Raw genomic sequence first — 56633 nt, forward strand, 5'->3', positions numbered from 1 at the left:
GCATTTCACCGCTACACAGGAAATTCCACCACCCTCTACCATACTCTAGCTCGACAGTTTTGAATGCAGTTCCCAGGTTGAGCCCGGGGATTTCACATCCAACTTAACGAACCACCTACGCGCGCTTTACGCCCAGTAATTCCGATTAACGCTTGCACCCTCTGTATTACCGCGGCTGCTGGCACAGAGTTAGCCGGTGCTTATTCTGTCGGTAACGTCAAAACACTAACGTATTAGGTTAATGCCCTTCCTCCCAACTTAAAGTGCTTTACAATCCGAAGACCTTCTTCACACACGCGGCATGGCTGGATCAGGCTTTCGCCCATTGTCCAATATTCCCCACTGCTGCCTCCCGTAGGAGTCTGGACCGTGTCTCAGTTCCAGTGTGACTGATCATCCTCTCAGACCAGTTACGGATCGTCGCCTTGGTGAGCCATTACCTCACCAACTAGCTAATCCGACCTAGGCTCATCTGATAGCGCAAGGCCCGAAGGTCCCCTGCTTTCTCCCGTAGGACGTATGCGGTATTAGCGTCCGTTTCCGAGCGTTATCCCCCACTACCAGGCAGATTCCTAGGCTTTACTCACCCGTCCGCCGCTCTCAAGAGGTGCAAGCACCTCTCTACCGCTCGACTTGCATGTGTTAGGCCTGCCGCCAGCGTTCAATCTGAGCCATGATCAAACTCTTCAGTTCAAACATCTTTGGGTTTTGAGAAAACCCTAAACTTGGCTCAGCAATCGTTGGTTACATCTTTGATTTCTCGCGGAGTAACTTGTGATGCTGATAATCTGTTGACTAGCAGTCTGACTCCACAAGCACCCACACGAATTGCTTGATTCAGTTGTTAAAGAGCGGTGGGCTGAGTCTTTCGTCTCAACCGAGGCGCGCATTCTACAGCGCCCGGTGTATCTGTCAAGCGGTTATTTTTGAAGTTTTCAAAGTTTTGCTTTCCAAAACTTCAGCAACTTCAACCACTTGCGCTTCCGATCTCTCGTTAGCGGGAGGCGAATTCTACAGCGTTACTCGCTGCTGTCAACACCTCTTTTTGACCGCTTTCGATCGAGAAGACCGAATCGTTAACGGAGCCATGTAAACCGCCCCACTAACTGCTTCCCAGGCTTCGATGATCTGAAGCCCTGCGCCGCCAAAAATCGTTTAACTCATTGAAACTCAAGGAGTTTTACGTTTCGACTGCGCCGGAAGTGGGGCGAATTATAGACGTCCAGGATTTGCCGTCAACACCTATTTTCACAATTCTGTCACATCAGTCTAAAAGCCCTGCAAACACAGAGGCCGGCGCCCAAGGGCGCCGGCCTCTTCACTGACCCGATTACAAACTGGGGAACGCGAACTGTGAAGCTTCATGGCTGGCACGCTGCGGCCAGCGCTGGGTAATCGCCTTGCGACGGGTATAGAAACGCACCCCGTCCGGACCATAGGCATGCAGGTCGCCGAACAGCGAACGCTTCCAACCGCCAAAGCTGTGATAGGCCACGGGCACCGGCAATGGAACGTTGACGCCCACCATGCCGACCTCGATCTCATCGCAGAACAACCGCGCCGCTTCGCCATCACGGGTGAAGATGCAGGTGCCGTTGCCATACTCATGATCATTGATCAGTTGCATCGCCTCTTCCAGGCTGTTGACCCGGACGATGCACAGCACCGGCCCGAAAATCTCTTCCTTATAGATGCGCATCTCGGGCGTCACGCGATCAAACAGGCAGCCACCCAGGAAGAAGCCTTCTTCATGCCCGACCACACTCAAGCCACGGCCATCGACGACCAGCGAAGCACCCGCCGACACGCCATCCTCTATATAGCCGCTGACCTTGTCCCGATGCTGACCGGTCACCAACGGCCCCATGTCCAGTCCACACGACGTACCCGCGCCGATTTTCAGCGCCTTGATCTGCGGCACCAGTTTGGCTACCAGCGCATCCGCTACCTGATCGCCCACACACACCGCCACCGAAATCGCCATGCAGCGTTCGCCGCACGACCCATAGGCCGCCCCCATCAGCGCACTGACGGCGTTATCCAGATCTGCATCCGGCATCAAAACCGCGTGGTTCTTAGCACCACCCAGTGCCTGAACGCGTTTGCCGCGCCGGGTGCCTTCGGCATAGATGTATTCGGCAATCGGCGTGGAGCCGACAAAACTCAGCGCCTTCACCTCCGGCGCTTCGATCAGCGCGTCCACTGCGGCTTTGTCGCCATGCACCACGCTCAACACGCCTTTGGGCAACCCGGCTTCCAGAAGCAATTGGGCGATCAGCAACGTCGAACTCGGGTCACGCTCGGACGGCTTGAGGATGAAGCAGTTGCCACAAACGATCGCCAGCGGGTACATCCACAGCGGCACCATCGCCGGGAAGTTGAAGGGGGTGATGCCCGCCACCACGCCCAAGGGCTGGAAATCTGACCACGCGTCGATGTTCGGACCTACGTTGCGGCTGTATTCGCCCTTCAGAATCTCCGGTGCCGCGCAGGCGAACTCAACGTTCTCGATGCCGCGCTTAAGCTCTCCGGCCGCGTCTTCCAGGGTCTTGCCGTGCTCTTCGCTGATCAACTGGGCGATGCGCGACTCGTTCTGCTCCAACAACTGCTTGAACCGGAACATTACCTGCGCTCGTTTGGCCGCCGGTGTGTTGCGCCAGGCCGGAAAAGCCGCCTTGGCCGCATCGATAGCCTGCTGGATCGTCGCACGATCAGCCAGTGGCACCTTATGAATCGCCTGGCCGGTGGAAGGGTTGAACACGTCGGCGGTACGAGCGCTGTCGCTCAGCAGTTCGCCATTGATCAAATGCGCAATGAGGCTCATGGGGACTCCAGAATGTTATCCACAGGCGCCCACTGCCGGACGCCCATATTGAAAGCTATATAGAAGGATGCGTCAGTCGAGCTTGTTCAGCACTTCACCGACCGCATCGAACAAACGATCCAGATCCTGTGGCTTGCTGTTGAACGTTGGCCCGAACTGCAGAGTGTCGCCGCCGAAGCGCACATAGAACCCGGCTTTCCATAACGCCATGCCTGCTTCGAACGGACGCACGATCGCGTCGCCATCACGCGCTGCGATCTGGATCGCCCCGGCCAGGCCATAGTTGCGGATGTCGATGACGTTCTTCGCCCCCTTCAGGCCATGCAAGGCATTCTCGAAATGCGGTGCAACCTCAGCCACGTTCTGCACAAGGTTTTCCTTTTGCAGCAGATCCAGCGCCGCCAAACCTGCCGCGCACGCCACCGGGTGCGCCGAATAGGTGTAGCCATGGGGAAATTCCACCGCGTACTCAGGCGTCGGCTGGTTCATGAACGTCTGGTAGATCTCGGAGCTGGCTATCACCGCGCCCATGGGGATCGCGCCATTGGTGACCTGCTTGGCAATGCACATGAGATCCGGGGTCACGCCGAAACTATCGGCACCGAACATCGAACCGGTGCGGCCGAACCCGGTGATGACCTCGTCGAACACCAACAGGATGCTGTGCTGGTCGCAGATCTCCCGCAGGCGCTTGAGATAACCCTCAGGCGGCACCAGCACACCGGCGGAACCGGCCATCGGTTCGACAAACACCGCGGCGATGTTGGAGGCATCGTGCAGCTCGATCAGCTTCAACAGCTCGTCGGCCAAGGCGATACCGCCCTCTTTTGGCATGCCACGAGAATAGGCATTGCTTGCCAGCAAAGTGTGGGGCAAGTGATCAACGTCCATCATCGCCTGGCCGAACAACTTGCGGTTACCGCTGACGCCGCCAAGGCTGGTACCGGCGATATTCACGCCATGGTAACCACGAGCACGACCGATCATCTTGGTCTTGGTCGCCTGGCCCTTGAGACGCCAGTAGGCGCGGACCATTTTCACCGCGGTATCGGCACACTCGGAACCGGAGTCGGTGAAGAACACATGGTTGAGGTTGCCCGGTGTCAGGCTGGTGATTTTTTCCGCCAGCTGGAACGACAACGGGTGGCCGTACTGGAAGCCCGGCGAGTAATCGAGGGTGCCCAACTGTTTGGCGACCGCTTCCTGGATTTCCTTGCGGGTGTGCCCGGCGCCGCACGTCCACAGACCCGACAGCGAGTCGTACACCTTGCGCCCTTTGTCATCCACCAGCCAACTGCCTTCGGCGGCGACGATCAGACGTGGATCGCGCTGGAAGTTGCGGTTGGCGGTGTAAGGCATCCAGTGGGCATCAAGCTTGAGCTGGCTGGCCAGGGAGCCGGCAGCATGTTCGGGCATGTTCATCGACAAAACCTCGCAGGATAGGAGCGACAGGGATCGAAAGACGTTCTTGCAGCTAACTTGCCACGGCGATAAAGTCGGTGAAATCCAACTTTTCTAACCTTCAGTCAGCGGATCACTAAACTATGAGTGCGCGTCGTCCCGATCCGCTGGCCCAGGTCAGCGACTTTGATATTCGTCTGTTGCGCATTTTTCGCAGCGTGGTGGAGTGCGGTGGATTCTCCGCAGCGGAAACGGTGCTTGGGATCGGTCGCTCCGCCATCAGCCAGCAGATGAGCGACCTTGAACAGCGTCTTGGCCTGCGGCTGTGCCAGCGCGGGCGTGCGGGCTTTTCCCTGACGGAGGAAGGCCGCGAGGTCTATCAATCGGCGTTGCAACTATTAAGTGCACTGGAAAGCTTTCGCACCGAAGTCAACGGCCTGCATCAGCACTTGCGCGGCGAATTGATCATCGGCCTGACCGATAATCTCGTCACCCTGCCCCACATGCGCATCACCCATGCCCTGGCCCAATTGAAGGAGCGCGGGCCTGACGTGCAGATTCAGATTCGCATGATCGCTCCCAATGAAGTCGAACAAGGCGTACTTGACGGTCGACTGCATGTCGGCGTGGTGCCCCAGGCCAGCGCCCTTTCCGGGCTGGAGTATCAACCGCTCTACAGCGAACGCTCGCTGTTGTATTGCGCGGTCGGGCATCCGCTGTTTTATGTGGATGACCAACAACTGGACGACGCTCGCCTCGACAGCCAGGATGCAATCGCACCAACCTTCCGCCTGCCCGCCGAGATCCAGGCCCACTACCAGGCGCTCAATTGCACTGCCAGTGCATCGGACCGCGAAGGCATGGCGTTCCTGATTCTTACAGGGCGCTACATCGGTTACCTGCCGGATCATTACGCTAGCCTGTGGGTCCAGCAGGGACGGTTGCGCGCCCTCAAGCCCACGGTCCGTTTCTATGATTTGAGCCTGGCGTCGGTCACGCGCAAGGGGCGTCGGCCTCATCTGGTGCTGGAGAGTTTTCTCCAGAGTCTGGCGGCAACTCGCTAACGCCTTGACCCTATGTCGATCGCCACTGAGGGCTTTTGGTGTGATGGCACTTGTCGGATCGCTGCCGGTGCGCTATCAACGCATTTGCTTGCCCCACAGACCCAGCCCGGAAAAGCCCATGACCTTTGAAGTCCCTGCCCACGGCGGCAAGCCCACCAGCCGCATTCGTCAAAAAAACGAAGAGACCATTCTCAAGGCTGCCGAAGATGAATTCGCCCGTCACGGGTTCAAAGGCACCAGCATGAATGCCATTGCCTTGAAAGCCGGGCTGCCCAAGGCGAACCTGCATTATTACTTCACCAACAAGCTTGGGTTGTACGTGGCGGTGCTGAGCAACATCATCGAGTTGTGGGACAGCACCTTTAATACCCTCACCGCCGAGGATGATCCGGCCGAAGCCCTGACCCGCTACATACGCGCCAAAATGGAGTTTTCCCGCCGCCAGCCCCAAGCGTCCCGGCTTTTCGCCATGGAAGTGATCAGCGGGGGGGAATGCCTGACTGAATATTTCAACCAGGATTATCGCGCCTGGTTCAACGGTCGCGCGGCGGTGTTCCAGGCCTGGATCGATGCCGGCAAGATGGATCCGATCGACCCCGTGCACCTGATCTTTCTATTGTGGGGAAGTACTCAGCATTACGCCGACTTCGCCACCCAGATCTGCCGCGTGACCGGGCGCAGCAAGCTGACCAAGCAGGACATGATTGATGCCGGCGACAACCTGATCCGCATCATTCTCAAGGGCTGCGGCCTGAAACCAACTTTATAAGATCCTCATGCCTTTTACCCTCACCGGCTTTTGTGAATACCGCGAAGAGATTCGCAAAAGCCGCTTCATCACCCTCGCCGCCCCTATCACCAGCCCCGCCGATGCCGTGGCCTTTATAGAACAGCACAGCGATCTGAACGCCACGCACAACTGCTGGGCCTGGAAACTCGGCGACCAATACCGCAGCAACGACGACGGCGAACCGGGTGGCACCGCCGGGAGACCGATTCTGGCGGCCATCGAAGCCCAGGCTTGCGATCAGGTCGTGGTGCTGGTGATCCGTTGGTACGGCGCAATTCAGTTGGGCACCGGAGGGTTGGCCCGGGCGTATGGCGGGGGCGCAAACAAATGCCTGCAAAACGCCGAGAAGGTTGAATTGATCAGCCGCGTGGCGCTGCGCTGCACCTGCGGTTTCGCGGAACTGGCTCTGGTGAAACTGCGGGTGGCCGAATGCGGCGGGCTGGTGAACGCAGAGAGCTTTACAGCCAATGGCGCGGACTTGCAGGTGGCCGTGGGTGAAGCGCAGATCGAAACATTGCAAAAGCAATTGGCCGACCTGAGCCGTGGACGGATTCTGCTGGAGCGATGAGAGCGAAGGTTTCTGCGACTTTTCAGGGCAAAGCCCATTGTGCGACTTGCCCACATCCACTGTGCACCCGACTGTGGATAACCTGAGCACATTCCGCTGTAACCCTTCTGTCATGCGGCTTTGCGGCCGTTGTGCGTTTTTTGATCAAAGCACTGTTTTCTGTACGAATTCGTCAGCAAAACAAATGCTTGCGAGGTTTTATCACCTTTAGAAGAAAGCCGGGCGCTGGTTATGCCTGACCCTCAGGCTTGCGCACAATAACTGTGGAACATCCTGTGGATAACCCGTTCATGGCTCACCCCGTCCCATGAAAAACATGGCTCGCAGTCGCCTGATCATTTTTTAACCACCCGTTTCGGGGCACAAACAACGCCCGGATCACCCTGCTCGCCCCATTGCGGTGCCCGATCAATAGTGCAAGTGCTGGCGTGTATGCCAAGCCGACAGCCAAAGCGCGGGGCTCGCTGACATTTCCTGACCTACTGGCCAGGAAATTGCTTTATCCACAGGCATTCATGTCCCTTGACCCGAGCCTGTCATGTCCGACCCCGATTCCATCCCGCGCCTGCAATTGCGCAAGATCAGCAAACGCTACCCTGGTTGCCTGGCCAATGACGCCATCGACCTGAGTATCCAGCCCGGCGAGATCCACGCGCTGCTCGGCGAAAACGGCGCTGGCAAAAGCACCCTGATGAAGATTATCTACGGCGTTACCCAAGCCGATTCGGGCGAGGTGATCTGGCAAGGCCAACAGGTCGACCTTCGCAACCCGGCCCAGGCCCGCAGCCTGGGGATCGGTATGGTGTTCCAGCATTTCTCGCTGTTTGAAACCCTCACCGTGGCGCAGAACATCGCCCTGGCCATGGGCGCGGCGGCCGGCACACCGGCGCAACTGGAGCCACGAATCCGCGAAGTTTCCCGACGCTACGGCATGGCCCTGGAGCCGCAGCGGCTGGTCCACAGCCTGTCGATTGGCGAGCGCCAACGGGTGGAGGTCATTCGCTGCTTGATACAGGACATCCGCCTGCTGATTCTCGATGAACCCACCTCAGTGCTGACGCCCCAGGAAGCCGAAGACCTCTTCGTGACCCTGCGGCGCCTGGCGAGCGAAGGCTGCAGCATTTTGTTCATCAGCCACAAGTTGGGCGAGGTCCGCGCGTTGTGCCACAGCGCGACGGTGCTGCGCGGCGGACGGGTGTCGGGGCATTGCACACCGGCGCAATGCTCGGACCAGGAGTTGGCACAGTTGATGGTCGGCGAAGCGGCCGGGCTGATCGCAGACTATCCCAAGGTCAGTGCAGACAAAGCGTTCCTTGAGATCCACAAACTGTCATGGCCAAACCCAGACCCGTTCGGTTGCTCGTTACGCGATATAGACCTTGAGGTACGCAGCGGTGAAATCGTCGGTATCGCCGGAGTGGCGGGTAATGGCCAGGACGAGTGGCTGGCATTGCTCAGCGGTGAAACGCAACTGCCCCGCCACAAAGGCGAGACGATCCGGTTCGACGGGCAACCTGTGGCGCATCTGCGCCCCGATGCCCGTCGCCGCCTCGGGCTGGCATTTGTTCCAGCCGAACGCCTGGGCCACGGCGCCGTGCCGCAGTTGAGCCTGGCGGATAACGCCCTGCTCAGCGCCTTCCAACAAGGACTGATCAGTTGCGGCCTGATTCAACGGCGCAAGGTCGAGCACCTGGCCGAGGAGATTATCCGTCGTTTTGGGGTGAAGACGCCTGACACCAAAACCCCGGCGCTCAGCCTATCGGGGGGCAACCTGCAGAAATTCATCCTTGGTCGGGAAATCCTTCAGCAGCCCAAGCTACTGGTAGCGGCACATCCGACCTGGGGCGTGGACGTCGGCGCGGCAGCGACCATCCACAGGGCCCTGATTGCCTTGCGCGACGCGGGTGCCGCGATTCTGGTGATCTCTGAAGACCTCGATGAACTGTTCCAGATCAGCGACCGCCTCGGCGCTTTGTGCGGCGGGCGTTTGTCCGCCTTGCGGCCCACCGTCCAAACCCGGCCAAGCGACGTCGGCGGCTGGATGGCCGGCCAGTTCGACGCCCCTCAGTCCCCTGATCCCGCGACGGTCTAACGGAGTTTTTTATGCTGCTGTCTCTTGAACCCCGCGGCCAACAATCGCGCCTGATGCTTTGGTGCTCGCCGCTGCTGGCCGCCGTATTGACCCTGGGCTGTGGCTCGCTGCTGTTCACCGCGCTGGGGCATGATCCATTGCAAACCTTGTACACCTTGTTGATCGCACCGATCAGCGATCTATACGGCGTGTCCGAATGGCTGGTCAAGGCCTTGCCGATTCTGCTCTGTGCCCTCGGCCTGGCGGTGGCCTACCAGGCACGAATCTGGAACATTGGCGCCGAGGGACAACTGCTATTGGGCGCCCTGGCCGGCAGCGCTGTCGCGGTGAACATCATCGGCATGCAAAGCCGCTGGACACTGGTGTTGATTCTGCTGACCGGCACCCTGGCCGGTGCCGCCTGGGCCGGGCTCACGGCGTGGCTGCGCACGCGCTTCAATGCCAATGAAATCCTGACCAGCATCATGCTCAACTACATCGCGCTGAACCTGCTGCTGTTCTGCGTTCACGGGCCGCTGAAAGACCCGGCCGGGTTCAACTTTCCGGAGTCGGCCATGTTCGGCGATGCCAGTCGCCTGCCATTGCTGGTGGAAGACGGGAGGCTTCATGCCGGGTTGTATTTCGCCCTGCTGGCGCTGGTGGCGGTCTGGGTGTTGCTGCAGAAAAGTTTTGTCGGGTTTCAAATCAAAGTGTTGGGCCTGGACGCTCGCGCCGCCGGTTTCGCCGGCTTCCGTCAGAAGCCGCTGGTGTGGCTGGCGTTGTTGATCAGCGGCGCGCTGGCCGGGCTCGCTGGTGTCTGCGAAGTGACCGGGCCAATCGGCCAACTGGTGCCGCAGGTATCGCCGGGCTACGGCTATGCGGCGATTACCGTGGCGTTCCTCGGGCGTCTGAATCCCATCGGCATTCTGTTCGCCAGCCTGTTGATGGCCTTGTTGTACATCGGCGGCGAAAGCGCACAGATGTCGCTAAACCTTCCCCAGGCGATCACCCAGTTGTTCCAGGGCATGATGCTGTTTTTCCTGTTGGCCTGCGACGTACTGATCCTCTATCGGCCACGCCTGAACCTGCGCTGGGCCCGGCGCACCCGGACCACCGCCGTACAGGCAGGAGCGCTGTGATGGATATCGACCTGTTGAGCAATATTTTCTACGCCATGATCCGTTGCGGCACACCGTTGCTGCTGGTGGCCCTGGGTGAGCTGATCTGCGAGAAAAGCGGTGTTTTAAACCTGGGCCAGGAAGGCATGATGCTGTTCGGCGCGGTAATCGGTTTTATCGTCGCGTTCAACAGCGGCAACCTGTGGCTTGGCGTGCTGCTGGCAATGGCCGCCGGGATGCTGTTATCGGCGCTGTTCGCGTTGGTGGCGCTGGCGTTCAACGCCAATCAGGTGGCCACCGGATTGGCGCTGACGATTTTCGGCGTGGGGCTGTCGAGTTTTGTCGGAGCAGCCTGGGTCGGCAAGCCGCTGGCGGGGTTCGAGCCACTGGCGATTCCCTACTTGAGTGACATCCCGTTGATCGGGCGGATGCTGTTTGCCCAGGATCTGCTGGTGTACCTGTCTTTTGCACTGTTTGCCCTGGTAGCGTGGGTGATAGTGAAAAGTCGCGTCGGGCTGATCATCCAGGCGGTGGGGGAAAATCCCGATGCCGCCAGCGCCATGGGCTTGCCAGTGTTGCGGGTGCGGACCCTCGCGGTGCTGTTCGGCGGTGCCATGGCCGGGCTGGCGGGTGCCTATCTATCGCTGGCCTACACGCCGATGTGGGCCGAGAACATGAGCGCCGGACGCGGCTGGATCGCCCTGGCGCTAGTGGTCTTCGCCAGTTGGCGAGTCTGGCGCCTGCTGCTGGGCGCCTATCTGTTTGGCCTCGCCAGCATCCTGCACCTGGTGGCCCAGGGGTTGGGGCTGGCGATTCCGTCGAGTCTGCTGGCGATGCTGCCGTATGTCGCAACCATCGTGGTGCTGGTGCTGTTGTCCCGGGATGCCGTGCGTACCCGGCTGTATGCGCCCGTGTCGCTGGGGCAGCCCTGGCAGGCGGGGCATTGAGATAGACCGCGGCGCGCCTGTCGCGGGCAAGCCTTGCTCCCACAGTTTTTCATGAACTCAACAGACTTTCAGTGCTTTCATGAACTCCACAGACTTTCAGTGACTTGTGGGAGCAAGGCTTGCCCGCGATGAAGCCCGAACAGGCAACACCTGCATAACGCCCCACACCAACTCGAAAAACAGAAAAACCCACAACACCGCACTGGCCCCATGAAGTAGTGCATAAAGCTGCCAGGCCGCAAACAGAAACCGTCCCGCCGCGTCATAACGCCCGTACAGCGGTTGCGGATCACGAATCCGCAGCACCGCCCATACACAGACAATCGAACCCAACAAATTCGCCATCAGCATGTGCACCGGCGCGAACGCTGGCAGCTCGCCCGGCAGGTTTAACATTTGGCTGATGCTCACCAACACGCCGTGTACCGCCGCAAAACTCCACGGCGTGGCAAATGCCGCTGTCACGATCAGGTCGTACCAGGCACTGCCGCGCACCAATCGGCGGTATTGCATTGAAGTCCACATGGGCATTGCTCCAGATAATCGGGGAGCAAAGAAGCTAAAGCCTGGGGTATGCTCCAGGGTCAAGCCCTGCGGAGACTCATCATGCGCATTGGTGAACTGGCCCTGGCCTGTGCCGTCAGCCGTGACACGCTGCGTTTCTATGAGGCACGCGGGCTGATCGCGGCACGACGCAGTGCCAATGGCTATCGCGATTACCCCGCCGATATGGTGCAGCTGGTGCTCTACATCAAGACCGCCCAGCGCCTGGGTTTTACCCTCGGCGAGATCGGTAACAGCGTCGCCGCCCTGTGGCACGCACCGGACCCGGACCGCGCCGTGACGCAATTGCTGCAAGACAAACTGAACCTGATCGAAACCCGTATGACCGAACTCGACGCGTTGCGTCACGAGCTGCAACAACGGCTCGGGCAACGTTGTCCATTAAATCCGTGACCTTTTTTCATCAAGGATGCTCCTCATGAATTCGGCAAAAAACGCATTGATCATTGGCGCCTCCCGAGGCCTGGGCCTAGGCCTGGTGAAGACACTGCTGAGCGATGGCTGGAGCGTGACCGCCACCGTGCGCAACCCGCAGAACGCCGAGGCGTTGAAGGCGCTTGGACCGGTGCGGATCGAAAAGCTCGACATGGACGACCAGCAAGCCGTCATCGCCCTGAGCCAGCAGCTCAAGGACGAAACCTTCGACCTGTTGTTCGTCAATGCCGGCGTCAAAGGCCCTGATACCCAGACCCCCGGCGGCGCGACGCTGGCCGAAGTCGGTCAGTTGTTCTTCACCAACGCCGTGGCGCCGATCAACCTGGCCCAGCGTTTCGCCGGCCAGATCCGTGATGGCAGCGGCGTGCTGGCATTCATGAGCTCCGTGCTGGGCAGCGTGACCATGCCAGACGCCCCGGAACTGGCGCTGTACAAGGCGAGCAAGGCTGCACTCAATTCCATGACCAACAGTTTCGTCAGCCAACTGGGCGAACAGACGCTGACCGTCCTGTCACTGCACCCCGGCTGGGTGAAGACCGACATGGGTGGCGAAGGCGCGGACATCGATGTAGAGACCAGCACCCGGGGCCTGATTGATCAGGTCAATGCCTTTGCCGGCAAGGGTGGGCATCATTTCGTCAACTACAAGGGCGAGACGATTCCCTGGTAACCCAAGCCCTCCCCTTGTGGGAGCGAGCCTGCTCGCGATTGCGGTCTGACATTCACCATGATGTCGACTGACACACCGCTATCGCGAGCAGGCTCGCTCCCACATGGCTCCCGTTCAACTCTGGAAATGTGCCCCTCAACCTGAGTAAACTCCGTACCTCGCCCCTCCAACGGGCGACCCTGGATCAGCAGACAGGGCATCACTGAGCTGGCTAACCTGAACCCACTTTCAGAGGAGCCGGCCACCATGCCTGCGACCCGTACCTGGTTAAAAAACCCCCTCGCCATCTTCACGGCCAACGACCTCGATGCCCGTGGTGGTCTCGTCCTGCAAAACGGCGTGATCGTCGAACTGCTGAGCGCCGGCCAACAACCCACCCAGCCCTGTGACACTGTCTTCGATGCCCGCGAGCATGTGATCCTGCCGGGGCTGATCAACACCCATCATCATTTCTACCAGACCCTGACTCGCGCCTGGGCGCCGGTGGTGAACCAACCGCTGTTTCCGTGGCTGAAAACCCTCTACCCGGTATGGGCGCGGTTGACGCCGGAAAAACTCGCCCTGGCAAGCAAAGTGGCACTGGCCGAACTGCTGCTTTCAGGCTGCACCACCGCAGCCGATCACCATTATCTGTTTCCCGAAGGCCTGGAAAACGCCATTGATGTGCAGGTGCAAAGTGTCCGAGAGCTGGGCATGCGCGCGATGCTGACCCGCGGTTCCATGAGCCTGGGCGAAGCTGACGGAGGCTTGCCGCCGCAACAGACCGTGCAGCAGGGACAAGTGATCCTCGAGGACAGCCAGCGGTTGATCACCCAATACCATGAGCGCGGCGACGGTGCGCACATCCAGATTGCCCTGGCGCCTTGTTCACCGTTTTCGGTCACGCCGCAAATCATGCGCGCCAGCGCCGAGCTGGCGGAGAAACTCGACGTGCGCCTGCACACCCACCTGGCCGAAACTCTCGATGAAGAAGATTTCTGCCTGCAACGCTTCGGCCTGCGCACTGTGGACTACCTGGACAGCGTCGGCTGGCTCGGCCCACGCACCTGGCTGGCCCACGGCATTCATTTCAACCCTGATGAAATCACCCGCCTCGGTGCCGCCGGCACCGGTATCTGCCATTGCCCAAGTTCCAACATGCGCCTGGCCTCGGGCATCTGCCCTACCCTGGAACTCACCGCCGCCGGCGCACCGCTGGGCCTGGGTGTGGACGGCTCGGCATCCAACGATGCCTCGAACATGATCCTGGAGACCCGCCAGGCGTTGTACATCCAGCGCCTGCGCTATGGCGCGCAGGCGATCACCCCACAACGAGTGCTGGGCTGGGCGACACGCGGCTCGGCGCAACTGCTGGGGCGCAGCGATATCGGTGAACTGGCGGTGGGCAAGCAGGCTGACCTGGCGCTGTTCAAGCTCGACGAACTGCGCTTCTCCGGCAGTCACGATCCGGTCTCGGCCCTGCTGCTGTGCGGCGCGGACCGGGCGGACCGGGTAATGATCGGCGGGCAGTGGCGGGTCATCGACGGGCAGGTCGAGGGGTTGGACCTGAAGGGGTTGATTGCCGATCACAGCCAGGCGGCGCGGGAGCTGATCGCCGGCGCCTGACCGGACGCCATCGCGGGCAAGCCTTGCTCCCACAGGTCTCGCGGCAAGGCTGACTTCATAAACACCCACCATTCATTGTGGGAGCAAGGCTTGCCCGCGATGCTCTTCTAGAGGCCCAGCAAGGACAACATGATAAACGTCGCAAACAACACAAAATGGGTCATGCCTTCAATGGCATTGGTTTCCCCATCATTGAGGTTGATGGCGCAGACGATCAAGGTGATGAAGATCATCACCGTCTGCACCGGGGTCATTGCCATCTGGAACGGCTGGCCGGTATAGAGCGCCATCGCTTCCATCACCGGCACCGTGAGGATCACGGTGGACAGCGAAGCCCCCAAGGCGATATTCACCACCGACTGCATGCGGTTTGCCAGCGCCGCGCGCAAGGCGGTGAGGATTTCCGGTGCCGCGGAAATGGCGGCCACCAGAATCGCCGTAACCACCGGCGGCGCGCCTGAACCTTCCAGCCCCAGGTCGATGGTTTTGGACATGACTTCGGCCAACGCTCCGATCACCACGATGCCAAACACCAGTGCCGCGATAGAGAACGTCAGGCTGATAGGTTTCGGCTGGTTTTCCAGCGGCTCTTTCCTGCGGCGTTTTTCCGGGTAGCTGTAGCTGAAGAAGTAACTGTGAGGCCCCACCTGCATGCGCAGGAACAGGGTGTACAGCACGATCATCGCGCCGATGGTGAATGCCGAATAGAGCTTCCAGCTCTCTTGGGGAATGAACTCCGGCACCACCATCGACACGCCCATGGCGGTGAGAATCATCACACTGTAGGTGCGCGCCGAATCATCGTTGTAAGCCTGCTCGCCATGCTTGATTCCGCCCATCAGCGCCGCAAGGCCGAGAATGCCGTTGATATCGAGCATCACCGCTGAATAAATGGTATCGCGCACCAGCGTTGGCGAGGCTTCGTTGCTCATCATGATCGCCAGGATCACCACTTCTACCAGCACCGCCGCCAGGGTGAGGATCATAGTGCCGTAAGGGTCACCGACCTTTTCCGCCAGCAACTCTGCATGATGGGCGACACGCATGGACGCCGCGACGATAAAACCAATCAGAACCAACCCGCCAATCAACGCCACCACCTGTCCACTGCCCAGCAGCCAATGCTCCAGCGGGTAGGCGACACATGCGGCGAGCAAGGCCAGCAACAACAGTTTTTCTTGCTTGATCAGGGAGAGCATCGCGGGCCTTTAACCGTGGGCGGGTGATGAGTTACTGACTGTGGGGGGAGGCGAACGTTCGCGCGAAGTGCCGCACCAGTGAGTGGCGAGAGGGAAGCAGATGCACCTTTATTGTTCTCAAGGGCCTCATCGCGGGCAAGCCCTGCTCCCACAGGTATTACAGCGCAATTGTGAGAGCAAGCCTGATGCAACATGGTTTGGCCTTGCACTTGTGGGAGCAAGGCTTGCCCGCGACGGCTGTGTCAAGACGCCGAATATTTGTTGTCTTGTTGGTCAGCATTTTGCATTAGCGCTGTTCAGCCAACCTCACAACAAAATGGAGTTCGAGTTCATGCACAAGCGTCCCTTGAAGAAGTTGCTTTGCGCCATCGCTGCAACTGTCGGTCTGAGCGCCGGCCTGAATGCCAGCGCCGCCGACCCGCTGAAGGTCGGCTTCGTCTATATCGGCCCTATCGGTGACCACGGCTGGACCTACCAGCATGAACAGGGACGCAAGGAACTGGTGGCGAAACTCGGCGACCGAATCACCACCAACTATGTGGAAAACGTGCCCGAAGGCGCCGACGCCGAGCGGGTGATCCGCAACATGGCCAAAGACAAGTATGACCTGATCTTCACCACGTCCTTCGGCTACATGAACCCGACTTTGAAGGTCGCCAAGCAATTCCCCAAGGTGACCTTCGAACACGCCACCGGCTACAAACAGGACAAGAACCTGGGCACTTATCTGGCACGCACCTATGAGGGTCGCTACGTCGGTGGTTTCATCGCGGCAAAGATGACCAAGAGCAAAAAAATCGGCTACGTCGCCTCCTTCCCGATTCCAGAAGTGATCCGCGATATCAACGCTATCCAACTGGCCCTGAACAAGTACAACCCCGGCACTGAAATCAAAGTGGTGTGGGTCAACTCCTGGTTCGATCCGGGCAAGGAAGCCGACGCCGCCAACGCGCTGATCGACCAGGGCGTGGACGTGGTGTTCCAGCACACCGACAGCCCGGCGCCGATCCAGGCCGCCGAGCGGCGCGGCGTCTACGCCGTCGGCTACGCTTCGGACATGGCCCACTTCGGTCCCAAGGCGGTGCTGACCTCCATTGTCAACGACTGGGGCCCGTACTACATCCAGGCGACCCAAAGCGTGATCGACCATAGCTGGAAATCCCAGGACTACTGGGGCGGTCTGAAGGAAGGCACGGTGAAGCTGCCGATCAGCGACCTGGTGCCTGCGACGGTCAAAGTCGAAGCCGAGCAAATCATCGCCGACATCGAGAGCGGGGCTTTCCATCCGTTCACCGGACCGATCAAGGACCAGGCCGGCGTCGAGAAAATCCCGGCGGGCGTGAGCGCTACCAATGCGGAACTGGCGTCGATGAATTACTACGTCGAAGGTATGAAGGCTGAGATTCCCAAATAATCCCAGCCCCAACACATCACCTTTGTGGGAGCGGGCTTGCTCGCGAAGACGGCGGTACATTCAACATCAATGTCGACTGACACGCCGCCTTCGCGAGCAAGCCCGCTCCCACATTGGCGCTCCCATTTCAATTCAGGAAAGCCGCATGAACAGCCTTCCCATCATCGACATCAGCCCGCTCTACGGCGATGCACCCAGCGCCTGGCAATCGGTCGCCAGCCAGATCGACCAGGCCTGCCGCCAGTGGGGCTTTTTCTACATCAAGGGTCACCCCATCAGCCCGGCGCGCATCACCGACGTCCTGGGCCATGCCCAACGCTTCTTCACGCTGCCGGTAGAAGAAAAACTCAAGATAGATATCACCCAGACCCGCCATCATCGCGGCTACGGCGCCGTCGCCACCGAACAACTGGACCCGGCCAAACCCAGCGACCTGAAAGAAACCTTCGACATGGGCCTGCACTTGCCGGCCGATCATCCCGACGTGCTGGCGCATAAGCCTCTGCGCGGTCCTAACCGACACCCGGACCTGGTGGGCTGGGAACCCCTGATGGAGCAGCATTACCGCGACATGCAGGCACTTGCACAAACACTGCTGCGCGCCATGACCCTGGCCCTCGGCATCGAGCGGGACTTCTTCGACACACGTTTCAACGAGCCAGTGAGCGTGCTGCGCCTGATTCACTATCCGCCGCGTCACACCGCCAGTTCTGCCGAGCAGCAAGGTGCCGGCGCCCATACCGATTACGGTTGCATCACCCTGCTCTACCAGGACGCCGCCGGTGGTCTGCAAGTGCGCAACGTCAACGGCCAATGGATCGATGCGCCGCCCATCGACGGCACGTTCGTGGTCAACCTCGGCGACATGATGGCGCGCTGGAGCAACGACCGTTACCTGTCCACGCCGCATCGGGTGATCAGCCCGCTGGGAGTGGATCGCTATTCGATGCCGTTCTTTGCCGAGCCGCACCCCGACACGCTGATCCAATGCTTACCCGGTTGCCAGGATGACGCCCATCCACCGAAGTACCCGACCACCACCTGCGCCGAATTCCTGCTGTCGCGCTTCGCTGACACCTATGCTTATCGGCGGGAACAACAGGCGGTGTAGTGGATCAGCCGGTCAGGTTTTACCAGACATTGCGGCCAGCCCCTGTAGAATGCCCGCCATCGATTCGCTGATGAGAAAAGAACATGTACGACTGGCTGAACGCCCTGCCCAAGGCTGAACTGCACCTGCATCTGGAGGGTTCGCTGGAGCCCGAGCTGCTGTTCGCCCTGGCCGAACGCAACAAGATCGCCCTGCCGTGGAGCGACGTGGATACCCTGCGCAAGGCCTATGCCTTCAACAATTTGCAGGAATTCCTCGACCTGTATTACCAGGGCGCCGACGTGTTGCGCACTTCCCAGGATTTCTACGACCTGACCTGGGCCTACCTGTTGCGCTGCAAGGCGCAGAACGTGATTCACACCGAACCGTTCTTTGACCCGCAGACCCACACCGACCGCGGCGTCCCGTTCGAAGTGGTGCTCAACGGCATCGCCGCCGCCCTCAAGGACGGCGAACAGCAACTGGGCATCACCAGCGGCCTGATCCTGAGTTTCCTGCGCCACCTGAGCGAAGAACAGGCCGAAAAAACCCTCGACCAGGCGCTACCGTTTCGCGATGCGTTCGTGGCCGTGGGCCTGGACAGTTCGGAAATGGGCCACCCGCCGAGCAAGTTCCAGCGGGTATTCGACCGTGCGCGCCATGAGGGCTTCCTGACCGTCGCCCACGCCGGCGAAGAAGGCCCGCCCGAGTACATCTGGCAAGCTCTGGACCTGCTGAAGATCCAGCGCATCGACCACGGCGTGCGGGCCATCGAAGATGAACGACTGATGCAGCGGATCATCGACGAGCAGATTCCGCTGACGGTCTGCCCGTTGTCCAACACCAAGCTGTGCGTGTTCGACGACATGTCGCAACACAACATCCTCGACATGCTCGAACGCGGTGTGAAGGTGACGGTCAACTCCGATGACCCGGCGTACTTCGGCGGCTACGTCACCGAAAACTTCCACGCACTGCACACCCACCTGGGCATGACCCAGGACCAGGCCAAGCGCCTGGCGCAGAACAGCCTGGATGCGCGGCTGGTAAAACCCTAAGACTGGCGATGCCCCCTTGTGGGAGCAAGCCTGCTCGCGATAGTGGCATGACATTCAACATCAATGTCGACTGACTTACCGCCATCGCGAGCAGGCTCGCTCCCACAAGGGTGGAGTGGTTTAACCGGCCACCGTACCCTCGCTCAACTCCTCCAGCGTCTTGCCCCGCGTTTCCATCCCGAACAACCAGACCACCCCCGCCGCCACGGCGAAGCACAGCGCGCCCAGGGCGAACACGCCGCCCTGTCCGGTAATGGGAAATACCAACCCGGTGACCAGAGGCCCGAGCAGCGAACCAATACGGCCGACAGCCGAGGCAAAGCCCGAACCCGTGGCCCGTGCCGAAGTGGGGTACAGCTCCGGCGTGTAGGTGTAGAGCACCGCCCACATGCCGAACAGGAAAAACTGCATCAAAAGCCCGGTGCCGATCAGCAAGCCCACGTTGCCGCCAAACACCGCGCTCTGACCATACAGAAACGCCATCACCCCACCACCCAGCAACGTGACAACGCACACCGGTTTACGTCCCCAGCGCTCCACCAGCCACGCCGCCATCAGGAAACCTGGAATCCCGCCCAGGGAAATCAGCACGGTGTAATACACCGACTGGGTCACGGCGAACCCCGACTGCTGCAACAACGCGCTGAGCCAGGACGTCAGGCCATAGAAACCGAGCAAAGCAAAGAACCAGACGCTCCAGATCATCATCGTGCGCTGGCGATAAAGTGGCGACCAAATCTGCCCCAGAGCCGAAAAGAAACTGCCCGGCGTCCTCTCAACCCTCGGCAGGCGAATCGGCTCCGGCAGCTCCCGACGCCCCAACGAGGCCCGGACCTTGTCTTCGATTCGCTTGAGCACGGCATCCGCCTCGTCCCCCCGGCCGGCTTGTTCCAGCCAGCGCGGCGACTCGGGAATGAAGAAGCGAATCACCAGGACAAACACCGCCGGCACCGCCAATACCAGGAAGATGTCGCGCCAGCCGATCACCGGCAATAGAAAGTACGACAGTACGCCCGCCGCCACGAAACCCAACGGCCAGAAGCCGTCCATCAAGGCGATATAACGGCCCCGGCGCTTGGCCGGGATCATCTCCGAGAGCATCGACTGGGCAATCGGAAACTCCATGCCCATGCCGATACCCAGCAGGATGCGAAACAGCATCAGTGAGTCGACGCTTTGGGCGGTAGAGCACAAGTAACTGGCGATGCCCCACAACACGATGCTCCACTGGAACACCGGTTTGCGCCCGAACCGATCGGCCAGCATGCCTGACAGCGAAGCCCCCAGTACCATGCCAAAGAAGCTGGAGCTGGCGAGCAAACCTGCCTGGGGCGGTGCTTAAGCCAAACTCGGCTTTGATCGAGCCCAGCAGGAACGTCATCATGGCCAGGTCCATGGAGTCGAAGAAAAACGCCAAGGCGATGATGATGAAAATAATCCGGTGATAGCCGCTGATGGGCAGTCGCTCCAGACGTTCGGCCGCGCTGTAGCCGTGAGTATCCATGCTGTTTCCCCCCAATCCAAAAAAATCCCAGGATCGAGTGTGCGCGAACCTTGCTGGAGGCTATTGCTGAATACGACCTGTGGCCGCCCTAGAACGCCATTTCCACAGTGTCCTGCCTGGCAAACCGATGGATTTCCTGCTGGCCAAGCACCGTCACCTGCAAGGCCCTGGAGTCGTTGGGCAGGCTCAGCCAGCCGGACTGCATGAACAGTTGCAGCAACGCCGCGCCCAGGGCGCCCCCCCAGGTGCGGACGCCGCTCGCTCCAGTCCGGACAGGCACAAGCGGTGCGGGCGTTGCGGTGGGCCAGCGCCTGGATGAACAAACCGTGCCCGGCCAGCTCATTGGCGCCTTTGTGAGTCACGATCACCCGCTGGTCGCCCTGCTCGATCCAGCCGGCGTCCAGCAGGCGCTGATACAGGTCTGCCGCCAGGGTGCCGCCCAGATGGTCGTCGCAAAGTCTGGCGCGCATCAACGAAGCGGGAGCCGACGGGGCCTTGGCCGGCATGACCCCGCGCTTGAAGACTTCTGGAAGCTGCCGCGGTGTGCTGGCCAGGGTCGCGCTGGCCAGTGCTTCGACGGCAGCGCCGATCTCGGGTGCCGCCAGGCGGAAAAACCGTTTGCGGCCACGGGCTTCGACTTTCAACAGGCCTCCGGCGGACAGACGGCCCAGATGAGCACTGGCCGAAGACGGCGACAGCCCGGCCAACAACGCCAGCTCTTCAGCCTGCCGCGCCGTGCCATCCATCAAGGCCCACATCATTGCGCTGCGTTTTGGGTCGGCCAGCAGCGTGGCGATCTGGCTGATGCAAGGTGCATGTTCCATGTATTCACTCCCTGTTGAATCATTCGTCTACTGCTCTGGCGCATAGTGACCAGCAATGGGGCCGCCCAAAGCGGCTAGACCGGCGCAAGTCGCGCGCCGCTTCAGGCGGCCGCTAGTATAAGCGTGCAGATCGAGGTTTCCTGTCCTCCGGAAACCTTTGGAGGCGATTGGTCGTGAGGGAAAAGTCTCTATTTACCCGCGACTAATGGTCGGGACTCGACGAGCGCGCAAATTGTGCCGTCAACCGGCCACAACGCAGCTTGAGCATTTCTCGCAGCAGATTGATGGGTTTGCTCAACTGCGATCGGTGAGCACACAGCAGATTGAGCGGCGCGCGCTCGCATTGCAGGTGCGGCAGCAGGATTTTCAAACGTCCGGCCAACACATCGGTTGAAACATCCAGCCAGGATTTATAAGCGATCCCCGCACCTGCCACCGCCCAGCGACGCACCACATCGGCATCGTCGCTAAAACGGTCGCCGCTGACGGTCAGGCTCATTTCCCGTTTGCCGTCATGGAAGCACCAACGGTCATGAACCCGCGTGCCGAGCATATACAACAGGCAATTATGCTGGGCCAGTTGCTCCAACTGATTGGGTTCGCCATGCCGAGCCAGGTAACCCGGCGATGCACACAGCACCCGATGGTTATCCGGCGCGACAGGCAGAGCCACCAGGCTCGAATCTTCCGGCTCGCCATACCGCAACGCGACATCCACCGGCTGCTTGAACAGATCCGCGATGCGATCACCCAGCAGCAGTCGCACCGTCAGCCCAGGGTGCTCGTCCTGGAACGCGTCCAGCCAGGGCAGCAGCAGGTTGCGTCCCAAGTCCGAGGGGGCGGACAACTGCAACACCCCGCTGACCTGATCCTGGCCGCTGGTCAATAACCTGCGCCCTTCATCGAGGCTGCTCAGCGCGGCGCGGGCGTACTCGAGGAAACCTTCGCCTTCGGCCGTCAGGCGCAAACTGCGGGTAGAACGGGCCAACAGCCGGGCGCCCAGGTGTTGTTCTATCCGCTTCAACGCGGCGCTGGCCACCGCCGCCGACAAGTCCATGACCCTGGCTGCGGCAGAAAGGCTGCCCAGGTCTGCGGCCCGGACGAACAACTGCAAGTCGTCGAATCGAAGCATGACGGCCTCATTATCAAAAAAACATTGAAAGAGCCTGTTCTTTTAGCCGGTTTTATCTCGGTGATAAATAGCTAAACATGGTCTTCATCCATCTCACCTCACGGAGCGCTTCATGAAAGCCATTGCCTACTACCATTCGTTGCCGATCACCGACCCACAATCGCTGCAAGACATTGAACTGCCGGAACCCACTGTCGGTCCTCGGGATCTGCTGGTGGAAGTCAAAGCCATTTCGGTCAACCCGATCGACACGAAAATCCGCCAGAACGTCCAGCCCGAAGACGGCGCAGCCAAAGTGTTGGGCTGGGATGTGGCCGGCGTGGTCAAGGCGGTGGGCAATGAGGTCACGCTGTTCAAGGCGGGCGACAAGGTGTTCTACGCCGGCTCCATTGTCCGTGCCGGCGGCAACAGCGAATTGCATGTGGTGGATGAACGCATCGTCGGCCAGATGCCCAAGACCCTCGGTTTCGCCGAAGCCGCTGCCCTGCCGCTGACGGCCATTACCGCGTGGGAGTTGCTGTTCGAACGCCTGCAAATCCAGGAAGGCCAGGACGATCAGGGCCAAAGCCTGTTGATCGTCGGTGCGGCGGGAGGTGTCGGCTCGATACTGACGCAACTGGCCAGCAAGCTCACCGCACTGAAAGTCATTGGCAGCGCTTCCCGGCCGCAGACTCAGGACTGGGTACGAGGCCTGGGTGCCGACCTGGTCGTGGACCACAGCCATCCGCTGAGCGATGCATTGAAGCAAGCAGGCCAGGCTCAGGTGACCCATGTCGCCAGCCTGACCCAGACCGACCAGCACCTGGATCAATTGGTGGAGGCCCTGGCGCCCCAGGGCAAACTGGCACTGATCGATGATCCCAAGGCGCTGGATGTGACTAAGCTCAAGCGCAAGAGCCTGTCGTTGCATTGGGAATTAATGTACACCCGCTCGCTGTTCGAAACAGCGGACATGATTGAACAGCACAAACTGCTCAACCGCGTCGCCGCGCTAATCGACGCCGGCACCTTACAGACCACCGTCGGCGAGCATTTTGGCACCATCAACGCCGAGAACCTGCGCCGGGCCCATGCCTTGCTGGAAAGCGGAAAAGCCAAAGGCAAGATTGTGCTTGAAGGTTTCTGAGCACCGATGAGGGGACGGTTTTTTTGTGGGGGAAAAGCTTGTTCGCGATAGGCGATGACTCGGCCTGACAGGGAACCGCGTAGCCTTCATCGCGAGCAAGCTTTGCTCCCACAAAAAAACCTGCACCGTCAGTCTGAGAATTGACCCTTGTCACAATTGCGATCGCATTCAGGTCTACACTCGAGGCCTTTGCAGCGCAATCTTTTACGTGAGGAGGTCAGCAATGAAGATCCTGATAAAAGAAGTGGCAAAATCCCAGTGGCAAGTGCGTCTTGACCAACACGTCGTGACCTTCCGTACCGAGGCCGAGGCACAGGCTTTCGCCACCACCCTGCAAGCGCGTATTCACGCACCTCACCACTACCCCGAACAGCAGCAGCGAGCGGCCGGCTGAATCAGTCCTGGCCACTGGCTTGTGCCAGTGTCCGGGCATGTTGCAGGCGGCGGGTCAGCATCGCTGCGCCCACCACCAATAGTCCGCAAAGGCTGATGACCATTGCCATCGGCACGGCCGTGCCATCGTGCAGCGCCGCCACCAACGCGGCGGCACCAGCGGCTACGGAAAACTGCAGGCATCCCAGCATCGCCGACGCGCTACCGGCACGAGCCCCCTGCCCGTTCATGGCGCAAGCCGAAGCATTGGGCAGGATGCAACCCAGGCTGGCGATGCAGATGAACAGCGGAATCAATAACGGCCACAGCCGCTCAGTGTGCATGGAACTGATCGCCAACAAACTCAGCCCGGCGGCGAGATAAACCCATACCGCGCGAGACAGCAGGAATGCCGGCCCACGCTTGGACAACAACCGGGCGTTGACCTGTGCCACCAGGATAAAACCCGCCGCGTTGGTCCCGAACAGCCAGCCGAAGTGTTCGGCCGGTACACCGTAGAGCTTGATGAAGACGAAAGGCGAACCGGCGATGTAGGCAAACATCCCGGCGATAGCGATGCCCCCCGTCAAGGCGTGCCCCAGGAAAATCGAGTCGGTCAACAGTCGACCATATTGGCGCAATGCCCCGGACAACGGTTGACGAGGTACATGGGCCGGCAGACTTTCCGGCAGCCACAACGCCACAGCTGTCGCCGCCAGTGCGCTGAACACCGTCAGGGCAATGAAGATCGATTGCCACCCATGCAGGTTCACCAACAACCCGCCGAGCACCGGCGCGAGGATCGGCGCCAGGCCCATCACCAGCATCAGTTGCGAGAACACCTTGGCCGAGCCCACCGCGTCGCATTTGTCACTGACCACCGCCCGGGAAATCACCATACCGGCGCATCCGCCCAGGGCCTGGACGAAGCGGGCACCGATCAGCCATTCAAGACTCGGCGCGTAGGCACAGGCCAGAGACGCCAGGGTGAACAGGCCAACGCCCGTCAGCAATGGAATGCGCCGCCCGAAGCGATCCGCCACCGGCCCATAGGCCAGTTGCCCGATGGACAATCCGAGAAAATAAGCCGCCAGGGTCAGTTGGATGTGATTTTCATCGGTGCCAAAGGCAGTCGCCATGGCCGGAAAAGCCGGCAGATAGAAATCGATCGCCAAGGGACCGAATGCGCTCAAGGCGCCAAGAATCAGAATGGTACGGAAGTTCATCGGGCGTCCAGGTTCAGGCGTCAGTCAGCAGCCCGACAGTCTAGCCGTGCCGGGCGCTCTTGAACATTCCGATAGGTCGCTAACGATTAAAAATCTCAGGCGAGACTGGCCTCGTACCCCTCCTCTTTAATGGCTTGGACTACGGCATCGACCGACAAAGCACTCTGCACCTGAACAGTCCTGGCGCTCAGATCGATCTGCACATCCGCCGCCGGATCCTTGGCCTGCACAGCTTGGGTGATGGCCTTGACGCAGTGACCGCAGGACATTCCCTGAACATTGAATGTTTGCATGAGATAACTCCTTGGGATTGAGGTTGCCAGCAGTTTCAAGCTTGCCATCATGGAAAGGTCAAGTTCTGACGAAAACTGCCGGGCTGGCAATCGGTGCCGAGCTCAGCCAAGCTGCACACATCAAGGATTTCACACCGGAGGTTCAGCCATGCGCTGGTCAGCGTTCAGCCTGTTTTGCATGCTCGGTTTGTCAGCGGTGAGCCCCCAGGCGTCGGCCGTCGGCGAAGACTACGGCGTGCTGATCATTTCCCGCGAGCGCCTGGAAGTGCCGACTTCCTGCGAAATCGGCATCTATATCGGCGATCAGCTCTCGGGGCGCTTGTTCCAGGAACAGAGCACCTCCTTCAACTTGCCACCGGGAAAATTCTCCTTGCGCTTGAAGCTGCTACCGGGCCAGGCGCCGGGCTGCAGTCCGGGCATGCTCGCGCCAGGTTCGCAGGATGTCACGCTCAAGGCGGGCGACGTACTGAAGTTCCGCATTGCCATGACCCAGGAAGGGATGTATCTCAAGCCGGCTGGTCTCGGTTACTGAGTCCTTAGATAAAAAATGGGCTTGCTCGCGAATGCGGTGTGTCAGTCGATTCAAGGGTTAGCTGACACACCGCATTCGCGAGCAAGCCCGCTCCCACAAGGTGTGTATGCAAGCTTTTGGATTGGCGCTTGACCTTCCCGGCATGGCAAGGTTGATCCTGTAGTCATTCACTACAAGGGAGCCTGTCCGATGCCTGAATCCACCCTTTTCGATCTGCCGATTGCCGGGATGACCTGTGCCAGCTGCGCCGGTCGGGTCGAGCGCGCCTTGAGCAATGTCACAGGGGCCAGCGCCGTCAGCGTGAACCTGGCAACCGAACAGGCGCGGGTCCAGGCGCCCGGGGGCAGCCTGCCAGCCTTGATGCAGGCCGTTGAACAAGCCGGCTACAGCGTCCCGGTCCAGACTCTGGAACTGTCGATCGAGGGAATGACCTGTGCCTCATGCGTCGGCCGGGTCGAGCGCGCCCTGAGCAAAGTCGCCGGGGTGAACCGTGTCAGCGTCAACCTCGCCAACGAACGGGCCCACCTCGACTTGCTCGGCCGGGTCGATCCGCAAACCCTGATCGATGCGGTCAAGGGTACCGGTTATGACGCCAGTGTCTGGCAGGCCGAGCAACCCCATGACGCGCAAAGCAATCGCCTGAACCGCGAGCGCCTGGCCTTGGTGCTGGCGATTTTGCTGTCCGTACCGTTGGTGCTGCCAATGCTTTTGCAACCGTTCGGCGTGCATTGGATGCTGCCGGCCTGGGCGCAATTCACTCTGGCGACACCGGTGCAATTCATCTTCGGCGCGCGTTTTTATGTCGCGGCCTACAAAGCCGTGCGTGCCGGGGCCGGGAACATGGATCTGCTGGTGGCCCTGGGCACCAGCGCGGGTTATGGCTTGAGCATTTATGAATGGGCCATCGCCCGTCCCGGCAGCATGCCACACCTGTATTTCGAGGCCTCGGCCGTGGTGATTGCCCTGGTGTTGCTGGGCAAATACCTGGAAAGCCGCGCCAAGCGCCAGACCGCCAGCGCTATCCGCGCCCTCGAAGCCTTGCGGCCGGAGCGGGCGATCCAGGTCATTGATGGTCAGGAACGGGACGTCGCCATCAGCGCCCTGCGTTTGAATGATCGGGTACTGGTCAAGCCCGGCGAGCGTTTCCCGGTGGACGGCGAAGTGCTGGAAGGCCAGAGTCACGCCGACGAGGCCCTGATCAGTGGCGAAAGCCTGCCGGTGCCCAAGCAACCCGGCGACAAGGTGACGGGCGGTGCCATCAACGGCGAAGGCCGTCTGCTGGTACGCACCCAGGCCCTGGGCGCCGAAACCGTCCTGGCGCGCATCATCCGCCTGGTGGAGGACGCCCAGGCGGCCAAGGCCCCCATTCAAAAACTGGTGGACAAAGTCAGCCAGGTCTTCGTGCCGGTCGTGCTGGTGCTGGCCCTGGCCACGCTGGTCGGCTGGTGGCTATACGGCGCGCCACTGGAGACAGCCCTGATCAACGCCGTCGCTGTGTTGGTGATTGCCTGCCCGTGCGCCCTCGGACTGGCGACACCCACGGCAATCATGGCCGGCACCGGTGTGGCCGCCCGCCACGGAATCCTGATCAAGGATGCCGAGGCCTTGGAGCGCGCCCATGAAGTCACCGCAGTGGTGTTCGACAAGACCGGAACCTTGACCTCCGGCACGCCGCGCATCGCCCACTTGACCGCCCTGGACGGTGACGAAGACAGGCTGCTGCAAATGGCCGGGGCACTGCAACGCGGCAGCGAACATCCCCTCGCCAAGGCGGTGCTGGACGCTTGTACCGAGCGCGGCCTGAATGTCCCGGACATCAACGACAGCCAGTCGCTGACCGGACGCGGTATTGCCGGCAGCCTCGATGGGCAGCGTCTGGCCCTCGGTAACAGACGCTTGCTGGACGAACTGGGCCTGGCCCCGGGTTCGCTGAGCGAGTCGGCCCAGGCCTGGGAGACCGAGGGCCGAACCCTGTCCTGGCTGATCGAGCAAAACGCAACGCCTCGGGTGTTAGGCCTGTTCGCCTTCGGCGACACACTCAAGCCCGGCGCCCTGGCGGCCGTACAAGCCCTGAATGAACGCCACATCGGCAGCCATCTGCTGACCGGCGATAATCGGGGCAGTGCCCGGGTGGTGGCCGAGGCATTGGGCATCGACAACGTTCATGCCGAAGTACTGCCGGCCGATAAGTCCGCCATCGTCCAGCAATTGAAGAAAAACGCAGTGGTGGCCATGGTCGGCGACGGCATCAACGACGCCCCGGCCCTCGCCGCCGCGGACATTGGCATTGCCATGGGCGGCGGCACCGACGTGGCGATGCACGCCGCCGGCATCACCCTCATGCGCGGCGATCCACGGCTGGTGCCGGCGGCGCTGGAGATCAGCCGCAAGACCTACGCCAAGATCCGGCAGAACCTGTTCTGGGCATTTGTCTATAACTTGATCGGTATTCCGCTGGCGGCGTTCGGCTTCCTCAACCCGGTGCTGGCCGGTGCCGCCATGGCCCTGTCGAGCGTCAGCGTGGTGAGCAATGCATTACTGTTGAAACTCTGGACACCCAAGCACCTGGAGGACAAGCGATGAACATCGGCCAAGCGGCCCGCCAGAGCGGCCTGAGCGCGAAGATGATCCGGTATTACGAGTCCATTGGCCTGCTCAAGGCGGCTCATCGCACCGACAGCGGCTACCGGATCTACGGCGCCGATGACCTGCACACCCTGGCCTTTATCAAACGCTCACGGGACCTGGGGTTTTCATTGGAAGAGGTCGGAAAATTGCTGACCCTCTGGCAAGACCGCCAACGTGCCAGCGCCGACGTCAAGGCCCTGGCCCGGCAACACATCGACGAGTTGAACCAGAAAATCCGCGAGCTGGGCGAACTGCGCGACACCCTCCAGGACCTGGTGGAACACTGCCACGGCGACCACCGCCCGGACTGCCCGATTCTCAAGGAACTGGCGTCGGGGCGCTGCGAAAAGGCAGTGCATGCCTGAGCGAAGTCTAGAGCGAGCCTGCTCGCGATGACGCCGGCACATCCAACATCCATGCAAGCTGCCCCACCGCCTTCGCGAGCAGGCTCGCTCCCACAGGGGGTGGCGGTGGACCCAGATTTTGAGGCCTCACAAAGAACAGTGTGGGAGCGAGCCTGCTCGCGATGACGCCGGCACATCCAACATCCATGCAAGCTGCCCCACCGCTTTCGCGAGCAGGCTCGCTCCCACAAGGGGTTGGCGGTGGACGCAGGTTTTGAGGCCTCACAAAGAACAGTGTGGGAGCGAGCCAGCTCGCGATGACGCCGGCACATCCAACATCCATGCAAGCTGCCGACCGCTTTCGCGAGCAGGCTCGCTCCCACAGGGGGTTGGCGGTGGACGCAGGTTTTGAGGTCACACAAAGAACAGTGTGGGAGCGAGCCTGCTCGCGATGACGCCGGCACGTCCAACATCCATGCAAGCTGCCGACCGCTTTCGCGAGCAGGCTCGCTCCCACAGGGGGTTGGCGGTGGACGCAGGTTTTGAGGCCACACAAAGAACAGTGCGGGAGCGAGCCTGCTCGCGATGACGCCGGCACATCCAACATCCATGCAAGCTGCCCCACCGCTTTCGCGAGCAAGCCCGCTCCCACAGGGGGTTGGCGGTGGACGCAGGTTTTGAGGCCACACAAAGAACAGTGCGGGAGCTTTTTGGGTAGCTACAAAAAACCCGGCCTGGGCCGGGTTTCTGGTTGACCGATCACTGCATCCAGGGCGGAGGCGGTTCTTCGGTTTTTCCGGGTGGAGCGTCGTCAGCGGCGCGTACGGCCTGGCGGCGTTCCTCGTCCAGGCGGGCAGCCTCGATCTCGCGCATGATCCCGCCGACATCCGCCTGTTCTTCCGGCTCGTCGAATTCGCCGGTCAGGACGCTGGCAGGGTGCAAGATGCCGGCCTCATACAACGCCCACATTTCCTTCGCGTACCGGGTGCGCTTGAGCTCCGGGGCAAACCGGCCGAAGTAGGATGCCATGTTGCCCACGTCCCGCTCCAGCATGCTGAAGGCGTGGTTGTTGCCCGCGGCATCCACCGCTTGCGGCAGATCGATGATCACCGGGCCCGTCGGCGTAAGCAGCACGTTGAACTCCGACAGGTCACCGTGCACCAGCCCGGTACACAGCATCAGCACGATCTGGGAAATCAGGAAAGCGTGATACTCACGGGCCTGGTCCGGCTCCAACACCACGTCGTTCAGACGCGGCGCCGCGTCGCCATACTCGTCGGCCACCAACTCCATCAGCAGCACACCTTCGAGGAAGTCGTACGGCTTGGGCACTCGTACCCCCGCGCCGGCCAACCGGAACAGCGCCGCCACTTCGGCGTTCTGCCAGGCGTCTTCGGTTTCCTTACGCCCGAACTTGGAGCCCTTGGCCATGGCACGGGCCTGGCGGCTGTTACGCACCTTACGGCCTTCCTGGTATTCGGCCGCCTGACGAAAACTTCGCTTATTCGCCTCCTTGTAGACTTTGGCGCAACGTAGCTCATTGCCGCAGCGCACCACATAAACAGCTGCTTCTTTACCACTCATGAGTGGGCGCAGCACCTCGTCGACCAGACCGTCCTCGATCAGGGGTTCAATGCGTTTTGGAGTCTTCATCAGCTTTTATTGGGGGTCCTTTATTACCGAACACGCGAATGACAGTCGTTATACGGCAATCCTCACTCCACGGGGAGGGGTTGCCGACTTATGAAGCCTAGTGATGCACACAATGTGCCGGATTAAATCGACCGAGCCAAATCATAGCCGAGACTGGGCGTAGCGTTGTCAACTGAATGCGAAGGTATTTGCCACAAGAACTGACAGCCATGTCCTTGTGCCGATTCAATGTTTAAACAGCTCCCCCGGTGTAAACCCAAACATCCTCTTGAACGCCGCGATAAAAGCGGACGTGGAGTCATACCCACAGGACAACGCTGCGCCGGTCACACTATCGCCTTTTTCCAACGCCCCCAAGGACGACAACAACCGCGAGCGCTGGCGCCAGGCGCGAAAGCTCAGGCCGGTTTCGCGCTGAAACAGGCGCATGAGGGTTTTTTCCGATGTGCCCAAACGCTCGGCCCAGGCTTGCAAGGTCACGTTCTGTTCGGGCTGTTCGATCAGTTCGTTGCACAGTGCCAGCAGACGAGCGTGTCGGGGCAGCGGCAGGCAAAAACCCACTTCCGGCAGCACTGCCAACTGATCCAGCAACACCTGCACCAGTCGTGCTTCCTGGGTATCGCCCTGTGAGTAGTCGGCCGGCATCTGACAAAAAGCCTTGATCAGCTCCCGGGCCAGCGGCGTGACCTCCAGCACCCGGCAGCGCTCATCGGCCCACGGGCAGGCTTGGCGATGGACATAGAGGCTGCGCATTTCCGCCCGGGTTGAGGTCACCACGTGATGCTCCAGGTCGGCAGGAATCCAGATACCCCATTGAGGCGGCGCGAAGAAGCTGCCTTCGGCAGTGTGCACGCCGAGCACGCCACTGATGGCGTAGGAAAACTGCACCCAATCATGACGATGGGCCTGTGTCCAGGAACCGGCGCTCAAACTTTCGACACGGGCGTAAAGCGGCCTGGGCAACTCAGTCAGGTCAGGAATGCGTCTTTCGAGTTGTTGGTGTCCGTTAGTCGGCATTGATTGGCCCTATGTCGCAAGACGGCTGCAAGTGCCGACGTTAGGCTAAGTCGACTTTTCTTACAACTTGCGGTGCCGTATGCACATTTTCAGACACCTCAAACGCTTGGTAACCGACTGGTTCCTGTGCGGCATGCTGCTTGCCACGTTACTGGCGTATCTGTTTCCCAGCTTTGGCGCCACGGGTGGCGCCATGCATGCCGAGTGGGTGGTCAATATCGGCATCTTTGTGGTGTTCTTCCTGCATGGGATAAACCTGTCCGGCGAGCAGATCCGCCACGGTCTGAAAAACATCCGGCTGCACTTGATGGTGCAGGTTTTTACCTTCGGCGTGTTTCCGTTGATCTGGCTGGTCAGCGACTCGCTTCTGGGCCGCCATATGCCATCACTGCTGATGCTGGGGTTCTTTTACCTGTGCGTCTTGCCCTCGACCATTTCCTCCTCGGTGGCCCTGACCGGCAGCGCCGGCGGTAACGTGCCGGCAGCGATTCTCAACGCGAGCCTGTCCAGTGTGCTGGGGATTTTCCTGACACCGCTGCTGGTCAGCTTCGTCGTCGGTAGCGGCGCCGGGGGCATCGACCTGGGTGCAACCTTGCTCGACCTTTGCCTGATGTTGCTGTTGCCGCTGGTGCTTGGGCAGTTGCTGCGGCGCTGGCTGGCCGGTTTTTTCGGGCGGTATAAACGCTACACCAGCATCATCGACAAACTGGTGATCCTGCTGCTGGTCTACGCGGCATTCTGTAATTCGATGGTGTCCGGGATCTGGCAACAACAAGGCAACACCGTGCTGCTCAGTGCATTGCTTGGCAGTGCCGTGTTGCTGGCAATCATTTTGTGGATGACCACCCGCACCGCCCGGGCCTTGCGGTTCAGCAACGCCGATGAGATTGCGGCGGTATTTTGTGCCAGCAAGAAATCCCTGGCGGCCGGGGTGCCGATGGCCGCGTTGATTTTCGGCAACAACCCCGGCCTGGGGCTGATCCTGTTGCCGATCATGATTTATCACCCGTTGCAGTTGATCGTCTGTTCGATCCTCGCCGAACGCTACGCCAACCGCCAGCGGGAACTGATCAATCAACAGCGCGAGGCGCTCCTCAACGTTCGATAATTGCCGTCACACCCTGGCCACCGGCCGCGCAGATGGAAATCAGACCACGGCCCCGCCCCGCCGTATCCAGCAACTTGGCGAGGTTGGCGACGATTCGTCCACCTGTGGCGGCAAACGGGTGCCCGGCGGCCAGGGAGCTGCCCTTCACGTTCAACCGGCTGCGGTCTATGCTGCCCAACGGAGCGTCGAGGCCCAGGCGCGTCTTGCAATAATCCGGGTCTTCCCAGGCTTTGAGCGTGCATAACACTTGAGCGGCGAATGCTTCGTGGATCTCGTAGTAATCAAAGTCCTGCAACGTCAGGCCGTTGCGCGCCAGCAACCGAGGCACGGCGTAGACCGGCGCCATCAGCAACCCTTCTGCCCCGTTGACGAAATCCACCGCTGCTGTTTCGCCGTCGCGCACATACGCCAGGATCGGCAGTCCCCGGGACTTGGCCCACTCTTCGCTGCCCAGCAACACCAGTGAGGCACCATCGGTCAACGGCGTGGAATTGCCCGCCGTCATCGTGCCCTTGGCGCTTTTTTCGAAGGCAGGCTTAAGCGCGGTGAGTTTTTCCAGGGTCAGGTCCGGGCGCAGGTTGTTGTCCCGTGTCAGACCGAGAAACGGTGTCATCAAATCGTTCTGCCAGCCCTCGGCGTAAGACGCGGCCATTTTCTGATGACTCTCCAGGGCCAATTGGTCCTGCTCCCCCCTGGGAATCTGCCAGGTCTGCGCCATCAATTCGCAGTGCTGACCCATGGACAGGCCGGTTCGTGGCTCGCCATTGCGAGGCAGTTCGGGAACGAAGTGCTGGGGACGCAGTTGCAGGAAGGTCTTGATTTTCTCAGCGGTGGTTTTGGCGCGATTGGCTTGCAGCAGGATCCTGCGCAGCCCTTCGTTGACGCCAATCGGCGCATCCGAGGTGGTGTCCACGCCGCCGGCAATGGCACTGTCGATCTGCCCGAGGGCAATCTTGTTGGCCGTCAACAGCACGGTTTCCAGCCCGGTGCCGCAAGCCTGTTGCAGGTCATAGGCCGGCGTGGTGGGCGACAGGCGCGAACCGAGCACGCATTCGCGGGTCAGGTTCAGATCCCGGGAATGCTTGAGCACCGCACCGGCGGCCACCTCACCGATATGCAAACCATGCAAGTTGTAGCGCTCGATCAGCCCCTCGAGCGCGGCGGTCAGCATCGCCTGGTTGCTGGCGGTGGCATAGGGCCCGTTGGAGCGAGCGAAGGGGATGCGGTTACCACCGATGATCGCGACGCGGCGTAGCTGTGTCATGAAGAACTCCCTGTGTATGTCCGGATGCGCCAATGGGCCTGCGGGAACCCGGCTCCCGCACAAGCTTAGGCTTTATCTGGCCGATCGAACGACCGATTGCCAATCATGGTCCACACTTTGAACCTCATCAGCCGGAGTGTGTTCCATGTCAGACCGTTATATCGACTTCGCCAATTCGCCCCTTGGCCTGCGTCTGGTCGGTGCGCTGGGCCTGCCATCGCCGGTACGCCTGGAGCGCTGGCAGGCCGGGCGGCTGCGGCCGATCGAAGGCGCGTTGCTGCTGGGCGGCGGACCGTTGACCGAACAGATCGGCGCATTTGCCAAGCGCCTGACCGATGCGATCTTCATCTACGGAGGCGAACCGACACTGGCCACCGAGTGGATCCCCGGCCACGGTCCGAAAATCAGGGCCGTGGTGTACGACGCCAGTCATCTGACGCAGGCCGATCAGCTCAAGCAACTGCGCGAGTTTTTCCAACCCCTGATGAAGAACCTCGACCACAGCGCCCATGTCGTCATCCTCGGCCGCGCTCCAGAAAGCCTTGACGACCCGTTCGCCGCCAGCACGCAGCGGGCCCTGGAGGGCTTCAGCCGTTCGCTGGCCAAAGAATTGCGCCACGGCGGGACGCTGCAACTGCTGTATGTGGGTGACGGCGCCGAAGCCCAACTGGAAGGTGCGCTACGGTTTTTCCTGTCGCCCAAGAGCGCCTACGTTTCCGGGCAGGTTATTCGCCTCAAGGCCTGCCAGGCCCAGGTCCAGGACTGGACGCGTCCGCTCACGGGCCTCAAGGCCCTGGTCACCGGCGCGGCCCGCGGGATCGGCGCCTCCATCGCCGAAACCCTCTCCCGTGATGGCGCCGACGTGATCCTGCTGGACGTCCCGCAGGCCAAGGCCGACCTCGAAGCCCTGGCTGCGCGCCTTAGCGGGCGCAGCGTGACGCTGGACATCTGTGCGGAAGACGCCGCTACGCAATTGATTGAACACCTGCCCGACGGCGTCGACATCGTGGTACACAACGCCGGCATTACCCGGGACAAGACGCTCGCCAACATGACTCCGGAATTCTGGGACGCGGTGCTGGCGGTCAACCTCAACGCGCCGCAGGTGCTGACCAAGGCCCTGCTCGACAGTGGCACCCTGCGGGACAATGGCCGAGTGATTCTGCTGGCGTCCATCAGCGGCATTGCTGGCAATCGCGGCCAGACTAACTATGCGGCGAGCAAGGCCGGATTGATCGGCCTGGCCCAGGCCTGGGCGCCGGTCCTGCAACCTCGGGGGATCAGCATCAATGCCGTGGCCCCGGGTTTCATCGAAACCCGCATGACCGCCGACATCCCTTTCGCCCTGCGCGAAGCCGGGCGGCGCATGAGTTCCCTGGGCCAGGGCGGCCTGCCACAGGATGTTGCTGAAGCCGTGGCCTGGCTCGCCCAGCCGGGCACGGGCGCCGTTACCGGCCAGACGCTGCGGGTGTGCGGGCAAAGCCTCCTGGGAGCATGACCATGACGATTCAATGGCATGAAGTAAACGCCGCACCCGGTATGTCCGCGCTGTACATGAAAGCCGCGACACGGCGCAAGGTCACCGGAAAAACCTTGCCCGAGGACGGATTGCGCCAAGTGATACAGGTCGATCCGCAACGCCTGGCGGCTTATCGCAAGGTCTGCGGTTTTGCCGAAAACGGGCTGCTGCCGCCGACCTATCCCCACGTGCTGGCGTTTGCCCTACAGATGCAATTGCTCACCGCCCGGGACTTTCCGTTCCCGTTGCTGGGGCTGATCCACCTGAGCAATCGCATCCGCGTACTGCGGCCCATGGGCGGGGTCAGCCAAGTACAGGCCCGCGTCAATGTCCAGAACCTGCAAGCCCATCCCAAGGGTGCGGTGTTCGACCTTGTGACTCGCATCGACGATCAACTGGGGCCGCTGTGGGAGGCCGAGAGCCAGATGCTCTGCAAGGGCGTCCAGCTTGACGGTGCGTTGGTGGAAGAGCCGCTGCAAGAGATCCAGGCATTGACTGAAGTGGCGCACTGGACCGCGCCGGCTGACATTGGCCGGCAATACGCCAAGGTGTCCGGCGATTACAACCCGATCCACCTGAGCGGCCTCAGCGCCCGGCTGTTCGGCTTCCCTACCGCCATCGCCCACGGCCTGTGGAACAAAGCCAGGACCCTGGCGGCGCTGGACGAACACTTGCCCGATGCCAACATCGAGATCGAGGTCACCTTCAAGAAGCCGGTGCGCCTGCCCAGCAAAGTGACACTGCTGGCGAGTGCGGCGGGGTCCAGTGGGGATTTGCGACTGATCGGGTCCGGGGAGTTGGAACATATGGTGGGGAGCTGGCGGCCGGTTGGCTAAGGACCTGCATCTTTGTTGAATGTGATGCCGTCATCGCGAGCAGGCTCGCTTGTATGTTTAGACTTGAAGGGGTGGGCGGGACTAAAAGCTCGATTCCGACTCTAGCCAGTACGGACCGTGGGAGACTTCTCGTCCCGCCCCTTCTACCCAAAGCGCCAATAAGGAATTCATCGGTAAAACCGACAATAGAGGCAAGCCAGCGCAAAGGTAGACCCCGACAAGCACCTAAACCCTAGCTCCGAGGATTCGCTATGACAATCCTTACCTCGCAGACGGTTGTTGGTATTGATATAGCCAAGGCCGAAGTTGTTGTTTATCGCTATGACCTGCAAACCACTGACACCATCAAGAATGACCGAACATCCCTCAAACGCTGGCTTAAAACGTTGCCCGCCCAAAGTGCTCTAGCCGTCGAAGCAACCAACATCTACCACCTGGACACCGTCGAGCTGGCTCATGCGATGGGGCATCAGGTCTATGTCGTGGATGCTTATCGGGTGAGCAATTATCGTCGCGGCATCGGCCAGCGGGCTAAGAACGATCCTTGTGATGCTCGTCTGCTGGCGCGGTATTTAACCAATGAACAGCACGAGTTGCGGCTCTGGAGCCCGCCACCGAAAGCCTACACGACGTTAAAAAGCCTGCTTCATAGGCGTGCGACGCTGGTCAAGAACCATACCGGCCTGATGTTGAGCTGGCACGATGAGCCTCTGTTAAAAAAAACGCTGGCCACTCAGCAAAAGGCGTTCGAACAGGCGATTCAGGCCATTCAGAAGTTGCTACGAAAAGTCAGCAAAGAAGCGGGAATTGAGGCGAATATCGGCCGCTGCAAAGCCATCGAGGGCGTTGGTGAACTGGTCGCTACTGGATTGGCGACGAGTTTCATGCGAGGTGATTTTGCGGACAGCGATGCATTTATCGCGTTTTTGGGGATGGACTTGAGGGTCGATGACTCCGGAAAAAAGAAGGGTCAACGGCACCTCACCAAGAAGGGCGATTCAGAGATACGCCGATTGGCTCATATCGCTGCAATGACAGCACGCCGCTCGCCTAGATGGAAGCCGTTCTACGAGTCATACCTGGCGAGAGGTTTCTCAAAAACCCAGGCATTGGTGGTGCTGGCCCGAAAGTTATGCCGGGTGGCATTTGCTTTGATGAAAAATCAGAGCGAGTACCAGCCGACACCTATGTTGCAGGGTTGCCCTGCAACATAGAATCTCCCACATTGGTTCTTGGGTGTTCATGGGGCCTGCGTCCGGCACAAATCCCTGTGGGAGCGAGCCTGCTCGCGATGGCGGTGGCTCAGTTGGCTTCGATGCTGGATCTGCCTAGCGCGGCGGATAGTTCGCCAGGATCCGCGCAACCGTCTCACGCACCGCGGTGCTGCGATCAGTCGGGTTCGGCGAATGGCTGAGCAGTTGTTCATCACTGCCACGCCACACCAGCTTGCCGTCCTTGCCATCGAGCAGATCAATCTGCACCGTGGCGACCTTGTAGCTGATGTTGCGGGTTTCGTTGTACATCGGCCCGCCCCAATAGCCATTCCAGGGGCCGCCCCAACCGCCGCCATAGTTGGTCGTGACCTGCTGCTGGCGATCCTCGACGATCAGGTAGGTCTGGACCATCACATCCCCTCGCCCGCCAGCCTGGGCCGGGCGCAGTCCGCGCTGGTCGAGTTGATCGGCAACCGCCTGACGGATCCGCTGTTCGGTCAGGTCGCTCTTGATGCGCGGATCATCGGGGCGATATTGCAGCGCCGGCTCTTTCCAGCTCCAACTGCGGTAAGCCGAGAAATCCCGGCTGGTGTCAAAGTCGTGGTTGACCGGGGTACCCGCACAGGCGCCGAGCAACAGGGTGAAAGCCAGTAGAGCGAGACGGCGAAACATGGTTTTTCTCCGTTACGTGATCAACTTGGAGGATAAGCCGACAGGGCTTTTTCCACCGCTTCGCGAATGGCGTCGGTGCGCGCGCTCTGACTGCCGCGCTGGCTGGTCTCGGCGCTGGCGCTCCACACCGGCTGACCATTACGGGCATCGAACAAGTCTACTCGCACCACCACGACCTGCTCCCGATAAGTGCGTACCACCGGCACCGAGTGGTACATGCCATAGCCGGGACCGTAGCGGTCATAACGGTTGTAGCCGCCGTAGTAACCGGAGTCATAGTCGTCGCGAACCTGGCGCACCCGCGTTTCCAGGCGCAGGTCGGCGCTGACGAACAGGTCGGCCGGGCGGTTGTCATGCAAGGGGCGAAGGCCGCGTTGATCCAGAGCATTGCTCACCGCTTCAGCCACTTGGGCCGAGTCCGCCCAAGCGGTGCCCGGTGGCAGTCGCCCGTTGAGCCAGGCCCAACTGCGATAGCGCCCGTAATCACGGGGTGGCGCAGGGTAAGCACTGCGATCAAACACCGTGGCGGCCTCCGGTGGCGCCGGTGGCAGCGGATTAGACGTGGCGACATACGGGTTGCTGCCCTGGCAGGCAGCCAGTCCCAGGCACAACACCAACAACCCTGAACGACCTTTCATTTCGCGCTCCGATTACTCTTTCAGATCAGAGGGGACGGCAAACCCAGTGCAGATAACGCCCCAACCCGGCAAACGCAGGATGGCGACGGTGGGCCAGCTCCATCTCCAGCAACTGCGCAAGCTCCACGCGGCCCTGGAACTCCACCGGCATGTAGTCATGGAAAACCCGCACGCCACTTTGAGTTTCGACCTGCCACAAGCCCTCAAGTTGCGCCGCCAATTCCCGCGGATCAAGGGGTTGTTGCGGGGTCAGGCTCTGTTTTTCCCCGGCCATGTCGTTTTTGCGCAACTTGCGAAAATGCCCCTTGAGCAGGTTGCGATAGACCAGCGCGTCGCGGTTGTAGAACGCCAGGGACAACCAGCCGCCCGGGGCCGTGAGTTGATGCAGCACCGGCAGGATGGCGTGAGGTTCGGCCAGCCACTCCAGCACCGCGTGACACAGCACCAGGTCGTAAGGCTCAGCAAGCTGTTCGAGCAGCGCCTGCCACGGCGCCTGGATGAACGTTGCGCTCTGACCGGCATCGGCAAACCGCTGGCGGGCACCTTCGAGCATGGGCTCGGCGGGCTCGGCGAGGGTCACCTGATGGCCGCGCTCGGCCAGCCACAACGACATGTGGCCCAAGCCGGCGCCTATGTCCAACACGCGCAACGGACGCTCAGGCAAGGCTTCAAGCAGATCGGCCTGCAGCACCGCCAGGCGGATCGCACCTTTGGCCCCGCCGTAGATTTTTTCAGCAAAGCGTGTGGCGAGCTGATCGAAATGACGATCACTCATTGGCCGAACCGCCGCTCACTGTCAGCCAGTTTGCTGCGCACCACGGCGTCCATGTCCAACCCCAGCTCACTGCACAGCAGCAACAGGTACAACACGATGTCACCGACTTCCTGTCCGGCGTGGGCCAGTTTGTCCGCTGGCAACTGGCGCGACTGGTCCTCGGTCAACCACTGGAAAATCTCCACCAGTTCGGCCATTTCCACGCTGGCGGCCATGGCGAGGTTTTTCGGGCTGTGAAATTGCCGCCAATCGTTACGGTCACGAATGGCATGCAGGCGTTCGGTCAGTTCAACAAGGTTCATCGAGGTCTCCTGAATGCGCATAGCTTCGGGGGGATGACGAGGGAAGGCAAGCGTCTCGGTACGAAGCGGCGTTTTGCCCCATAATCGAACGATCTTGGCCTTCAGCCGCTCTTACAACCAGAAGCCCAAGGCTCGATTCCGATCCCCTCTCATCAGGACGTACACATGCAGGTAGAAAGCTTTTTCGAATGGCTCGGCCAGGCGCTCGGTTCGGTGATCCGGTTTATCGTCGACCTGCTCAGCGGCCTGTTCAACACCCTGGCCAATGCCGGCGGCAACTTTGTCGATGGCCTGTCGCGCACACTGGGCATGGACACCTCGATCATCAGCATCATTGCGCTGATCCTCGGGCTGATGCTGCTGTACTCGGCAATCCGCGCGTTCATGCGGGCATCGATCATCCTGGGCATTATCTGGTTGGTGCTGGGGTTGTGGCTGTTGAGCTGGATCATTCACTAGGGCCGAGAGCACTGTGTGGGAGCAAAGCTTGCTCCCACACAGTTTTTTGAGATCGAACGCGGAGCGTCCCTGGAGGCATTCCCACGCGGAGCATGAGAACGATCATGCGAGAACCCGCTACAATCGCGCTCCGTCAAGGAGCTCGCATGTCCAACCTGATCACCGACTGGCGTGACCGTCTTACTCACCGCCGGGTTTGGGCGCTGGCCGCGCCGATGATTCTTTCGAACATCTCCGTGCCGCTGGTGGCGCTGGTGGACAGCACGGTCATCGGCCACCTGCCCCATGCCCACCAGTTAGGCGCGGTGGCAGTCGGGGCGAGCTTGTATACGGTGCTGGCCTGGGCCATGAGTTTCTTGCGCATGGGCTCCACCGGGTTCGCCGCCCAGGCGGCCGGCCGTGGTGATGGGGCGGCGTTGCGGCAGGTGCTGGTGCAAGGTCTGCTGCTGGCGTTGGGGTTGGCGCTGGTGCTGGGGGCGGTCGGCGTACCATTGAGTGGGGTGGCGTTGCATTTCATGCAGCCGTCCGCCGAGCTTGAGCAGTTGACCCGGGACTTTTTCCACACCCGGTTGTTTGGCTTGCCGGCGGCGCTGGCCAGTTATGCGCTGGTAGGTTGGTTTCTCGGCGCACAGAATGCCCGGGCACCGTTGGCGATCCTGCTGGTGACCAACCTGATGAACATCGCCCTGAACCTGTGGTTCGTGATCGGCCTGGAGTGGGGCGTAACCGGCTCGGCCCGGGCGTCGGTGATTGCCGAGTGGACCGGCGCCCTGGTCGGTCTGGTCCTGGCGCGCAACACGCTGCGGGCCTGGCCGGGACAGATCGCCTGGGCGGCGCTGGGCGTGTGGCAAAGCTGGCGCCCGCTGCTGGCGGTGAACCGGGACATTTTCATTCGCAGCCTGGCGCTGCAAGCGGTGTTCTTCCTGATCACGGTGCAAGGCGCGCGCCTGGGGGATGCGACCGTAGCAGCCAACGCCCTGCTACTTAACGGCCTGCTGCTGACGGCCCATGCCCTGGACGGTCTGGCCCATGCCGTCGAAGCGCTGTGCGGTCACGCCATCGGCGCCCGCGACCGCTTGGCCCTGCGTCGCTCGCTGGTCGTGGCCTGCGGTTGGTCACTGATTGCAAGCGTGGGGTTTGCCCTGCTGTTTCTGCTGGCCGGGCACCTGTTCATCGATATGCAGACCGATATCCCCGACGTGCGCGACACCGCTTACCGCTACCTGCCTTACCTGGCAGGACTGCCGTTGATTGCGGTCTGGAGTTATTTGCTCGATGGTTTGTTCATCGGCGCCACCCGCGCCCGGGAAATGCGCAACGGCATGCTGCTGACTCTGTTGCTGGTGTTGCCGTTCGCCTGGGTGCTGCAAGCGCTGGGCAACCACGGGCTGTGGATCACTTTCCTGTTGTTCATGGCATTGCGCAGCTTGACCCTCGGCGCTTTTGCCTGGCACTTGCAGCGGCGCGACGGCTGGCTTGGTGTCCGAACCTGATAACGTTTCAACCTTGATTGTTTTGCCACAGTTGTCGCAGATAATCGAGCCGCTCACGCTGCGAGGCGCCTATCAGTTCCGGCACCGGCCGGGCATGGGGGTATTGCAGGCGCAGCCAGAGCCAGTCGTCGAGCACCGGCCGTTCGGTAAACCCCAGTTTCAATCCTTGCTGCAAGTCGCTCCAGAGCAGGCGGTAATCACGCCCGATGGAGCGGGACCATTGCCAGGCGTGACGCTCCAGCAGGCATTGCTGCAACTGCCGTTGCTGCCGATCGCTGAGGCTGTGTTCGTTCTCCAGCCTCGCCACCGTCAGCCCCGGGTTGGACAGTTGCTGCCAGCCCTGACTGCCAATCGCCCGGTCGGCCCAGGTGCCGCCGAACCAGCGCAACAGGCTGATCGGACCCAGCCAGCAACTGAGCTCCCCCGGATCGCAACCGTCGAAAAAATAGCTGGCGGTGTGCGGGTTGTAGTAGTTCAACAAGGCTTTGTGATGCAGGCCCAACGTCACCGTCAACATACGCCGCAGATGCGCCAGCAATTGCGCAGCCGGCGATGCACTCACCAACAGCAGCCCCGGCCAGGAGCCGGCATCCAGATGACACAGACTGGTCAGCGCTGGCGAATGCTGCAGATCCACCAGCAGCGGACCCTGCTCCCTCAGCTCGTGGAACTCAGTGCCTTCGAACAAGGCAACACTCCGGGTCTCAGCGAACTGTTCTTGCAGACGCCGCGCGGCCGCCGGTGCGCCCGGCACGTCGAGCAGCAGCCATCGAGGCACTGATCCAGACATGTCGGCGGCGCTCATGGCGCAGCGCCCACGCCGAACCGCGTGAGCATGCGACAGGTACACACCATCTGGGCGCAAGGGCTGAAGCGGCCGCCTCCGGGCAACAGGCACAACAAGACCAACGGCTCGGCACTCTGGATCGCTGCCAATAAGACCGGGTCGGCTCCCAGCCCGAGCGTTTCGCTTAAGGAAGGCTCTTGCGAGCGTTCTGCCAATGCGGGTGTGTCGAGGAATGCGCTGATCAACGGCCTGTCCGGATCGCCTTCGATAAAACTCACCAACACCTCGGTGCCGTCACGAATGACTCCAGGCCCGCAGGCAGCCAGCTCGGGCGCCAATGGCAGCCAACAGTGACTCGGGTTGGCCCCTTCCCCTTGATAGGTCCAGTCGAACTGCACCGCCACTCGCCCGGCCATCTGCACCGCCGGCTCATCCACCACCCAGCCCCGCTGCCGGCTCAGCATGCGCGGCTTTGCAGGAACCCCGGTTGCCACGAACGGCAACCCCCAAGAGATGGCGTAAAAGTGGTTGCCATAAACACCGGCCTGGCCGCGATGCTCAACCTTCGTCAACAGCCAGCGCTGGTTCCAGCCGTCAAAAGGATGGGCCGTCAGCGACAGTACACGGCCACAATGCAGGTGCGTCAGATCGCTGCGACCCCGGGTAACTTGCTCCCCCGACGCATCGGCTTGAACGCTGAAGGCTCGCACCGCCGGAGTCTGCCCTTCAGCCTCGTACGCTGCCTGGCCTGCGGGCGGAAAACTGCCCGCACTGTCGGCGAAAACCAGGCAATGCCCGTCCCGCGCTTGCTCGAAATGGAAGTGGATGCCTGCCTGGAAGCACACCCGCTGGAGAAACTGCAGGTCCGATTCCCGATACTGGGTACAGAAATCCTGCGGCGGATAATCACCGCTCAAGTCCAGGCACACATGGCGCCCGGCAATGCCATGAGCCTTGAGTACCTGGCGGATGATCTGCGGCACCGAGCGTGCACTGAATACCCGTTGAGTGAAGCGCTGCGCCAGGCAAGCCAGCTTCGGCCCGATGCGCACCCGACAGCCAGCGCCATGACGACGCTGTACCAGTTCGTGAAGCTGCCCATGGATACCTCGCCCCGAAGCCCCGAAACTCAACCAGACGCTGCGGTACAGCAGGCCAGCCAGGTCCAGGGACGTGTCGCCGATCAACAGCTCCACTTCAAAGACGAAGGGTTCGCTGATGGCTTCGCTGCCCGTGAAGGCCACGACAACAAAGGATTCGGGCAGACCGGCTATCTCCAGACGAAATGACGGCTCGCTGGCTGGATCGGACATCGGCGTTTCTCTACAGGAGGGGCGGCCGTGGATTCTCGCTGAGAGCCATGGCCGAGTAGAGAGCCCAAGTACAAGTTAGGAAAGGGACTACATGAAATAAGGACAGCACCGGTTAAATGAACCGATGTGCGGAAATAGCAACCAGTAAAAATAAAAACGCCCTTCGGGACTATCCGAAAAAACCCGCAACACGCGATGTATTTTCTGACAGTCCCGGAGGGCGATGCCGATCAGTCAAGTGGTCGAGCCAGATGCGATCTTTTATCCCTGCCGTGGCAGCAAAGCTTGCTCGCGATTTTTATCCCTGCTGTGGGAGCAAAGCTTGCTCGCGATACAGGCACCTCGATCTCTGACAGACCGCATCGCCTTCATCGCGGGCAAGCCTTGCCCCACAGCAAGCGCTCATCAGCCCATCAGGAAGACAGGTAGGACGAACGCGTCAGCCCCAGGCGCAGGGCATCCAGGAACTGGGTGCGCTCGGCGGCACTGATACGGGCGCTGGCGCATTTGTCGCGGTAGTGGGTCATCAACTCCTCCGGCGACAGGTGCACGTAGCGCAGCATGTCTTCGATGGTGTCGTGGGTTTCGATGCCGGCGTGGTACACGCTGCCGTCGGCATTCTGGTAGATGTTCACCGAGTCGGTGTCACCGAACAGGTTGTGCATGTCGCCGAGGATTTCCTGGTAGGCGCCAACCAGGAAAATGCCCAACAGGTAGTCTTCGCCCGGGTTGAGGGAATGCACCGGCAGGCTGGTTTCGATGCTCTGCTCGTCAACGTACTGCTTGATCTTGCCGTCGGAGTCGCAGGTCAGGTCTTGCAACACGGCGCGGCGCAGCGGCTCTTCATCGAGACGATGCAGCGGCAGGATCGGCAACACCTGACCGATGGCCCAGGTGTCAGGCAGGCTCTGGAACACCGAGAAGTTGCAGATGTACTTGTCGGCGAGCTTGTCGTTGAGTTCATCCAGCACCTGGCGATGGGAACGCTGGCGCGCCTTCAACGAGTTATGCAGGCGACGGCACACGGCGAAGTAGCACTGCTCGGCCAGGGCTTTTTCCGCCAGGGTCAGCTTGCCGTCGGCGTACTGGGCGGCCACGTCGCTCATGTAGTGAGTGGCGCGCCAGTAGGTCTCGGTGACCATCTCGATATCGGTCGGGCCCAGCAGGTCAACCAGCCATTGCACGGTCTCCGGCAGGCTTTCCTTGTTTTCGATCACCGGCACGTCGTCGTGGTGTTTCTCGACGTCGGTCACCTGCACCACCAGCATCGCGTGGTGGGCGGTCAAGGAGCGACCACTTTCCGAGAAGATGTGCGGATGCGGCAGGCTCTGGGCATCGCAGAACTCCTTGAGCATACCGACCACGACACCGGCGTAATCGTCCATGTCGTAGTTGATCGAACTGGCATTGCGCGAGTGCGTACCGTCGTAGTCCACGCCCAGGCCACCGCCAACATCGATGTGATCCACCGGCAGGCCGAGGTTGCGCAGCTCACCGTAGTAGCGGATCGCTTCCTTGAAACCATGCTGGTAGTCCGCCAGGTTGGCGATCTGCGACCCCATGTGGAAATGCAGCAGGCGGATGCCCTGATCCAGGCCGGCAGCGCGGAAGCGCTCGACCACCGACAGTAGCTGCGCGGCAGACAAGCCGAACTTGGACTTTTCGCCACCGGTATCGGCCCACTTGCTCGACGCCAGGGACGACAGGCGCACCCGCAGGCCGACCTGTGGCTTGACCTTGAGCGCCGCGGCTTCTTCGATCACCAGGCCGACTTCGGATTCTTTCTCGATCACGATGAAGACGTTATGGCCCAGTTTCTGGCCCATCAGCGCCAGGCGAATGAACTCACGGTCCTTGTAACCGTTGCAAACGATGGTCCCGCCCTTGGGCGCCAGGGCCAGCACCGCCAGCAGCTCGGGCTTGGAGCCGGCCTCAAGACCGATGGAAACGTTCTGGGTGGCGATGATGTTTTCGATCACCGCTTCCTGCTGGTTGACCTTGATCGGATAAAGCGCGGTGTACTGGCTCTGGTATTCCAGGCGCGCGATGTTGCTGTCGAACGCACCGGTGAGCTGGCGCACGCGGTCTTGCAGGATGTCGGGGAAACGCACCAGCAAGGGCAGCGACAGGCCGCTCTGACGCAACTGGTCGACTTGCTCGAACAGGTCGATAGGCGAACTGCCTGGACCGTTCGGGCGGACTTCGACGCGACCGGCGTCATTGATCGCGAAATACCCGGCCCCCCAATGGCGAATCCCGTAAACACTGCGGCTGTCCGCAACTGTCCATTGGCTGCCATCGTCTTTGCGTGTGCGTCGTACGGACATCGAAGTCCCCTATAAAAGAAGTCAAAATGCACCATCCGGTAGGAGGCTGGCGCAGTCTAAAGAATGGAAATGACGATTTGCCTGTAAGCAAGGTAGACCCTGCTCGCAGCGCTGAGTTTAGAAACCCGTTCAGAACAGGCTCTGTGAAAACCATGTGGGCGACGTCGAACCGTGCTCTGTAGAAGGGGTTCGAATCAAGCCGAGGGTGGTTTTCACAGAGGCTGCTAGCCGCCGGACTTTTTCGCCTTGAAACCGTGTCTGGTCAGTTCCGCCAGCAACAGCTCGACGTGATCGCCCTGGATCTCGATGATGCCGTCTTTCAACGCGCCACCGGTGCCACAGCGTTTCTTCAACGTGGTGGCCAGTTCCTTGAGCGCGTCCTCGGCCAACGGCACGCCGGTGATTGTGGTCACCGTCTTGCCGCCGCGGCCTTTGCTTTCACGGCGCACGCGGGCGATACCGTCACCGGCAGGGATGGCGGTCTGTTTGCAGATGCAGGCATCCACCGGCTGGCGGCAATCAGGGCAATGACGACCGGCGTCGGTAGAAAATACCAGGCCGCCCAAGGCGGCGAAGGATGCGGCTTTTTTGGCCACCGGCAATCCTCTTGGGAGGACAAAGACTGGTCGGGCAGAGAAAGTGCCCCGACCGCGAAGCCCCACTCAGGCAGGGGCAGCGCTACTGGACCGCAGACAGCGGTTCAGCTTGAAAAGTCGCGCAGTGTAACGGCAAAAAGCCGACTTGCTAAGGGCCAATCGGCGCCAATTTAGCGCTTCTTTGCGACATCCCCGCGATGGGCTCGCAAATAGCGTTCGAGCGCCGCCAGAGAGTCCGGGCAGTAAGGCTTGCGCTGGATTTCATCGAGCACTTGGGCCACAGGCAGGAAACGCGCCTCGAGCACCTCTTCAGGTTGCAGGACCAACGGCCCGTCCCACACCGCCGAGAACGCCGAGCACCACAGGCGACTGCCGCTGTCTTCGAAATAAAAATGGTCATGGGCCGTCAGTTCGACCCCGCTCACACCCAGCTCTTCCGCCAGCTCTCGAGCCGCCGACTCGGCGTAAGTCTCGTTAGCCTGGACCATACCGCCTGCCGCCACGTCCCAGAAGCCCGGATAGATCGCCTTGCTCAGGGTCCGCCGATGAACGCACAACTCACCGGCCGAGTTGAACAGCATGATGTAGGAGCCGCGTCCGATCAGGCCGCGCTCGCGCAGGTCCGAGCGCACCAGGCTGCCAAGCAGGTTGTCGTCTGTATCGACCCAAGCAATAAGCTCGGCATCCGAGGCCACTCGATGAGCGACCTCCCGGGGGCTTTCGTCCATCTGTCAGCCCTGGTTCAGCAATTGCCGCAAGTCGATCACCGCCGCATTGGCGCGTGAGATGTAGTTAGCCATCACCAGCGAATGGTTCGCCAATACACCGAAGCCGCTGCCATTGAGGATCATCGGGCTCCAGACCGGCTCCTGGGAGGCTTCGAGTTCACGAATGATCTGTCGTACGCTGACCGTGGCGTTTTTCTTTGCCAGCACATCGGCGAAATCCACTTCAATTGCGCGCAGCAAATGCGACAGCGCCCAGGCCTGGCCACGAGCTTCGTAGAACACGTTGTCGATCTGCATCCACGGAGTTTCGACCACCTCTTCGTCCACTTGCGGTACCTGGCCCGGGACCGGGACTTCGGTTTTCAGCGAGGTGTTGAGCTTGACCCGACCCACACTGGCCGAAAGGCGCTGGGACAACGAACCCAGACGAGTGCCGACATCGCCCAGCCAGTTGTTCAGGTTATCGGCGCGGGCGTAGAACAGCGCGCTTTTCTGGTTTGGGTCGGACAGGCGCGCCTGATAGCGACTCAGCAGAGTGATGCCTTCCTGGTACTCCGATTCACTGGAGGGCAGCACCCAGCTGCGGTTATCGAAGTTGAAACGCGGCTCGGCCTTGGCCAGGTCGGCGTCCTCGGCGGACTGGGACTGGGACCGGGCGAAGTCCTTGCGCAAGGCGCGGCTCAGGTCGCGCACCTGCACCAGCACGCCATATTCCCAGCTCGGCATGTTGTCCATCCACAGGCCCGGCGGGAAACGGTCGTTGGAAATGTAGCCGCCTGGCTTCGTCAGCAGGGTTTCGGCCACGGTCTTGAGGGTCTCGACGGTGGTGTAGCCGAGCACCATTTGCCGGCCATCCTTCTCCGCGGCGGCCTGGGCGTTCTGCTGCACGGGGAACAGCGCGGGCTCCTGGCTCCAGTACCAGCCGACGGCAATGGTCACCAGCAAGTACAGGCCGACCAGGGTGGCCAGTGCCCGGCTGAAAAAAAGCCCACCCAGGTAGCTGCGGGGGGCCGATTTCGGCTCGGCGGCACGTTCAGGCGCGCTGCCCGCGCGGTTTTTCCAGTCCAGCATGGCGATGTCCCTTCAATCACTTGAGTTCACGGTTCGACCACAACCCTACGCCATCGTGCCTGATTTGAAACGCGATAATGCGGCGCAAATCATGCCGGCCACGACAGGGCAATCGAACGGCCACTATAAAGGAACCGCTGCCGCCAGCCTACGAGACTGACCGGTCACAAACTGAATACCCGAACAAGACAGATTATTGACGTATGACACTCATGCAAATGAAAAGAGGTGCTAGCATAGAGCCACCAGTCGATCTCAGCATGCACCCTAACTAGTAGTCAGGATATGACCGAGCCAGAAGACCCCAGCCGTGAGCGCCTCAAGCACCACTTTGCCCAGCGGGTAATTCACCAGGCTCGTCAGATCCTGGAGATTTGGCAGCGCCTGCAACGCAGTGAATGGTCAGGCGTCGACCTCTCGGAGCTCAGCGAAGCCAACCTGCGCCTGCTGCGCTTTGCCGAGCGCTTCGAGCAACCGGAGCATTGCCAGCTCGCCCAGGGCATCAGTCAATCGCTGCAAGCGGTGGAAGCCAATCGCGGGCGTCTGAGCAGTCACCTGATCACTGAAATCAATCGACTGATGCAACGCCTGTCCCGCACCGGCCTGCGCCATGGCGACCAACTCGAACAAACCTTTCTGCCGCCACTGCGCAAACCCATCTATGTGATGTTGCAGGACCATGACCGCGCCGAGCGGCTGGCCAAGCAGTTGGAGTTCTTCGGCCTCAGTGCCCAGGCGCTCGACAGCGTGGCGGCGTTTCGGGCCTCGATGGTCGAGCGCCTGCCGGCCGCGATAGTGATGGATGTGGACTTCAGCGGTCCCGGCATCGGCCTGAAACTGGCCGCCGAAGCCCAGGAAGGCCTGGAGCAGCCGCTGCCCTTGCTGTTCTTCAGCCTGCTGGAAACCGACACCCCGACACGCCTGGCCGCCGTGCGCGCCGGCGGGCAGGAGTTCCTCACCGGTACCCTGGAAGCATCGAGCCTGCTGGAAAAGATCGAAGTGCTGACCTGCGTTGCCCAGTACGAACCGTACAAGGTATTGATCATCGATGATTCCCGTGCCCAGGCCTTGCATACCGAGCGCCTGCTCAACAGCGCCGGTATCGTCACCCGCACGCTGATCGAACCGATCCAGGCCATGGCCGAGCTGGCGGATTTCCAGCCCGACCTGATCATCCTCGACATGTACATGCCCGCCTGCACCGGCACGGAACTGGCGAAGGTGATCCGCCACAATGACCGCTACGTCAGCGTGCCGATCATTTACCTGTCCGCCGAAGACGACCTGGACAAACAGCTCGACGCCATGAGCGAGGGCGGCGACGACTTCCTGACCAAACCGATCAAACCCCGGCACCTGATCACCACCGTGCGCAACCGCGCGGCCCGGGCCCGCAACCTCAAGGCACGGATGGTCCGCGATAGCCTCACCGGACTTTACAACCACACCCATATCCTGCAATTGCTCGAAGACTGCTGCTTCCGCGCTCGCCGCGAGAGCAAACCGCTAAGCTTTGCCATGCTGGACATCGACCATTTCAAACGGGTCAACGACAGCCATGGCCACCCGATGGGCGACCGGGTGATCAAGAGTTTGGCGCTGTTTCTCAAGCAGCGGCTGCGCAAGACCGACTTCATTGGCCGTTATGGCGGTGAAGAGTTCGCCATCGTCATGCCGGACACGGACATCGATGCGGCCTATAAGGTCCTGGATGAAATCCGCCAGCGGTTTGCCGAAATTCACTACCCGGCGCAGCCCCAGGACCTGTGGTGCACCTTCAGCGCCGGTGTGGTGCAAATGAGCGAAGAGTCCGACAGCCTGATGATGGCCAGCCAGGCAGACGAAGCGCTGTATCGCGCCAAGCATGCAGGACGCAACCGGGTGCAATGCGCGCGGCAATCAAAGCAAAGTGCCACCTTTTCATCGGAATCGACCGATTCAGTCATAAACCTGTAACCCAAACGCAATAACTTCAGGCACTTACGATTCTGCCCTTGGTAGACCTTGATGCGCCTGAAGCTGCTGACCAATCTCAATACCCTTCTTTTAGTTGCCGTGTGCCTTGGCCTGGCTTCCACCCTGTGGTGGTCGCAGATCGCCCTGGAGCGCCCCTACCTGTTGATGGAGCGCTACCTGAGCCTGTCGCGGCAATTCCAGGGCGAGGTGGCGCGCAACATCGAAGATTACTTGGCCAGCGGTGACGCCTTGCGCCTCAGCGCAGCGACCCAGTCCCTTGATACCTTGCAAAAGGAACTGGACCAATTTCCTCCCGAACTGGCCAAGAGCTTGCGCCCAAGCCTGTCCAACCTCGACGGCTTCAGCAAGACCGATCTGCTGGCCGCCGGTAAGCTGGCCGGCGATCCGCAAGCCCTGCTGTTACAGGCCGAACGGGAGCTGAGCGCAAGCCTGGACCGCCTCGCGCAATACGCCAATGGCGCCCCGGCCTACCTGCCGCCGTTGTTCGCGGCTTCGCAACATCTGGGCCGGCTGTCCCTGGCCCGGGACAAACTGGTCAGCAGCGGACGCAGCGAATTGGCCGCCGATGTCGAACGGGAACTGCAGAGCATCCGTACGCAGGCCGAGAGCCTCGACAGCCTGCCACTGCTGGGCGTAACAGCCAGCAACGAATCGCAGGGCGATGATTTCGCCGCGCTGATGGGCTTGCAGACCCAGGAAGAGACCGTCGCCGAAGACGCCGGCATCGCCCTCAAGCGCGAACTCAACAGCCTGCTCGGCCGCTACCCCGCCGAACTGGGGCGCACTCGCGCACTGATCCAGAAGCGCACAGAACTGAGCAGCGCCACGCACTTGAAAATCGCCGATGTGCAACAGGCCATTGATGCCATGGAGTCGGCGGTTCGCGCCCAACATGGCCAGATCCAGGGCGAAGTTCGGCTGATTCAGGGCTTGATGATCGGCCTGATCCTGTTGATCGCACTGCTCATCGACACCTTGCAGCGACGCCTGGCCCGGACCTTGACGAATCTGGCACCCGCCCTGTCGACTTGGGCCGAAGGAGATTTCAGCCGCGACATCCATGTGGGTGCCAGCAACCGCGAATTACAGGATATCCAGGCCTCGCTCAATCGCTTGCGGGCGTACCTGGTGGATCTGGTAGGCACCATTCGCCTGAACGCCGAACAGGTCGCCGGCAGCAGCCGGGCACTGGCCGAGCTAAGCGGCGAGCTGCACAGTGGCGCCGAACACCAGGCCGGTGACACAGCGCTGATCCGCGACTCCCTCAGCGAACTGGAAGCGACCATCCAGCAGGTGGCCGGCGACGCCAGCCAGGCCGCCGACGCCAGCCGCAGCGCCGGGCATGCCGTGGAACAAGGGCAGAAAGTCATCGGCCTGAGCCTCACCGGCCTGCACGCGCTGGTGGGCGAAGTGCAAGGCAACGCGCAAATGATCGAACAACTGGCCGAGGAGTCGGCCACCATCGGCGGCGTGCTGACGGTAATTCGCTCGATCGCCGATCAGACCAACCTGCTGGCCCTCAACGCCGCCATCGAAGCCGCCCGTGCCGGGGACATGGGCCGAGGCTTTGCGGTGGTGGCCGAGGAAGTCCGCTCCCTGGCCCAACGCACGGCGGGCGCCACAGCCGAGATCCAGGAACTGATCGCCCGCCTGCAAGCGGCTGCGCGTCAGTCAGTGGACGGCATGCGCGCTCAGGTGGAACACGCCGAAGCCACCGCCAACCAGGCGCAAGCGGCCGACGGTGCGCTGGATAAAATCGTCGGAGCCATCCAGACCATTTCCGAAACCGCAGTGCGCATCGCCGACGTCACCGCCCAACAAAGCGGCGCCGTCAGCGAAATCCGCGATCACAGTGAGCGGATTCATCAGTTGGGTGGGGATAACCTGCTGCGCATCGGTGAGGGACGGGAACAGGGTGACAACCTGCTGGTGCTCGGTGGGCGGTTGCATACGGCGGTGCAGGCGTTTCGGGTTTAAGCACCACAGATCTATTGTGCGGGCTTGCTCGCGAAAGCGGTGGGTCAAGTTTGCATTGATGTTGAATGTGCCGCCGTCTTCGCGAGCAAGCCCGCTCCCACAGTGGCTTTCGAGGTATTCCTGAGACTTGGCGTACGAACTGCGCCGATGACTATAACCGCCGCGACATCAGCCATTGCTCTTTCCCCCAAGCCTCAAAGCGCTCCAGCACGTCCCAGCCAAGCCCGGCGTAATAATCACTCTGGCTGTGGGTGTGCAAGTACAAGGTGGTGAGTCCCGTTTCTCTGGCATGGTTGCAGATGCCTTCGATCAGTTGCGCGGCAAGGCCTCTGCGGCGGGCGGTTGGGGTGATGAAGACGCATGCCAGCCATGGGCCAAGTTCTGGTCGGTCGGGCAGGTCGTCGCTAGCAAGAGAGGCGCCGCCCAGCAGTTGGTTTTGTTCTGTGGCGATCAGGCATTTCCAGTGACCATTGCGTTGGCCCGCAGCAAACTCTTGCTGCCAACTGGTGAGGGATTGCTGGGCAAATTCATAACTGAACTCTCGATGAAGCCATCCGGCCATCTGGTCGCATTTGTCCATGTGGTTTTCGAGCCAATCCATTTGCGGCACTTGGAGTACTCCTTATTTTTTTTGGACGGCAGGCTGTTGATCTGTTTGGCTGATGAACTGCTATCGCGAGCAAGCTTTGCTCCCACAGAGGCTTGTGGCGGGCATAGGTTCGGTGGGAGCGGGCTTGCTCGCGAAGGCGGTGGTCAGTCAATATCAATGGTGGCTGATTACCGCATTCGCGAGCAAGCCCGCTCCCACAAGCGGTATTTCATTCACAGGGAGATTTCGTTGCCAGATGCCTACCTGCGCGCATTCTCGAGAATTACCCTCCAGCAAACCTGCAGGCTGTCGTAATCTCGCACTGAACACGCCCCGTAACCGGCCGAGATTTCCTTCCCATGCCCTCCATCTACCAGCTCAAACCCGCCTTCCAGAACCTGCTGCGCCCCATGGTCCAGCGCCTCTACGACAAGGGCATCACCGCCAATCAGGTCACCCTGCTCGCCGGCATTGTCTCTGTGCTGGTGGGGGCCGTGGTTGCGTGGTTCGCCAATCATCCGGGGGTGTTTATCCTGGTGCCGATCTGGATGCTCCTGCGCATGGCGTTGAATGCGGTGGATGGCATGCTGGCGCGGGAGTTCGGGCAGCAATCGCATCTGGGCGCCTACCTCAATGAGCTATGCGATATCATCGCCGACGCTGCCCTGATCCTGCCTTTTGCCTTGTTTGCCGATGCCAGTCTGTTGCTGGTGTTGTTGGTCACGCTGTTGGCGCTGTTCAGCGAATACGCTGGTGTGCTGGGGGCGATGGTCGGGGCTTCGCGGCGCTATGACGGGCCGATGGGCAAGAGTGATCGCGCCTTTGTGTTGGGCCTGTTGGCGACCGGGATTGCCCTGGGTTGGCTCGGGACGCTCTGGGTTGATGGTGTGATGGCGGTGGTGGCCGCCCTGCTGGTTTATACCTTGGTCAATCGGGTGCGTCATGGCCTGAATCACGTGACGGAAAACGCTCCCTCAGCATAAGGAAGTTGCAATGCGCGAAGCCCAGGAACTGACGTTTACCACCTTTGACGGCGTGGAGTTGTTCTACCGGCACTGGCCGGCCGTCGATGCGGCGCCGGGTGAGCCTCGTCAGGCGGTGTTGTTGTTTCATCGGGGCCATGAACACTCCGGACGCATTGCCCATCTGGTGGATGAGCTGGATTTGCCTGGCTTCGACTTTTTCGCCTGGGATGCCCGCGGCCATGGCCAGTCGCCGGGTGCGCGTGGCGACAGTCCGAGTTTTGCCACCAGCGCGCGGGATGTGCAGACCTTCTGCGATCACATCGGCGCAACGCATCAGATCGACGAGCAGAACATCGCCGTGGTGGCGCAGAGTGTCGGGGCGGTGATTGCGTCGACCTGGGTTCACGATTACGCCCCGCGCATTCGTTCGCTGGTGCTGGCGTCGCCGGCGTTCAAGGTCAAGCTTTACGTGCCTTTCGCTCGTCCAGGCCTGGCGCTGATGCGCCGGTTTCGCGGCAATTTTTTCGTCAACAGTTACGTCAAGGCGAAATTCCTCAGCCATGACCCGGAGCGGGTGGCGTCCTACGACAGCGATCCGCTGATCACCAAGGCGATTTCGGTAAATGTTTTGCTGGGTCTGTACGAAGCCGCCGACCGGGTGGTGGCCGATGCCCAGGCGATTCAGGTGCCGACGCAGTTGTTGATCTCCGGTTCCGACTTTGTGGTGCAGCGCAAACCCCAGGAGCAGTTCTTCGAGCGGCTGGGCAGTGTGCACAAGGAGAAACACATTCTGCCGGGGTTCTTCCACGACACCCTCGGCGAGAAGAACCGTGCGCCGGCCATCGCCAGTGCCCGTCGGTTCATTCTGCAAAACTTTGCCCGGCCGCTGGACCGCCCTTCCCTGCTGGACGCTGATCGCCTGGGTGCGACCTGCGCCGAGTCCGAAGCCTTGGCGACGCCGCTGCCGCACAATTCGTTGCGCGACCTGTACTGGCGCATGACCCGCGCCAGCATGCGCTTTGGCAGCAAGTTGTCGGCTGGGGTGAAGTTGGGTTTCGACACCGGCTTCGACTCCGGCAGCACGCTGGATTACGTCTACCGCAATCGCCCCACCGGCACCTCGGCCGTGGGACGGATGATTGACCAGAATTACCTGAACTCCATCGGCTGGCGCGGGATTCGTCAGCGCAAGTTGCACGTCGAGGAGCTGCTGCGTCTGGCCATGGGCACGTTGCGCGAGCAGGACCGCGAGGTGCGCATTGTCGACATCGCCGCCGGCCATGGCCGCTACATTCTCGAAGCGCTGCAAGGCGTCAGTCCGTTGCCGGAGTCGATCCTGCTGCGCGACTACAGCGACATCAACGTGCGGGACGGCAGTGCGCTGATTCTTGAGAAGGGCTTGGGCGATATCGCTCGGTTCGTCAAAGGTGACGCCTTTGATCGCTCGGATCTGGCGGCGCTGGCGCCCAAACCGACGCTCGCGGTGGTGTCCGGGTTGTATGAGTTGTTTGCCGACAATCAGATGGTCGGTGATTCCCTCGCCGGCCTGGCCGAAGCGGTGGAGCCTGGCGGGTTCCTGGTCTACACCGGGCAGCCGTGGCACCCGCAACTGGAACTGATCGCCCGCGCCCTCACCAGCCACCGCGCCGGGCAGGCCTGGGTGATGCGCCGACGCACGCAGGCGGAGATGGATCAACTGGTGGAGGCGGCGGGTTTCCGCAAGATAACTTTGCGGGTCGATGAATGGGGCATCTTCAGCGTTTCGCTGGCTCAGCGAGTGCAGTGATGAGCGCCGTCATCGCCCCGACCCGCGAGCCCGGCCTGCTGAAACCGGCGGTGCTGTGGTTGCTGTTGTTGGCGCCGTTGTTTTTCAGCACCTATGGCTTCGCCACTTGGGTGACGTCCCAGCGGGATGACGTGGGCAGCCTGGTGTTTGGCTGGGAAAGCCGCATGCCGTTCATGGCCTGGACCATCGTGCCCTACTGGTCGATTGATCTGCTGTACGGCCTGTCCTTGCTGTTGCCCAGCAGCCGCGAAGAACTCAAACGCCACGCCTTGCGTCTGCTCACGGCCCAGGCGATTGCGGTCAGTTGTTTTCTGATCTGGCCGTTGCGCTTCACCTTCGCCCGGCCAGAAATGGATGGAGTGTTCGGTTGGCTGTTCGATGTGCTGGCGGGGTTCGACAAGCCGTTCAATCAGGCGCCATCGCTGCACATCGCGTTGTTGGTGGTGCTGTGGGTGTGTTATCAGCGGCACCTGCAAGGGCTCTGGCGTTGGCTGATGCACGGTTGGTTCGCGCTGATTGGTGTGTCGGTGCTGACCACCTATCAACATCACTTTATTGACCTGCCCACGGGTGTGTTGGCTGGGTGGTTATGTGTCTGGTTGTGGCCGCTGGATCGGCCCAGCCCGCTGAAAAATGCGCGTGTGACCGCGGACCCGGCTCGTCTGCGATTGGCTTTGCGCTATGGTTTAGGGGCTGCGGCGTTTTTTGTTCCGGCGTTTGCCTTGGGTGGCGCGTGGCTTTGGTTGATCTGGCCGGCGGTGGCGGTGC

The 56633-nt window shown here is 61.1% G+C and carries 49 protein-coding genes, 1 rRNA gene and 2 pseudogenes (2 of these 52 cut by a window edge); 28 read left to right on the forward strand and 24 right to left on the reverse strand.

Features of this window, described 5'->3' with window-relative positions; translation table 11 throughout:
- The 3 genes from PSH57_RS25185 to aptA form a co-directional block, all read right to left on the reverse strand.
- A 16S ribosomal RNA gene (locus PSH57_RS25185) occupies nucleotides 1-693 on the reverse strand (it extends 842 nt beyond the left edge of the window).
- Between the two features lie 637 nt (nucleotides 694-1330).
- A complete protein-coding gene (locus PSH57_RS25190; RefSeq protein WP_305386024.1) occupies nucleotides 1331-2824 on the reverse strand; it encodes a CoA-acylating methylmalonate-semialdehyde dehydrogenase in 1494 nt (497 codons plus the stop codon).
- Nucleotides 2825-2896: 72 nt separating this feature from the next.
- Complete coding sequence (gene aptA / locus PSH57_RS25195) at nucleotides 2897-4246, reverse strand: omega-aminotransferase AptA (protein ID WP_305386025.1); 1350 nt, start codon at nucleotides 4244-4246, stop codon at nucleotides 2897-2899.
- 122 nt (nucleotides 4247-4368) lie between these two features.
- Here aptA and PSH57_RS25200 point away from each other — a divergent pair, with 122 nt between their 5' ends.
- From PSH57_RS25200 to PSH57_RS25225, 6 genes are all read left to right on the forward strand, one after another.
- Entirely contained in the window at nucleotides 4369-5289 is a 921-nt protein-coding gene (locus PSH57_RS25200) for a LysR family transcriptional regulator (protein WP_305386026.1), read from the forward strand.
- A gap of 118 nt (nucleotides 5290-5407) precedes the next feature.
- On the forward strand, nucleotides 5408-6058 hold the full coding sequence (locus PSH57_RS25205) for a TetR/AcrR family transcriptional regulator (protein ID WP_305386027.1): 651 nt from the start codon (nucleotides 5408-5410) through the stop codon (nucleotides 6056-6058).
- Nucleotides 6059-6065: 7 nt separating this feature from the next.
- Entirely contained in the window at nucleotides 6066-6647 is a 582-nt protein-coding gene (locus PSH57_RS25210; RefSeq protein WP_305386028.1) for an IMPACT family protein, read from the forward strand.
- A gap of 538 nt (nucleotides 6648-7185) precedes the next feature.
- Nucleotides 7186-8739: an ABC transporter ATP-binding protein gene (locus PSH57_RS25215; protein ID WP_305386029.1), complete on the forward strand. Its 1554-nt coding sequence runs from the start codon at nucleotides 7186-7188 to the stop codon at nucleotides 8737-8739.
- A gap of 11 nt (nucleotides 8740-8750) precedes the next feature.
- Entirely contained in the window at nucleotides 8751-9857 is a 1107-nt protein-coding gene (locus PSH57_RS25220; RefSeq protein ID WP_305386030.1) for an ABC transporter permease, read from the forward strand.
- Entirely contained in the window at nucleotides 9857-10783 is a 927-nt protein-coding gene (locus PSH57_RS25225; RefSeq protein WP_305386031.1) for an ABC transporter permease, read from the forward strand. Before PSH57_RS25220 ends, PSH57_RS25225 begins: the two co-directional genes overlap by 1 nt.
- Nucleotides 10784-10879: 96 nt before the next feature.
- Here PSH57_RS25225 and PSH57_RS25230 read toward each other — a convergent pair whose 3' ends face one another.
- The gene (locus tag PSH57_RS25230; protein ID WP_305386032.1) at nucleotides 10880-11308 is read right to left on the reverse strand and encodes a hypothetical protein; all 429 of its coding nucleotides are present in this window, start codon (nucleotides 11306-11308) and stop codon (nucleotides 10880-10882) included.
- An 81-nt stretch (nucleotides 11309-11389) separates the two neighbouring features.
- Between PSH57_RS25230 and PSH57_RS25235 the strand changes: the two genes are divergently transcribed.
- The 3 genes from PSH57_RS25235 to PSH57_RS25245 all read left to right on the forward strand — a co-directional run bounded on the left by PSH57_RS25235 (nucleotide 11390) and on the right by PSH57_RS25245 (nucleotide 14057).
- Nucleotides 11390-11740: a MerR family transcriptional regulator gene (locus tag PSH57_RS25235; protein ID WP_305386033.1), complete on the forward strand. Its 351-nt coding sequence runs from the start codon at nucleotides 11390-11392 to the stop codon at nucleotides 11738-11740.
- A 25-nt stretch (nucleotides 11741-11765) separates the two neighbouring features.
- Nucleotides 11766-12452, forward strand: a complete 687-nt coding sequence (locus tag PSH57_RS25240) for an SDR family oxidoreductase (protein WP_305386034.1) — start codon at nucleotides 11766-11768, stop codon at nucleotides 12450-12452.
- A 246-nt stretch (nucleotides 12453-12698) separates the two neighbouring features.
- Nucleotides 12699-14057, forward strand: a complete 1359-nt coding sequence (locus PSH57_RS25245) for an 8-oxoguanine deaminase (RefSeq protein ID WP_305386035.1) — start codon at nucleotides 12699-12701, stop codon at nucleotides 14055-14057.
- 107 nt (nucleotides 14058-14164) lie between these two features.
- On the opposite strand, the gene PSH57_RS25250 is transcribed toward PSH57_RS25245, so the two are convergent.
- On the reverse strand, nucleotides 14165-15256 hold the full coding sequence (locus tag PSH57_RS25250; protein ID WP_305386036.1) for a calcium:cation antiporter: 1092 nt from the start codon (nucleotides 15254-15256) through the stop codon (nucleotides 14165-14167).
- A gap of 331 nt (nucleotides 15257-15587) precedes the next feature.
- Here PSH57_RS25250 and PSH57_RS25255 point away from each other — a divergent pair, with 331 nt between their 5' ends.
- From PSH57_RS25255 to PSH57_RS25265, 3 genes are all read left to right on the forward strand, one after another.
- Nucleotides 15588-16670 carry a BMP family ABC transporter substrate-binding protein gene (locus PSH57_RS25255; RefSeq protein ID WP_305386037.1) on the forward strand — a complete coding sequence of 361 codons (1083 nt, stop codon included), beginning with the start codon at nucleotides 15588-15590 and terminating at the stop codon, nucleotides 16668-16670.
- Nucleotides 16671-16815: 145 nt separating this feature from the next.
- On the forward strand, nucleotides 16816-17781 hold the full coding sequence (locus PSH57_RS25260; RefSeq protein WP_305386038.1) for a 2-oxoglutarate and iron-dependent oxygenase domain-containing protein: 966 nt from the start codon (nucleotides 16816-16818) through the stop codon (nucleotides 17779-17781).
- 83 nt (nucleotides 17782-17864) lie between these two features.
- A complete protein-coding gene (locus PSH57_RS25265) occupies nucleotides 17865-18818 on the forward strand; it encodes an adenosine deaminase (RefSeq protein ID WP_305386039.1) in 954 nt (317 codons plus the stop codon).
- A gap of 120 nt (nucleotides 18819-18938) precedes the next feature.
- Here PSH57_RS25265 and PSH57_RS25270 read toward each other — a convergent pair.
- The 3 genes and pseudogenes from PSH57_RS25270 to PSH57_RS25280 all read right to left on the reverse strand — a co-directional run bounded on the left by PSH57_RS25270 (nucleotide 18939) and on the right by PSH57_RS25280 (nucleotide 22278).
- A pseudogene (locus tag PSH57_RS25270) lies at nucleotides 18939-20322 on the reverse strand (MFS transporter).
- Nucleotides 20323-20410: 88 nt separating this feature from the next.
- Nucleotides 20411-21146, reverse strand: a pseudogene (locus PSH57_RS25275) (ArsR/SmtB family transcription factor).
- Between the two features lie 202 nt (nucleotides 21147-21348).
- Complete coding sequence (locus PSH57_RS25280; RefSeq protein WP_305386041.1) at nucleotides 21349-22278, reverse strand: LysR family transcriptional regulator; 930 nt, start codon at nucleotides 22276-22278, stop codon at nucleotides 21349-21351.
- A 112-nt stretch (nucleotides 22279-22390) separates the two neighbouring features.
- On the opposite strand from PSH57_RS25280, the gene PSH57_RS25285 reads away from it, so the two are divergent.
- Nucleotides 22391-23404 carry a zinc-binding alcohol dehydrogenase family protein gene (locus PSH57_RS25285; protein WP_305386042.1) on the forward strand — a complete coding sequence of 338 codons (1014 nt, stop codon included), beginning with the start codon at nucleotides 22391-22393 and terminating at the stop codon, nucleotides 23402-23404.
- Nucleotides 23405-23627: 223 nt separating this feature from the next.
- Nucleotides 23628-23798 (forward strand): hypothetical protein, encoded by a 171-nt coding sequence (locus PSH57_RS25290; RefSeq protein ID WP_305386043.1) that lies wholly within the window; start codon nucleotides 23628-23630, stop codon nucleotides 23796-23798.
- 1 nt (nucleotide 23799) lies between these two features.
- On the opposite strand, the gene PSH57_RS25295 is transcribed toward PSH57_RS25290, so the two are convergent.
- Together PSH57_RS25295 and PSH57_RS25300 are read right to left on the reverse strand one after the other, a co-directional pair.
- On the reverse strand, nucleotides 23800-25002 hold the full coding sequence (locus tag PSH57_RS25295; RefSeq protein WP_305386044.1) for a multidrug effflux MFS transporter: 1203 nt from the start codon (nucleotides 25000-25002) through the stop codon (nucleotides 23800-23802).
- Between the two features lie 95 nt (nucleotides 25003-25097).
- Nucleotides 25098-25295 (reverse strand): heavy-metal-associated domain-containing protein, encoded by a 198-nt coding sequence (locus tag PSH57_RS25300; protein WP_305386045.1) that lies wholly within the window; start codon nucleotides 25293-25295, stop codon nucleotides 25098-25100.
- Nucleotides 25296-25443: 148 nt separating this feature from the next.
- Here PSH57_RS25300 and PSH57_RS25305 point away from each other — a divergent pair, with 148 nt between their 5' ends.
- The 3 genes from PSH57_RS25305 to cueR all read left to right on the forward strand — a co-directional run bounded on the left by PSH57_RS25305 (nucleotide 25444) and on the right by cueR (nucleotide 28820).
- A complete protein-coding gene (locus PSH57_RS25305) occupies nucleotides 25444-25827 on the forward strand; it encodes a hypothetical protein (RefSeq protein WP_305386046.1) in 384 nt (127 codons plus the stop codon).
- 189 nt (nucleotides 25828-26016) lie between these two features.
- On the forward strand, nucleotides 26017-28410 hold the full coding sequence (locus PSH57_RS25310) for a heavy metal translocating P-type ATPase (protein ID WP_305386047.1): 2394 nt from the start codon (nucleotides 26017-26019) through the stop codon (nucleotides 28408-28410).
- Complete coding sequence (gene cueR, locus PSH57_RS25315; RefSeq protein WP_305386048.1) at nucleotides 28407-28820, forward strand: Cu(I)-responsive transcriptional regulator; 414 nt, start codon at nucleotides 28407-28409, stop codon at nucleotides 28818-28820. The genes PSH57_RS25310 and cueR overlap by 4 nt, the downstream gene beginning before the upstream one ends.
- Nucleotides 28821-29558: 738 nt before the next feature.
- Here cueR and PSH57_RS25320 read toward each other — a convergent pair.
- Both PSH57_RS25320 and PSH57_RS25325 read right to left on the reverse strand, forming a co-directional pair.
- Nucleotides 29559-30452 carry a PA4780 family RIO1-like protein kinase gene (locus PSH57_RS25320; protein WP_305386049.1) on the reverse strand — a complete coding sequence of 298 codons (894 nt, stop codon included), beginning with the start codon at nucleotides 30450-30452 and terminating at the stop codon, nucleotides 29559-29561.
- 225 nt (nucleotides 30453-30677) lie between these two features.
- A complete protein-coding gene (locus tag PSH57_RS25325) occupies nucleotides 30678-31469 on the reverse strand; it encodes an AraC family transcriptional regulator (protein ID WP_305386050.1) in 792 nt (263 codons plus the stop codon).
- A gap of 79 nt (nucleotides 31470-31548) precedes the next feature.
- On the opposite strand from PSH57_RS25325, the gene PSH57_RS25330 reads away from it, so the two are divergent.
- Nucleotides 31549-32577 carry a bile acid:sodium symporter family protein gene (locus PSH57_RS25330; protein WP_305386051.1) on the forward strand — a complete coding sequence of 343 codons (1029 nt, stop codon included), beginning with the start codon at nucleotides 31549-31551 and terminating at the stop codon, nucleotides 32575-32577.
- Here PSH57_RS25330 and PSH57_RS25335 read toward each other — a convergent pair.
- Entirely contained in the window at nucleotides 32564-33841 is a 1278-nt protein-coding gene (locus PSH57_RS25335; protein ID WP_305386052.1) for an acetyl-CoA C-acetyltransferase, read from the reverse strand. The genes PSH57_RS25330 and PSH57_RS25335 overlap by 14 nt on opposite strands.
- A 145-nt stretch (nucleotides 33842-33986) precedes the next feature.
- Here PSH57_RS25335 and PSH57_RS25340 point away from each other — a divergent pair, with 145 nt between their 5' ends.
- The 3 genes from PSH57_RS25340 (at nucleotide 33987) to PSH57_RS25350 (ending at nucleotide 37410) form a co-directional block, all read left to right on the forward strand.
- Entirely contained in the window at nucleotides 33987-35339 is a 1353-nt protein-coding gene (locus tag PSH57_RS25340; RefSeq protein WP_305386053.1) for a 3-oxoacyl-ACP reductase, read from the forward strand.
- Between the two features lie 2 nt (nucleotides 35340-35341).
- Complete coding sequence (locus PSH57_RS25345; protein WP_305416204.1) at nucleotides 35342-36196, forward strand: MaoC family dehydratase; 855 nt, start codon at nucleotides 35342-35344, stop codon at nucleotides 36194-36196.
- A gap of 251 nt (nucleotides 36197-36447) precedes the next feature.
- Nucleotides 36448-37410 (forward strand): IS110 family transposase, encoded by a 963-nt coding sequence (locus PSH57_RS25350; RefSeq protein ID WP_305386055.1) that lies wholly within the window; start codon nucleotides 36448-36450, stop codon nucleotides 37408-37410.
- Nucleotides 37411-37524: 114 nt separating this feature from the next.
- Here PSH57_RS25350 and PSH57_RS25355 read toward each other — a convergent pair whose 3' ends face one another.
- From PSH57_RS25355 to PSH57_RS25370, 4 genes are read right to left on the reverse strand one after another with little or no spacing between them, the layout of a single operon-like run.
- Nucleotides 37525-38082, reverse strand: a complete 558-nt coding sequence (locus PSH57_RS25355; RefSeq protein WP_305386056.1) for a DUF4136 domain-containing protein — start codon at nucleotides 38080-38082, stop codon at nucleotides 37525-37527.
- 20 nt (nucleotides 38083-38102) lie between these two features.
- Nucleotides 38103-38720 (reverse strand): DUF4136 domain-containing protein, encoded by a 618-nt coding sequence (locus PSH57_RS25360; protein WP_305386057.1) that lies wholly within the window; start codon nucleotides 38718-38720, stop codon nucleotides 38103-38105.
- Between the two features lie 25 nt (nucleotides 38721-38745).
- Nucleotides 38746-39495: a methyltransferase gene (locus PSH57_RS25365; RefSeq protein ID WP_305386058.1), complete on the reverse strand. Its 750-nt coding sequence runs from the start codon at nucleotides 39493-39495 to the stop codon at nucleotides 38746-38748.
- The gene (locus PSH57_RS25370) at nucleotides 39492-39797 is read right to left on the reverse strand and encodes a MazG-like family protein (protein WP_003186192.1); all 306 of its coding nucleotides are present in this window, start codon (nucleotides 39795-39797) and stop codon (nucleotides 39492-39494) included. The genes PSH57_RS25365 and PSH57_RS25370 overlap by 4 nt, the downstream gene beginning before the upstream one ends.
- Before the next feature lie 165 nt (nucleotides 39798-39962).
- Between PSH57_RS25370 and PSH57_RS25375 the strand changes: the two genes are divergently transcribed.
- Both PSH57_RS25375 and PSH57_RS25380 read left to right on the forward strand, forming a co-directional pair.
- On the forward strand, nucleotides 39963-40256 hold the full coding sequence (locus PSH57_RS25375; protein WP_047227401.1) for a hypothetical protein: 294 nt from the start codon (nucleotides 39963-39965) through the stop codon (nucleotides 40254-40256).
- A 146-nt stretch (nucleotides 40257-40402) separates the two neighbouring features.
- Complete coding sequence (locus PSH57_RS25380) at nucleotides 40403-41749, forward strand: MATE family efflux transporter (protein ID WP_305386059.1); 1347 nt, start codon at nucleotides 40403-40405, stop codon at nucleotides 41747-41749.
- 7 nt (nucleotides 41750-41756) lie between these two features.
- Here PSH57_RS25380 and PSH57_RS25385 read toward each other — a convergent pair whose 3' ends face one another.
- The 6 genes from PSH57_RS25385 to PSH57_RS25410 form a co-directional block, all read right to left on the reverse strand.
- Entirely contained in the window at nucleotides 41757-42554 is a 798-nt protein-coding gene (locus PSH57_RS25385; RefSeq protein ID WP_305386060.1) for a DUF4123 domain-containing protein, read from the reverse strand.
- The gene (locus PSH57_RS25390; protein WP_305386061.1) at nucleotides 42551-43849 is read right to left on the reverse strand and encodes a type VI secretion system Vgr family protein; all 1299 of its coding nucleotides are present in this window, start codon (nucleotides 43847-43849) and stop codon (nucleotides 42551-42553) included. Before PSH57_RS25390 ends, PSH57_RS25385 begins: the two co-directional genes overlap by 4 nt.
- A gap of 413 nt (nucleotides 43850-44262) precedes the next feature.
- Nucleotides 44263-46176 carry an arginine decarboxylase gene (gene speA / locus PSH57_RS25395; RefSeq protein WP_305386062.1) on the reverse strand — a complete coding sequence of 638 codons (1914 nt, stop codon included), beginning with the start codon at nucleotides 46174-46176 and terminating at the stop codon, nucleotides 44263-44265.
- Nucleotides 46177-46400: 224 nt separating this feature from the next.
- The gene (locus tag PSH57_RS25400) at nucleotides 46401-46772 is read right to left on the reverse strand and encodes a translation initiation factor Sui1 (protein WP_256233143.1); all 372 of its coding nucleotides are present in this window, start codon (nucleotides 46770-46772) and stop codon (nucleotides 46401-46403) included.
- 170 nt (nucleotides 46773-46942) lie between these two features.
- A complete protein-coding gene (locus tag PSH57_RS25405) occupies nucleotides 46943-47500 on the reverse strand; it encodes an NUDIX hydrolase (protein ID WP_305386063.1) in 558 nt (185 codons plus the stop codon).
- 3 nt (nucleotides 47501-47503) lie between these two features.
- Complete coding sequence (locus tag PSH57_RS25410) at nucleotides 47504-48571, reverse strand: DUF2333 family protein (protein WP_305386064.1); 1068 nt, start codon at nucleotides 48569-48571, stop codon at nucleotides 47504-47506.
- Between the two features lie 285 nt (nucleotides 48572-48856).
- Here PSH57_RS25410 and PSH57_RS25415 point away from each other — a divergent pair, with 285 nt between their 5' ends.
- Entirely contained in the window at nucleotides 48857-50527 is a 1671-nt protein-coding gene (locus tag PSH57_RS25415) for a GGDEF domain-containing response regulator (RefSeq protein ID WP_305386065.1), read from the forward strand.
- 51 nt (nucleotides 50528-50578) lie between these two features.
- Complete coding sequence (locus PSH57_RS25420; protein ID WP_305386066.1) at nucleotides 50579-52525, forward strand: methyl-accepting chemotaxis protein; 1947 nt, start codon at nucleotides 50579-50581, stop codon at nucleotides 52523-52525.
- A gap of 151 nt (nucleotides 52526-52676) precedes the next feature.
- Here PSH57_RS25420 and PSH57_RS25425 read toward each other — a convergent pair whose 3' ends face one another.
- The gene (locus tag PSH57_RS25425) at nucleotides 52677-53135 is read right to left on the reverse strand and encodes a GNAT family N-acetyltransferase (RefSeq protein WP_305386067.1); all 459 of its coding nucleotides are present in this window, start codon (nucleotides 53133-53135) and stop codon (nucleotides 52677-52679) included.
- A 338-nt stretch (nucleotides 53136-53473) separates the two neighbouring features.
- Between PSH57_RS25425 and PSH57_RS25430 the strand changes: the two genes are divergently transcribed.
- The 3 genes in view from PSH57_RS25430 to PSH57_RS25440 are tightly spaced (at most 10 nt apart) and all read left to right on the forward strand, a layout consistent with a single transcriptional unit that may run on beyond the window.
- On the forward strand, nucleotides 53474-54097 hold the full coding sequence (locus PSH57_RS25430; protein WP_305386068.1) for a CDP-alcohol phosphatidyltransferase family protein: 624 nt from the start codon (nucleotides 53474-53476) through the stop codon (nucleotides 54095-54097).
- Between the two features lie 10 nt (nucleotides 54098-54107).
- Entirely contained in the window at nucleotides 54108-55865 is a 1758-nt protein-coding gene (locus PSH57_RS25435; protein ID WP_305386069.1) for a bifunctional alpha/beta hydrolase/class I SAM-dependent methyltransferase, read from the forward strand.
- On the forward strand, nucleotides 55865-56633 hold the 5' portion of the coding sequence (locus PSH57_RS25440) for a phosphatase PAP2/dual specificity phosphatase family protein (protein ID WP_305386070.1). 575 nt of this gene lie beyond the right edge of the window; 769 of the gene's 1344 nt are visible here — the first part of the coding sequence; the start codon lies at nucleotides 55865-55867; its stop codon lies beyond the right edge, outside the window. Before PSH57_RS25435 ends, PSH57_RS25440 begins: the two co-directional genes overlap by 1 nt.

The organism is Pseudomonas hefeiensis (assembly GCF_030687835.1).
GTDB classification, from domain to species: Bacteria; Pseudomonadota; Gammaproteobacteria; order Pseudomonadales; family Pseudomonadaceae; genus Aquipseudomonas; species Aquipseudomonas hefeiensis.

Excerpts from the sequence above, each read along its gene's own strand:
- PSH57_RS25190 (WP_305386024.1), bottom strand. The coding sequence starts at position 2,824 with ATGAGCCTCATTGCGCATTTGATCAATGGCGAACTGCTGAGCGACAGC.
- aptA (WP_305386025.1), bottom strand. The coding sequence starts at position 4,246 with ATGAACATGCCCGAACATGCTGCCGGCTCCCTGGCCAGCCAGCTCAAG.
- PSH57_RS25200 (WP_305386026.1), top strand. The coding sequence starts at position 4,369 with ATGAGTGCGCGTCGTCCCGATCCGCTGGCCCAGGTCAGCGACTTTGAT.
- PSH57_RS25205 (WP_305386027.1), top strand. The coding sequence starts at position 5,408 with ATGACCTTTGAAGTCCCTGCCCACGGCGGCAAGCCCACCAGCCGCATT.
- PSH57_RS25210 (WP_305386028.1), top strand. The coding sequence starts at position 6,066 with ATGCCTTTTACCCTCACCGGCTTTTGTGAATACCGCGAAGAGATTCGC.
- PSH57_RS25215 (WP_305386029.1), top strand. The coding sequence starts at position 7,186 with ATGTCCGACCCCGATTCCATCCCGCGCCTGCAATTGCGCAAGATCAGC.
- PSH57_RS25220 (WP_305386030.1), top strand. The coding sequence starts at position 8,751 with ATGCTGCTGTCTCTTGAACCCCGCGGCCAACAATCGCGCCTGATGCTT.
- PSH57_RS25225 (WP_305386031.1), top strand. The coding sequence starts at position 9,857 with ATGGATATCGACCTGTTGAGCAATATTTTCTACGCCATGATCCGTTGC.
- PSH57_RS25230 (WP_305386032.1), bottom strand. The coding sequence starts at position 11,308 with ATGTGGACTTCAATGCAATACCGCCGATTGGTGCGCGGCAGTGCCTGG.
- PSH57_RS25235 (WP_305386033.1), top strand. The coding sequence starts at position 11,390 with ATGCGCATTGGTGAACTGGCCCTGGCCTGTGCCGTCAGCCGTGACACG.
- PSH57_RS25240 (WP_305386034.1), top strand. The coding sequence starts at position 11,766 with ATGAATTCGGCAAAAAACGCATTGATCATTGGCGCCTCCCGAGGCCTG.
- PSH57_RS25245 (WP_305386035.1), top strand. The coding sequence starts at position 12,699 with ATGCCTGCGACCCGTACCTGGTTAAAAAACCCCCTCGCCATCTTCACG.
- PSH57_RS25250 (WP_305386036.1), bottom strand. The coding sequence starts at position 15,256 with ATGCTCTCCCTGATCAAGCAAGAAAAACTGTTGTTGCTGGCCTTGCTC.
- PSH57_RS25255 (WP_305386037.1), top strand. The coding sequence starts at position 15,588 with ATGCACAAGCGTCCCTTGAAGAAGTTGCTTTGCGCCATCGCTGCAACT.
- PSH57_RS25260 (WP_305386038.1), top strand. The coding sequence starts at position 16,816 with ATGAACAGCCTTCCCATCATCGACATCAGCCCGCTCTACGGCGATGCA.
- PSH57_RS25265 (WP_305386039.1), top strand. The coding sequence starts at position 17,865 with ATGTACGACTGGCTGAACGCCCTGCCCAAGGCTGAACTGCACCTGCAT.
- PSH57_RS25280 (WP_305386041.1), bottom strand. The coding sequence starts at position 22,278 with ATGCTTCGATTCGACGACTTGCAGTTGTTCGTCCGGGCCGCAGACCTG.
- PSH57_RS25285 (WP_305386042.1), top strand. The coding sequence starts at position 22,391 with ATGAAAGCCATTGCCTACTACCATTCGTTGCCGATCACCGACCCACAA.
- PSH57_RS25290 (WP_305386043.1), top strand. The coding sequence starts at position 23,628 with ATGAAGATCCTGATAAAAGAAGTGGCAAAATCCCAGTGGCAAGTGCGT.
- PSH57_RS25295 (WP_305386044.1), bottom strand. The coding sequence starts at position 25,002 with ATGAACTTCCGTACCATTCTGATTCTTGGCGCCTTGAGCGCATTCGGT.
- PSH57_RS25300 (WP_305386045.1), bottom strand. The coding sequence starts at position 25,295 with ATGCAAACATTCAATGTTCAGGGAATGTCCTGCGGTCACTGCGTCAAG.
- PSH57_RS25305 (WP_305386046.1), top strand. The coding sequence starts at position 25,444 with ATGCGCTGGTCAGCGTTCAGCCTGTTTTGCATGCTCGGTTTGTCAGCG.
- PSH57_RS25310 (WP_305386047.1), top strand. The coding sequence starts at position 26,017 with ATGCCTGAATCCACCCTTTTCGATCTGCCGATTGCCGGGATGACCTGT.
- cueR (WP_305386048.1), top strand. The coding sequence starts at position 28,407 with ATGAACATCGGCCAAGCGGCCCGCCAGAGCGGCCTGAGCGCGAAGATG.
- PSH57_RS25320 (WP_305386049.1), bottom strand. The coding sequence starts at position 30,452 with ATGAAGACTCCAAAACGCATTGAACCCCTGATCGAGGACGGTCTGGTC.
- PSH57_RS25325 (WP_305386050.1), bottom strand. The coding sequence starts at position 31,469 with ATGCCGACTAACGGACACCAACAACTCGAAAGACGCATTCCTGACCTG.
- PSH57_RS25330 (WP_305386051.1), top strand. The coding sequence starts at position 31,549 with ATGCACATTTTCAGACACCTCAAACGCTTGGTAACCGACTGGTTCCTG.
- PSH57_RS25335 (WP_305386052.1), bottom strand. The coding sequence starts at position 33,841 with ATGACACAGCTACGCCGCGTCGCGATCATCGGTGGTAACCGCATCCCC.
- PSH57_RS25340 (WP_305386053.1), top strand. The coding sequence starts at position 33,987 with ATGTCAGACCGTTATATCGACTTCGCCAATTCGCCCCTTGGCCTGCGT.
- PSH57_RS25345 (WP_305416204.1), top strand. The coding sequence starts at position 35,342 with ATGACGATTCAATGGCATGAAGTAAACGCCGCACCCGGTATGTCCGCG.
- PSH57_RS25350 (WP_305386055.1), top strand. The coding sequence starts at position 36,448 with ATGACAATCCTTACCTCGCAGACGGTTGTTGGTATTGATATAGCCAAG.
- PSH57_RS25355 (WP_305386056.1), bottom strand. The coding sequence starts at position 38,082 with ATGTTTCGCCGTCTCGCTCTACTGGCTTTCACCCTGTTGCTCGGCGCC.
- PSH57_RS25360 (WP_305386057.1), bottom strand. The coding sequence starts at position 38,720 with ATGAAAGGTCGTTCAGGGTTGTTGGTGTTGTGCCTGGGACTGGCTGCC.
- PSH57_RS25365 (WP_305386058.1), bottom strand. The coding sequence starts at position 39,495 with ATGAGTGATCGTCATTTCGATCAGCTCGCCACACGCTTTGCTGAAAAA.
- PSH57_RS25370 (WP_003186192.1), bottom strand. The coding sequence starts at position 39,797 with ATGAACCTTGTTGAACTGACCGAACGCCTGCATGCCATTCGTGACCGT.
- PSH57_RS25375 (WP_047227401.1), top strand. The coding sequence starts at position 39,963 with ATGCAGGTAGAAAGCTTTTTCGAATGGCTCGGCCAGGCGCTCGGTTCG.
- PSH57_RS25380 (WP_305386059.1), top strand. The coding sequence starts at position 40,403 with ATGTCCAACCTGATCACCGACTGGCGTGACCGTCTTACTCACCGCCGG.
- PSH57_RS25385 (WP_305386060.1), bottom strand. The coding sequence starts at position 42,554 with ATGAGCGCCGCCGACATGTCTGGATCAGTGCCTCGATGGCTGCTGCTC.
- PSH57_RS25390 (WP_305386061.1), bottom strand. The coding sequence starts at position 43,849 with ATGTCCGATCCAGCCAGCGAGCCGTCATTTCGTCTGGAGATAGCCGGT.
- speA (WP_305386062.1), bottom strand. The coding sequence starts at position 46,176 with ATGTCCGTACGACGCACACGCAAAGACGATGGCAGCCAATGGACAGTT.
- PSH57_RS25405 (WP_305386063.1), bottom strand. The coding sequence starts at position 47,500 with ATGGACGAAAGCCCCCGGGAGGTCGCTCATCGAGTGGCCTCGGATGCC.
- PSH57_RS25410 (WP_305386064.1), bottom strand. The coding sequence starts at position 48,571 with ATGCTGGACTGGAAAAACCGCGCGGGCAGCGCGCCTGAACGTGCCGCC.
- PSH57_RS25415 (WP_305386065.1), top strand. The coding sequence starts at position 48,857 with ATGACCGAGCCAGAAGACCCCAGCCGTGAGCGCCTCAAGCACCACTTT.
- PSH57_RS25420 (WP_305386066.1), top strand. The coding sequence starts at position 50,579 with ATGCGCCTGAAGCTGCTGACCAATCTCAATACCCTTCTTTTAGTTGCC.
- PSH57_RS25430 (WP_305386068.1), top strand. The coding sequence starts at position 53,474 with ATGCCCTCCATCTACCAGCTCAAACCCGCCTTCCAGAACCTGCTGCGC.
- PSH57_RS25435 (WP_305386069.1), top strand. The coding sequence starts at position 54,108 with ATGCGCGAAGCCCAGGAACTGACGTTTACCACCTTTGACGGCGTGGAG.